Source organism: Lachnoanaerobaculum sp. MSX33 (genome assembly GCF_000512995.1).
Lineage (GTDB): Bacteria > Bacillota > Clostridia > Lachnospirales > Lachnospiraceae > Lachnoanaerobaculum.
This window is the reverse complement of the sequence record NZ_AZXX01000086.1, coordinates 57,672-114,808: the sequence shown is the minus strand read 5'-3', so window position 1 is coordinate 114,808 and position 57,137 is coordinate 57,672. Positions and strand designations below refer to the sequence as shown.

Annotated in this window: 64 protein-coding genes, 2 pseudogenes and 1 riboswitch (2 of these 67 cut by a window edge); of the genes and pseudogenes, 58 read left to right on the top strand and 8 right to left on the bottom strand. The window is 34.9% G+C overall.

The genetic code is table 11. The features are described 5' to 3' along the window. From tsaB to HMPREF1495_RS10550, 20 genes are all read left to right on the top strand, one after another. Positions 1-235: the 3' end of a tRNA (adenosine(37)-N6)-threonylcarbamoyltransferase complex dimerization subunit type 1 TsaB gene (tsaB, locus tag HMPREF1495_RS10645; protein ID WP_084544519.1), read on the top strand. 476 nt of this gene lie to the left of the window's left edge; 235 of the gene's 711 nt are visible here — the last part of the coding sequence; the start codon falls outside the window, past its left edge; its stop codon occupies positions 233-235. Next, complete coding sequence (rimI, locus tag HMPREF1495_RS10640) at positions 225-665, top strand: ribosomal protein S18-alanine N-acetyltransferase (RefSeq protein ID WP_034214651.1); 441 nt, start codon at positions 225-227, stop codon at positions 663-665. Before tsaB ends, rimI begins: the two co-directional genes overlap by 11 nt. Then, positions 659-1,570 carry a ribonuclease Z gene (locus HMPREF1495_RS10635; protein WP_034214649.1) on the top strand — a complete coding sequence of 304 codons (912 nt, stop codon included), beginning with the start codon at positions 659-661 and terminating at the stop codon, positions 1,568-1,570. Before rimI ends, HMPREF1495_RS10635 begins: the two co-directional genes overlap by 7 nt. Then, on the top strand, positions 1,557-2,573 hold the full coding sequence (gene tsaD, locus HMPREF1495_RS10630) for a tRNA (adenosine(37)-N6)-threonylcarbamoyltransferase complex transferase subunit TsaD (protein ID WP_034214648.1): 1,017 nt from the start codon (positions 1,557-1,559) through the stop codon (positions 2,571-2,573). The genes HMPREF1495_RS10635 and tsaD overlap by 14 nt, the downstream gene beginning before the upstream one ends. Before the next feature lie 35 nt (positions 2,574-2,608). Then, entirely contained in the window at positions 2,609-3,304 is a 696-nt protein-coding gene (ispD, locus tag HMPREF1495_RS10625) for a 2-C-methyl-D-erythritol 4-phosphate cytidylyltransferase (RefSeq protein WP_034214644.1), read from the top strand. A 102-nt stretch (positions 3,305-3,406) separates the two neighbouring features. After that, positions 3,407-3,829: an Imm12 family immunity protein gene (locus tag HMPREF1495_RS10620; RefSeq protein WP_034214641.1), complete on the top strand. Its 423-nt coding sequence runs from the start codon at positions 3,407-3,409 to the stop codon at positions 3,827-3,829. Next, the gene (locus HMPREF1495_RS10615; protein WP_242832900.1) at positions 3,830-4,189 is read left to right on the top strand and encodes an inorganic diphosphatase; all 360 of its coding nucleotides are present in this window, start codon (positions 3,830-3,832) and stop codon (positions 4,187-4,189) included. Positions 4,190-4,326: 137 nt separating this feature from the next. Then, positions 4,327-5,169: an AraC family transcriptional regulator gene (locus tag HMPREF1495_RS10610; RefSeq protein WP_034214638.1), complete on the top strand. Its 843-nt coding sequence runs from the start codon at positions 4,327-4,329 to the stop codon at positions 5,167-5,169. Between the two features lie 302 nt (positions 5,170-5,471). After that, positions 5,472-5,852: a hypothetical protein gene (locus tag HMPREF1495_RS10605; protein WP_034214635.1), complete on the top strand. Its 381-nt coding sequence runs from the start codon at positions 5,472-5,474 to the stop codon at positions 5,850-5,852. Between the two features lie 47 nt (positions 5,853-5,899). Further along, positions 5,900-6,220, top strand: coding sequence for a hypothetical protein (locus tag HMPREF1495_RS10600; RefSeq protein ID WP_034214632.1), 321 nt, complete (start codon positions 5,900-5,902; stop codon positions 6,218-6,220). A 67-nt stretch (positions 6,221-6,287) separates the two neighbouring features. Further along, positions 6,288-6,755, top strand: a complete 468-nt coding sequence (locus HMPREF1495_RS10595) for a GNAT family N-acetyltransferase (protein WP_034214629.1) — start codon at positions 6,288-6,290, stop codon at positions 6,753-6,755. A gap of 92 nt (positions 6,756-6,847) precedes the next feature. Continuing rightward, on the top strand, positions 6,848-7,258 hold the full coding sequence (locus HMPREF1495_RS10590; RefSeq protein WP_034214626.1) for a GNAT family N-acetyltransferase: 411 nt from the start codon (positions 6,848-6,850) through the stop codon (positions 7,256-7,258). Positions 7,259-7,366: 108 nt separating this feature from the next. Next, entirely contained in the window at positions 7,367-8,125 is a 759-nt protein-coding gene (locus HMPREF1495_RS10585; protein ID WP_034214700.1) for a class I SAM-dependent methyltransferase, read from the top strand. 28 nt (positions 8,126-8,153) lie between these two features. After that, the gene (locus tag HMPREF1495_RS10580) at positions 8,154-8,543 is read left to right on the top strand and encodes a bleomycin resistance protein (protein ID WP_034214623.1); all 390 of its coding nucleotides are present in this window, start codon (positions 8,154-8,156) and stop codon (positions 8,541-8,543) included. A 27-nt stretch (positions 8,544-8,570) separates the two neighbouring features. Next, complete coding sequence (gene lsa(C) / locus HMPREF1495_RS10575; protein WP_034214621.1) at positions 8,571-10,049, top strand: ABC-F type ribosomal protection protein Lsa(C); 1,479 nt, start codon at positions 8,571-8,573, stop codon at positions 10,047-10,049. A gap of 80 nt (positions 10,050-10,129) precedes the next feature. After that, positions 10,130-10,372 carry a hypothetical protein gene (locus HMPREF1495_RS10570; RefSeq protein WP_242832899.1) on the top strand — a complete coding sequence of 81 codons (243 nt, stop codon included), beginning with the start codon at positions 10,130-10,132 and terminating at the stop codon, positions 10,370-10,372. Positions 10,373-10,452: 80 nt separating this feature from the next. Then, on the top strand, positions 10,453-10,863 hold the full coding sequence (locus HMPREF1495_RS10565; protein ID WP_034214615.1) for a GNAT family N-acetyltransferase: 411 nt from the start codon (positions 10,453-10,455) through the stop codon (positions 10,861-10,863). Between the two features lie 76 nt (positions 10,864-10,939). After that, positions 10,940-11,557, top strand: a complete 618-nt coding sequence (locus HMPREF1495_RS10560; protein WP_034214613.1) for an SAP domain-containing protein — start codon at positions 10,940-10,942, stop codon at positions 11,555-11,557. A 44-nt stretch (positions 11,558-11,601) separates the two neighbouring features. Further along, positions 11,602-12,567, top strand: a complete 966-nt coding sequence (locus tag HMPREF1495_RS10555) for a DUF4846 domain-containing protein (protein ID WP_034214610.1) — start codon at positions 11,602-11,604, stop codon at positions 12,565-12,567. A 1-nt stretch (position 12,568) separates the two neighbouring features. Then, on the top strand, positions 12,569-13,006 hold the full coding sequence (locus tag HMPREF1495_RS10550) for a GNAT family N-acetyltransferase (protein ID WP_034214607.1): 438 nt from the start codon (positions 12,569-12,571) through the stop codon (positions 13,004-13,006). Positions 13,007-13,149: 143 nt separating this feature from the next. Here HMPREF1495_RS10550 and HMPREF1495_RS10545 read toward each other — a convergent pair whose 3' ends face one another. Next, complete coding sequence (locus tag HMPREF1495_RS10545; protein ID WP_034214604.1) at positions 13,150-13,716, bottom strand: NAD(P)H-dependent oxidoreductase; 567 nt, start codon at positions 13,714-13,716, stop codon at positions 13,150-13,152. Beyond that, positions 13,713-14,309 (bottom strand): TetR/AcrR family transcriptional regulator, encoded by a 597-nt coding sequence (locus HMPREF1495_RS10540; RefSeq protein ID WP_034214602.1) that lies wholly within the window; start codon positions 14,307-14,309, stop codon positions 13,713-13,715. Before HMPREF1495_RS10540 ends, HMPREF1495_RS10545 begins: the two co-directional genes overlap by 4 nt. A 190-nt stretch (positions 14,310-14,499) precedes the next feature. On the opposite strand from HMPREF1495_RS10540, the gene HMPREF1495_RS10535 reads away from it, so the two are divergent. Together HMPREF1495_RS10535 and HMPREF1495_RS10530 are read left to right on the top strand one after the other, a co-directional pair. Then, a complete protein-coding gene (locus tag HMPREF1495_RS10535; RefSeq protein ID WP_034214599.1) occupies positions 14,500-14,967 on the top strand; it encodes a DUF4869 domain-containing protein in 468 nt (155 codons plus the stop codon). Beyond that, the gene (locus tag HMPREF1495_RS10530; protein WP_034214596.1) at positions 14,967-15,932 is read left to right on the top strand and encodes a hypothetical protein; all 966 of its coding nucleotides are present in this window, start codon (positions 14,967-14,969) and stop codon (positions 15,930-15,932) included. Before HMPREF1495_RS10535 ends, HMPREF1495_RS10530 begins: the two co-directional genes overlap by 1 nt. A 93-nt stretch (positions 15,933-16,025) precedes the next feature. Here HMPREF1495_RS10530 and HMPREF1495_RS14425 read toward each other — a convergent pair. Beyond that, a pseudogene (locus tag HMPREF1495_RS14425) lies at positions 16,026-16,219 on the bottom strand (IS1634 family transposase); the annotation flags it as partial. A 200-nt stretch (positions 16,220-16,419) separates the two neighbouring features. On the opposite strand from HMPREF1495_RS14425, the pseudogene HMPREF1495_RS14360 reads away from it, so the two are divergent. From HMPREF1495_RS14360 to HMPREF1495_RS10505, 5 genes and pseudogenes are all read left to right on the top strand, one after another. Next, a pseudogene (locus HMPREF1495_RS14360) lies at positions 16,420-16,886 on the top strand (hypothetical protein). After that, positions 16,883-17,485 (top strand): Type 1 glutamine amidotransferase-like domain-containing protein, encoded by a 603-nt coding sequence (locus HMPREF1495_RS10520; RefSeq protein WP_034214593.1) that lies wholly within the window; start codon positions 16,883-16,885, stop codon positions 17,483-17,485. Before HMPREF1495_RS14360 ends, HMPREF1495_RS10520 begins: the two are co-directional and overlap by 4 nt. A 191-nt stretch (positions 17,486-17,676) precedes the next feature. Continuing rightward, positions 17,677-17,772, top strand: a riboswitch (SAM riboswitch). 102 nt (positions 17,773-17,874) lie between these two features. Continuing rightward, positions 17,875-19,059 carry a methionine adenosyltransferase gene (gene metK, locus HMPREF1495_RS10515; protein ID WP_007591195.1) on the top strand — a complete coding sequence of 395 codons (1,185 nt, stop codon included), beginning with the start codon at positions 17,875-17,877 and terminating at the stop codon, positions 19,057-19,059. 74 nt (positions 19,060-19,133) lie between these two features. Then, positions 19,134-20,090, top strand: a complete 957-nt coding sequence (locus tag HMPREF1495_RS10510) for a sensor histidine kinase (RefSeq protein ID WP_242832897.1) — start codon at positions 19,134-19,136, stop codon at positions 20,088-20,090. 10 nt (positions 20,091-20,100) lie between these two features. Further along, positions 20,101-20,790: a response regulator transcription factor gene (locus HMPREF1495_RS10505; RefSeq protein ID WP_034214587.1), complete on the top strand. Its 690-nt coding sequence runs from the start codon at positions 20,101-20,103 to the stop codon at positions 20,788-20,790. A gap of 31 nt (positions 20,791-20,821) precedes the next feature. Here the strand turns inward: HMPREF1495_RS10505 and HMPREF1495_RS10500 are convergent, their stop codons facing one another. Together HMPREF1495_RS10500 and HMPREF1495_RS10495 are read right to left on the bottom strand one after the other, a co-directional pair. Beyond that, positions 20,822-21,124 carry an AzlD domain-containing protein gene (locus tag HMPREF1495_RS10500; RefSeq protein ID WP_034214584.1) on the bottom strand — a complete coding sequence of 101 codons (303 nt, stop codon included), beginning with the start codon at positions 21,122-21,124 and terminating at the stop codon, positions 20,822-20,824. Beyond that, a complete protein-coding gene (locus HMPREF1495_RS10495; protein WP_034214582.1) occupies positions 21,117-21,839 on the bottom strand; it encodes an AzlC family ABC transporter permease in 723 nt (240 codons plus the stop codon). Before HMPREF1495_RS10495 ends, HMPREF1495_RS10500 begins: the two co-directional genes overlap by 8 nt. A gap of 289 nt (positions 21,840-22,128) precedes the next feature. Between HMPREF1495_RS10495 and HMPREF1495_RS10490 the strand changes: the two genes are divergently transcribed. The 16 genes from HMPREF1495_RS10490 (at position 22,129) to HMPREF1495_RS10415 (ending at position 39,613) form a co-directional block, all read left to right on the top strand. Further along, positions 22,129-22,488, top strand: a complete 360-nt coding sequence (locus HMPREF1495_RS10490; RefSeq protein WP_007591205.1) for an Asp23/Gls24 family envelope stress response protein — start codon at positions 22,129-22,131, stop codon at positions 22,486-22,488. Between the two features lie 12 nt (positions 22,489-22,500). Further along, positions 22,501-24,156, top strand: coding sequence for a DAK2 domain-containing protein (locus HMPREF1495_RS10485; RefSeq protein WP_034214579.1), 1,656 nt, complete (start codon positions 22,501-22,503; stop codon positions 24,154-24,156). Between the two features lie 70 nt (positions 24,157-24,226). Beyond that, the gene (gene recG, locus HMPREF1495_RS10480; protein WP_034214576.1) at positions 24,227-26,278 is read left to right on the top strand and encodes an ATP-dependent DNA helicase RecG; all 2,052 of its coding nucleotides are present in this window, start codon (positions 24,227-24,229) and stop codon (positions 26,276-26,278) included. Between the two features lie 10 nt (positions 26,279-26,288). Next, the gene (locus HMPREF1495_RS10475; RefSeq protein ID WP_034214573.1) at positions 26,289-27,848 is read left to right on the top strand and encodes a L,D-transpeptidase family protein; all 1,560 of its coding nucleotides are present in this window, start codon (positions 26,289-26,291) and stop codon (positions 27,846-27,848) included. A gap of 3 nt (positions 27,849-27,851) precedes the next feature. Beyond that, positions 27,852-28,406: a 16S rRNA (guanine(966)-N(2))-methyltransferase RsmD gene (gene rsmD, locus HMPREF1495_RS10470; protein ID WP_034214571.1), complete on the top strand. Its 555-nt coding sequence runs from the start codon at positions 27,852-27,854 to the stop codon at positions 28,404-28,406. Between the two features lie 2 nt (positions 28,407-28,408). Further along, positions 28,409-28,912, top strand: a complete 504-nt coding sequence (coaD, locus tag HMPREF1495_RS10465) for a pantetheine-phosphate adenylyltransferase (protein ID WP_034214568.1) — start codon at positions 28,409-28,411, stop codon at positions 28,910-28,912. Next, positions 28,905-29,570: a hypothetical protein gene (locus tag HMPREF1495_RS10460; protein ID WP_034214565.1), complete on the top strand. Its 666-nt coding sequence runs from the start codon at positions 28,905-28,907 to the stop codon at positions 29,568-29,570. Before coaD ends, HMPREF1495_RS10460 begins: the two co-directional genes overlap by 8 nt. A 66-nt stretch (positions 29,571-29,636) precedes the next feature. Further along, positions 29,637-31,043 carry an RsmB/NOP family class I SAM-dependent RNA methyltransferase gene (locus tag HMPREF1495_RS10455; protein ID WP_034214563.1) on the top strand — a complete coding sequence of 469 codons (1,407 nt, stop codon included), beginning with the start codon at positions 29,637-29,639 and terminating at the stop codon, positions 31,041-31,043. After that, positions 31,043-31,744 (top strand): pseudouridine synthase, encoded by a 702-nt coding sequence (locus tag HMPREF1495_RS10450; RefSeq protein ID WP_034214560.1) that lies wholly within the window; start codon positions 31,043-31,045, stop codon positions 31,742-31,744. Before HMPREF1495_RS10455 ends, HMPREF1495_RS10450 begins: the two co-directional genes overlap by 1 nt. Beyond that, complete coding sequence (locus HMPREF1495_RS10445) at positions 31,741-34,899, top strand: AAA domain-containing protein (protein WP_034214557.1); 3,159 nt, start codon at positions 31,741-31,743, stop codon at positions 34,897-34,899. The genes HMPREF1495_RS10450 and HMPREF1495_RS10445 overlap by 4 nt, the downstream gene beginning before the upstream one ends. Continuing rightward, complete coding sequence (locus tag HMPREF1495_RS10440) at positions 34,896-35,540, top strand: HAD family hydrolase (RefSeq protein ID WP_034214555.1); 645 nt, start codon at positions 34,896-34,898, stop codon at positions 35,538-35,540. The genes HMPREF1495_RS10445 and HMPREF1495_RS10440 overlap by 4 nt, the downstream gene beginning before the upstream one ends. Further along, the gene (locus tag HMPREF1495_RS10435; RefSeq protein ID WP_034214553.1) at positions 35,537-36,076 is read left to right on the top strand and encodes a hypothetical protein; all 540 of its coding nucleotides are present in this window, start codon (positions 35,537-35,539) and stop codon (positions 36,074-36,076) included. The genes HMPREF1495_RS10440 and HMPREF1495_RS10435 overlap by 4 nt, the downstream gene beginning before the upstream one ends. Continuing rightward, positions 36,076-37,098, top strand: coding sequence for an RluA family pseudouridine synthase (locus tag HMPREF1495_RS10430; protein WP_034214549.1), 1,023 nt, complete (start codon positions 36,076-36,078; stop codon positions 37,096-37,098). The genes HMPREF1495_RS10435 and HMPREF1495_RS10430 overlap by 1 nt, the downstream gene beginning before the upstream one ends. After that, positions 37,070-37,603, top strand: coding sequence for a Holliday junction resolvase RecU (locus HMPREF1495_RS10425; protein ID WP_007591230.1), 534 nt, complete (start codon positions 37,070-37,072; stop codon positions 37,601-37,603). The genes HMPREF1495_RS10430 and HMPREF1495_RS10425 overlap by 29 nt, the downstream gene beginning before the upstream one ends. Positions 37,604-37,640: 37 nt before the next feature. Beyond that, positions 37,641-38,006, top strand: coding sequence for a phosphoribosyl-AMP cyclohydrolase (locus HMPREF1495_RS10420; RefSeq protein ID WP_034214545.1), 366 nt, complete (start codon positions 37,641-37,643; stop codon positions 38,004-38,006). A 2-nt stretch (positions 38,007-38,008) separates the two neighbouring features. Next, positions 38,009-39,613, top strand: coding sequence for a potassium/proton antiporter (locus HMPREF1495_RS10415; protein WP_034214696.1), 1,605 nt, complete (start codon positions 38,009-38,011; stop codon positions 39,611-39,613). 48 nt (positions 39,614-39,661) lie between these two features. On the opposite strand, the gene HMPREF1495_RS10410 is transcribed toward HMPREF1495_RS10415, so the two are convergent. After that, positions 39,662-40,180: a COG2426 family protein gene (locus HMPREF1495_RS10410; protein WP_034214541.1), complete on the bottom strand. Its 519-nt coding sequence runs from the start codon at positions 40,178-40,180 to the stop codon at positions 39,662-39,664. Between the two features lie 132 nt (positions 40,181-40,312). On the opposite strand from HMPREF1495_RS10410, the gene HMPREF1495_RS10405 reads away from it, so the two are divergent. From HMPREF1495_RS10405 to HMPREF1495_RS10380, 7 genes are all read left to right on the top strand, one after another. Then, positions 40,313-41,179: a patatin-like phospholipase family protein gene (locus HMPREF1495_RS10405; protein WP_034214538.1), complete on the top strand. Its 867-nt coding sequence runs from the start codon at positions 40,313-40,315 to the stop codon at positions 41,177-41,179. A gap of 88 nt (positions 41,180-41,267) precedes the next feature. Beyond that, the gene (locus HMPREF1495_RS10400; protein WP_034214534.1) at positions 41,268-42,257 is read left to right on the top strand and encodes an ABC transporter substrate-binding protein; all 990 of its coding nucleotides are present in this window, start codon (positions 41,268-41,270) and stop codon (positions 42,255-42,257) included. Positions 42,258-42,397: 140 nt separating this feature from the next. Continuing rightward, the gene (locus tag HMPREF1495_RS14420) at positions 42,398-42,481 is read left to right on the top strand and encodes a hypothetical protein (RefSeq protein WP_432706863.1); all 84 of its coding nucleotides are present in this window, start codon (positions 42,398-42,400) and stop codon (positions 42,479-42,481) included. Further along, positions 42,453-43,304: an ABC transporter permease gene (locus HMPREF1495_RS10395; RefSeq protein WP_432706862.1), complete on the top strand. Its 852-nt coding sequence runs from the start codon at positions 42,453-42,455 to the stop codon at positions 43,302-43,304. The genes HMPREF1495_RS14420 and HMPREF1495_RS10395 overlap by 29 nt, the downstream gene beginning before the upstream one ends. A 1-nt stretch (position 43,305) precedes the next feature. Continuing rightward, positions 43,306-44,103, top strand: a complete 798-nt coding sequence (locus HMPREF1495_RS10390; protein ID WP_034214530.1) for an ABC transporter ATP-binding protein — start codon at positions 43,306-43,308, stop codon at positions 44,101-44,103. 22 nt (positions 44,104-44,125) lie between these two features. Then, positions 44,126-44,758: a cytidylate kinase-like family protein gene (locus tag HMPREF1495_RS10385; RefSeq protein WP_034214528.1), complete on the top strand. Its 633-nt coding sequence runs from the start codon at positions 44,126-44,128 to the stop codon at positions 44,756-44,758. A gap of 1 nt (position 44,759) precedes the next feature. Next, on the top strand, positions 44,760-46,106 hold the full coding sequence (locus tag HMPREF1495_RS10380; protein WP_034214526.1) for a citrate synthase: 1,347 nt from the start codon (positions 44,760-44,762) through the stop codon (positions 46,104-46,106). 22 nt (positions 46,107-46,128) lie between these two features. Here the strand turns inward: HMPREF1495_RS10380 and HMPREF1495_RS10375 are convergent, their stop codons facing one another. Continuing rightward, positions 46,129-46,692 carry a hypothetical protein gene (locus HMPREF1495_RS10375; protein ID WP_007591250.1) on the bottom strand — a complete coding sequence of 188 codons (564 nt, stop codon included), beginning with the start codon at positions 46,690-46,692 and terminating at the stop codon, positions 46,129-46,131. A gap of 77 nt (positions 46,693-46,769) precedes the next feature. Between HMPREF1495_RS10375 and HMPREF1495_RS10370 the strand changes: the two genes are divergently transcribed. From HMPREF1495_RS10370 to HMPREF1495_RS10335, 8 genes are all read left to right on the top strand, one after another. Beyond that, entirely contained in the window at positions 46,770-48,452 is a 1,683-nt protein-coding gene (locus tag HMPREF1495_RS10370; RefSeq protein ID WP_034214523.1) for a DUF2142 domain-containing protein, read from the top strand. Positions 48,453-48,554: 102 nt separating this feature from the next. Continuing rightward, complete coding sequence (locus tag HMPREF1495_RS10365; protein WP_034214520.1) at positions 48,555-50,222, top strand: DUF5722 domain-containing protein; 1,668 nt, start codon at positions 48,555-48,557, stop codon at positions 50,220-50,222. A 137-nt stretch (positions 50,223-50,359) separates the two neighbouring features. After that, complete coding sequence (locus HMPREF1495_RS10360) at positions 50,360-51,154, top strand: glycosyltransferase (RefSeq protein WP_034214518.1); 795 nt, start codon at positions 50,360-50,362, stop codon at positions 51,152-51,154. A gap of 8 nt (positions 51,155-51,162) precedes the next feature. Continuing rightward, the gene (locus tag HMPREF1495_RS10355; RefSeq protein ID WP_034214515.1) at positions 51,163-53,013 is read left to right on the top strand and encodes a beta-carotene 15,15'-monooxygenase; all 1,851 of its coding nucleotides are present in this window, start codon (positions 51,163-51,165) and stop codon (positions 53,011-53,013) included. Between the two features lie 11 nt (positions 53,014-53,024). Then, on the top strand, positions 53,025-54,371 hold the full coding sequence (locus HMPREF1495_RS10350; protein ID WP_007591266.1) for a hypothetical protein: 1,347 nt from the start codon (positions 53,025-53,027) through the stop codon (positions 54,369-54,371). Positions 54,372-54,473: 102 nt separating this feature from the next. Next, a complete protein-coding gene (locus tag HMPREF1495_RS10345; protein WP_034214513.1) occupies positions 54,474-55,319 on the top strand; it encodes a LicD family protein in 846 nt (281 codons plus the stop codon). Next, positions 55,312-56,241 (top strand): glycosyltransferase family 2 protein, encoded by a 930-nt coding sequence (locus tag HMPREF1495_RS10340; RefSeq protein ID WP_034214510.1) that lies wholly within the window; start codon positions 55,312-55,314, stop codon positions 56,239-56,241. The genes HMPREF1495_RS10345 and HMPREF1495_RS10340 overlap by 8 nt, the downstream gene beginning before the upstream one ends. Before the next feature lie 87 nt (positions 56,242-56,328). Beyond that, complete coding sequence (locus HMPREF1495_RS10335) at positions 56,329-56,556, top strand: helix-turn-helix domain-containing protein (RefSeq protein ID WP_007591270.1); 228 nt, start codon at positions 56,329-56,331, stop codon at positions 56,554-56,556. Here the strand turns inward: HMPREF1495_RS10335 and HMPREF1495_RS10330 are convergent. Continuing rightward, on the bottom strand, positions 56,543-57,137 hold the final stretch of the coding sequence (locus HMPREF1495_RS10330; protein ID WP_034214507.1) for a BCCT family transporter. Its footprint extends 902 nt past the window's final position; only the last 595 of its 1,497 coding nucleotides appear in the window; its start codon lies beyond the right edge, outside the window; its stop codon occupies positions 56,543-56,545. The genes HMPREF1495_RS10335 and HMPREF1495_RS10330 overlap by 14 nt on opposite strands.

The window sequence follows — 57,137 nt, the reverse complement described above, 5'->3', positions numbered from 1 at the left end:
AATAGAAAGAATAGTTTTCCTGGGTGACGGAGTTCCGGTTTTCAGGGAATATATTGATGAGAACTTTGAAATTGCACATGATTTTGCACCGGCAAATTTGAACAGACAGAGGGCATCAAATATTGCAATGCTTGGTATGGAGATGTTTAAAGAAGGAAAAACTATGGTTTCCGATGATATGAGACCGGAATATCTTAGAAAAAGCCAGGCTGAAAGGGAGAGAAATGTGGATTAGACCCATGCTTCTTTCTGATGTGGAAGTAATAAGAAGCTTAGAAAGTGATATTTTCAGTGATGCCTGGAGCGAAAATAATATAAAAGACTCTATAGAATCTAAATTCGATTATTGCATCGTTATTGAAGAAGACTATAGAGTCTTGGCATATATTATTTTCAGGGTAAATGAAGATGAAGCGGAGCTGTTTAGAATAGCTACCGATAAGCAGTACAGAGGATTGGGCTGTGGACATAAGCTAATGAACTTTATGATTTCAAATCTTAGGGATATGAAAGTAAAAAAGGTTTTTCTTGAGGTCAGATGCCAAAATAAAGACGCTATAAGTCTGTATGAGCATTATGGCTTTAAAAAGATAGGTATCAGAAAAGAATATTACTCAAATCCCACAGATGATGCTCTGTTAATGGAAGGATATATAAAATGTTAGATATTTGCTTATTAGGTACCGGGGGTATGATGCCGCTACCTTACAGATGGCTGACTTCAATGATGGCCAGATGTGAGGGAGTGAATCTTTTGATAGATTGCGGCGAGGGTACTCAGGTTGCCATAAAAGAGAAGGGATGGAGTCCGAAGCCTATAGATGTGATCTGTTTTACACATTTTCATGCGGATCATATAAGCGGTTTACCGGGATTGTTGCTTACAATAGGAAATTGTGAAAAGACCACCCCACTCCTTATCATAGGTCCGAAGGGACTTGAAAGAGTTGTAAATGCTATGAGAGTTATAGCACCGGAGCTTCCTTTTGAGATTCAGTTCCATGAACTTAGAGAAAATGAGGAAGTGATAGATTTTGCACCTTATAAGATAGAAGCTTATAAGGTAAGTCATAGAGTAACATGCTACGGCTACAGAATTTCTATTGACAGAAAGGGCAAGTTTGATGCTGCCAGAGCAAAGGAGCTTGATATACCGTTAAAATACTGGAATAAATTGCAGCATGGTGAAACCATCACTGACGGAGATATCACATATACTCCCGATATGGTAATGGGAGAGGCAAGAAGAGGTATAAAGGTAAATTATTGTACAGATACAAGACCTGTTCCGATTATTGCAGATTATGCCACAGATTGTGATCTCTTTATATGTGAAGGTATGTATGGTGAAGATGAAAAGGAAGAAAATGCCAAAGAACATAAGCATATGACAATGATGGAGGCGGCAACTCTCGGAAAAACGGCAAATCCGAAGAGAATGTGGCTGACGCATTATTCACCGTCAATGAATAAACCGGATGAGTATATTGATAAGCTGAAAAAAATCTGTCCGGTTATAGAAACCGCAAGAGATGGATGGAGTGTAGAGCTTGGTTATGAAGAAGAGTAATGTAAAAATACTTGCAATAGAAAGTTCATGTGATGAGACTGCGGCAGCAGTTGTGGAAGACGGAAGAAAGGTGCTTTCAAATGTTATCTCATCACAGATAGACTTGCATACAATATACGGAGGTGTAGTCCCTGAGATTGCCTCCAGAAAGCATATAGAAAATATAAATTTTGTAATAAAAGATGCACTGAAAGAGGCAAATGTCACCTTTGATGATATAGACGCAATAGCGGTTACATACGGACCGGGACTTGTAGGAGCATTGCTTGTGGGAGTAGGCGAAGCAAAGGCACTTGCCTACGGACTTAACAAGCCTCTTATAGGTGTACATCATATAAAGGGGCATGTGCTTGCAAATCTTATAGAACATGAGGAGCTGAAACCTCCTTTTGTATGTCTTATCGTTTCAGGCGGTCATACTGAAATAGCGATTGTAAAAGATTACAATGATTTTGAGATAGTTGCGACAACCAGAGATGATGCGGCAGGTGAGGCATTTGACAAGGTGGCAAGAAGCGTGGGACTTGGATATCCGGGAGGTCCGAAGATTGATAAGGCGGCTAAGCTTGGAAATCCTCATGCTATAGAGTTTCCAAAGGCAAGAGTAAATGATTCCAAATATGATTTCAGCTTTTCAGGTGTAAAGTCTGCCGTTTTAAATTATCAAAACAAGGCAAATATGACCGGTGAAAAGATAAATGTAAATGATTTGGTAGCTTCATTTCAAAGAGCTGTTGTAGAGGTTTTGGTGGAGCATACTATAGAAGTTGCAAAGGATTACAATATAAAGAATGTAGCTATGGCCGGCGGTGTGGCTTCAAATACCGCACTTAGAAGCTTGATGGAGGAAAAATGCAGTGAAGAAGGATTGAAGCTTCACTTCCCTTCACCGATATTTTGTACAGATAATGCAGCAATGATCGGTGTAGCCGCATACTTTGAGTATTTAAATGAAAACTTTAAAGATTTGACACTTAATGCAGTGCCGAATCTGGAATTGTGATTTTAAAAAGTATTTATTGATATTGGAATATGATTATGAGAAGTACGGCGATAATACTTGCCGCAGGCAGCGGCAAGAGATTTAGTTCCAAGAAAAAGAAACAGTTTGTAGAGCTTTTTGATAAACCGTTATTATACTATTCTTTAAAAGCCTTCAGTGAAAGTAAGGTGGATGAAATCATTGTAGTCACTTCAAAAGATGATATTGATTTTGTAAGAGAAGATGTCATAAAAAAATACGGATTTAGTAAGGTAAGAAGTATCGTAGCCGGTGGTGATGAAAGATATGATTCCGTATACAACGGTTTAAAAGAAGCTATAGGCGATATCTGCCTGATACATGACTCTGCCAGAGCAATGATAAGTGTGGAGCTTATAAACAGATGTATAGAAGAGACTGTTAAATATAGGGCGGTTGTCCCTGCAGTAACTCCGAAAGACACTATAAGAGTACGAGATGGAGAATTTGGCGGTGAGACAATTGATCGAAATACACTTTGTATTATCCAAACCCCACAGTGCTTTGATATAGCTTTAATAAAGTCTGCATTTGAACGGCTGTATAAAACCGACTATAAGACTCTCGGCATCACAGATGATGCGATGGTGGTTGAGAAATTTACTGATACTAAGGTAAGACTGATAGAGGGTGATTATAAAAATATAAAGGTAACCACACCTGAGGATATAGTGATAGCTAAGGCGTTTTTAAATGCCGGGAACTTTTTATAGTGATGGATTAAAAGTCGATGCAGCCTGTGGTTGTGTCGGCTTTTTTGGTATGATGTCAAGTGTCGGAGGGGTTCAACTTCACAGCCGGAATTTGAGGGAAATATGAAAGTTAATATGAATATTATTGTCGGCGGAACGGATGATATATTGGATGATATACTTTCTACCGCAAGAACAGTAAGAAAAGAGATGAAAAAAACTTTTGATAGCGTTGAGATAGAGGCATTGCAGAAGATGGATATTTGTGTTTGTCTTAGCGGAAATGTATCAAAGTATTATCTGAAATCAGGAATTTATCAGGCAAGATATTATTCTAAGGCGGAGAAGTTTATGGTATATGTTCATTTTAGCTTAAATGAGTGGGATTCAAAAAAGATAGAAAGTGTAAGAAAGTTTCTTAAAATGTATAAGGACTATCTTATAGAGATTTCGGATATCATTAAGATGAAAACGACAAAGTATAAGTCGAATTTTGATAGCAGGTGTTATGAAGATGGGATTAAAAGGGTGTTTGAGAATTTGTAGATGATTTTAGATTTGAATTTGGTGATGGAAGATATGATTGGTAAAATTGTAAAAGTTAAAGTTGATCGTAAGCTTGGGAGTGCTCATCCTGATTATCCTGAACATATTTATCCAATCAATTATGGTTATATTGAAGGAATAATCACTCCTGATAGGGAAGAACAAGACGTATATATACTTGGGGTTGATAAAGCAGTAGATGAATATGAAGGAGAATTAATTGCTGTTATCAAAAGGGACGATGATGCAGAAGAAAAATGGGTTATTGCTCCAATAGGAATAAAGTTTACAGTAGAAGAAATTGAAGAAGCCGTTAGATTTCAAGAGAAATATTTCAAGTCTCATATTGAAATGTTATGATTAAATCTGAATTTGTTGAACGTGGCAAACTATAAGTTTCTATGAGATAAAACCTATAAAACTTGTACGGATGTTGTAGGGTAAGAAAAGAAAACTTCCTCTATACTAAAATAAACTGAATGAAAGGAGTAATCGAAATGAATATTATCAAGTCGTTTAACAATACGATTGATTATCTTGAAACAGTTCTCGATGATGAAATTGACGAAAAGAAAGTAACCCGGTTATCAGGATATTCTTATTCAATGTTCAGTCGCTTGTTTTCTATTCTGACCGAAACAACGCTCTCAGAATATTTAAGAAGCAGAAGATTGACGGAAGCAGCCATTATATTAAGAAATACGGATGAAAAAATTATTGATGTTGCTTTCAAATTTGGATATGAGTCATCAGATTCATTTGGAACAGCTTTTAAGAATTTTCATGGATTTACTCCCTCTGAGGTAAGAAATGGAAAACCGTTCAAATTAGTATCACGAGTGCAATTAGCACTAAGTGTAAGAGGAGGAAGAAGCATGAACATTACAATTCAAAAGAAACAAGCATTTACAGTTGCAGGTGTAAATGAACAAAGCATCAATTCATCATTATGTCCGAGTGTATGGAATAAGCTATATAAAAAATATAGCTACGATGAACTTGCAAGTTTGGGAAGCGGTCAAAGTATGGGCGTTTGTCATGATGTAGAAAATCCAAGCAAAATAAACTACATGGCAGGCTATATTGTTAATGATGTAGACAAAGCCATAAGCATGGGTTTAGATGTTTTGGAAGTGGAAGAAGCAGAGTATGCCGTTGTAGAGTTAATAGGAAGTGTTCCGGATTGTATTCATAACGGATGGAAATATGCGATGGAAGTATTTTTCCCAGAGCATGGCTATGTACATTCAGGTAAACCTGACTTTGAATATTATTACGAAGGTGATATGGATAGTAAAGACTATAAAATGGAACTTTGGATTCCTATAACTAAAGCTTAAAAAAATGGTATGTCTAAGTAATCGAATAGCGTAAAAACTAAGCACATAACTTTAAGATTATAGAATCTTTCAGATATGTGCTTTTTCTGTATTCAGTAATTTTGTTGGAAAAGTTGTAGTAAAGCTTGAAGAATCTGCGAGTATCATAGTAGTGGAGCAGATACAGAAAAGTTTTTCTACATGCCGGGACTAAAATATGGACTGAATATGAAAAGTACAGTAAAATCTATATTAGAAATGTTTTCGGGAAATATACGGGGGAAAGAAAACCTGGTGTTTGCTAATGTTTTAAGGAGATAACTATGAAGATAGATATAGTTAAAACGAGAGAGTACTACAATTCATTGTCCCCAGGATTGCTATGTGACTGTGATTACTGTAAGCTTTACTATGCTAAGTCAAGAAAAGAATTTTCGGAATTGGCATTATGGCTGGATAAATATGGTGTCGATATCGAAAAACCCCTTGAGGTTATTAGCCTTGAACCGGATGAAAGTGGGATGCTTGATTATATCGGAGTACAGTATATTGTTTTTGGTACTTTTTCAAATGATAATTCATATTATGTTGGAGATTTTAACATAAAGATTGCAGATTCACATCCAAATACCGGAATTAGTGATGAACATTTTGTTCTGGAAGTAATCCCTATGAATTCTATGAAATTATCTATTAAGGGATAATTCGGGTTTGTAGAAATAAAGTATGTGAATTTACGGAGGTAAAGAAAATGAAAAAAACAAGAGAAATGTCTCTTTACTTAATAGTGATAATTCCAGCTTTTTATGTGTTACCTGTTTTAATTAATGATACAGGAACCGGTATATTCTTCTTACTAATTTTAATTCCGATTATTTGTTTTTTAACTTCCCTAATTTATGGGATTAGACATTCTTTTAACTTGATATTTTTATTGCTAATTATGATACTCTTTGTTCCGACTATATTTTTATTTTATAATGAAAGTGCAGCTGTTTATGTATTGATATACGGTATAATTGCAACAACAGGAAATATTTTGGGAAGCTTAATTAAAAAAATGAGTAATTAAGAAATCCCTGTTTACCGGTCAGTATAAATTTGAATTTGTACTATTACCCAAATTAAGGAGAACAATAATGGCTATCACATTAAAGAAAGCAACGAGAGCAGATATAGAAACGATCTGGAAAATGCAAGTAAAGGCATTTACAGAGCTTTTAGATAAATATCAAGATTTAGATATGAGTCCCGCAACTGAAAGTTTAGAAAAAATAATCGCTAAATTTGAACAGCCTTGGACAACTTATTATTATATCGTTGAGAATGATATAGTTGTTGGTGCAGTACGAATAGTTAATAAAAATGATGGAAGTAGAAAAAGAATTTCGCCAATTTGGATTATGGGTGAATTTCGCAATAAAGGATATGCTCAACGAGCAATGATTGAACTTGAAAATATATATGGTTCTGACCATTGGTGCCTTGGTACAATTTTACAAGAAAAGGGAAATCTACATCTATATGAGAAAATGGGGTATGTACAAACCGGAAAGATTGAGCATATAAACGAAAAAATGGATATAGTATTCTATGAAAAAAATTGACGAAGAAATCAGACAGACAAATCCCGGTTTGATAAGTTCGGTAATTAGAATTTAAAAAATTGAAGTACAAAATAGTGAAGGACTTATACAGTATGGAATTGAAATTGGAAAATACAGAATCGGAAAGAACACATGAACTGGCAAATTTAATAAGAGCATACAATAGAGCCAATAGAGAACAGTCTAAAAGTGAACCTCTTAATATTTACTTGGAAGATGAAAAAGGAAATTTGGTTGCAGGAATGGTAGCGGAGACTTTCGGGAATTGGCTTGAGATTGAATATCTGTATGTCGGTGATGATTTACGTGGACAAGGAATAGGCTCAAAGATCTTAGAAATGGCGGAAAATGAGTCAAGAAATAGAGGCTGTAAGTATTCATTTGTGGATACTTTTAATTTTCAAGCACCGAAATTTTATGAAAAACATGGTTATAAAGAGGTGTTTACATTGAAAAAATATCCTTATACAGGGGAGAGATACTATTATACAAAAGAGTTATGATTTGAAATGCAGTTTGGAAGTGGATTGTTTACTATGATAAACAGTATAGCTAAATCATGGTTTACCAAGGTTAGTGAATTTTTAGTTGTTATGGAGGTAAGTAAAATAATGAAAACATATCAGGATATAAACAAAGAAACTATTGACAGATGGGTTGAGGAAGGTTGGGAATGGGGGAAACCAACTTCACATGATGCATATATCAGTGCGAAAAATGGAGAATGGAAAGTTTTTCTTACTCCTACATGTCCGGTTCCACATGAGTGGCTGGGAGATTTAAAAGGAAAGAAAATCTTAGGTTTAGCATCAGGTGGTGGTCAGCAAATGCCTATATTTAATGCTTTAGGGGCAGAATGTACTGTGCTTGATTATTCTTCAAAGCAAATAGAAAACGAATTTTTAGTTGCTGAAAGAGAGGGCTATAATATTAAAGCAATTGAAGGTGATATGACAAAAATTTTGCCTTTTGAAAATGAAACTTTTGATATAGTGTTTCATCCTGTTTCAAACTGTTATGTTGAAGATGTACAACATGTTTTTAACGAAGCATATAGAGTTCTGAAAAAGGGTGGAATTCTTCTTGCAGGTTTAAATAATGAGATAAACTACATTGTGGATGACGAAGAAAAAGAAATTGTTTGGAAAATGCCTTTTAATCCATTAAAAGATAAAGCGGCTAAAGAATATATGATTAAAGGAAATTCAGGAATTCAGTTCTCTCACAATATAACTGAGCAGATAGGTGGACAATTAAAGGCAGGGTTTACTCTGCTTGATATATATGAAGATACAAACGGTTCCGGTAGGTTGCATGAAATGAATATTAAAACATATATTGCAACTAAATCAGCTAAATTATCTAAATAGATAAATTTGAATTTTAGGAGATGTTGGTATGGATTTTAATAATTTGATTCCTGAATTATCAGTTTTTGATATTCTTCAAACTAAAAAATTTTACAAAGAATTAGGATTTAAAATAGAGTACGAACGACAGAAAGAGAAATTTATTTTTATGTCTTTTCAAGATAGTCAGTTTATGTTTGAACAAATTCATGATGAGGGGTGGAACACAGGAGAATTAATTTATCCTTTAGGAAGAGGAGTAAATTTTTCCATAGCAGTTGATGATATTGAAAAACTATATACATTAGTTAAAAACAAAAAATTAGTGATTTACAAAAAACTGACTAAAAGTGTATATTTGGTTAACGGAATAGAAGAAATACAGATGGAGTTCTTAATCCAAGATCCAAATGGATATTTATTGAGATTTACAAACTGATAACTTCCAATTTTAGGGGGTGTTTTTGTGTCAACAATTAAAATTGAAAACCTCACTTTCTCATATTATGGCTATGAAAAACCTATATTTGAAAATGTATCATTTTCATTTGATACAAACTGGAAAACAGGGTTAATAGGAAGAAATGGAATTGGAAAATCAACACTATTTAAGCTACTTCTAAACCAAGAAGTTTATCAAGGTAAAATCAGCAAAAGCGTTGATTTTATTAAATTCCCACCCAATTTAAGTGATACTTCAAAATTAGGTATTGAGTTATATAAAGAACTAATATCAGATGAGGAAGAATGGAAATTATTTAGAGAACTTAATTTGCTAAATGTAGATGAGAGTCTTGTTTACAGAAATTTTGAAACACTTTCTAAAGGAGAACAAACAAAAATCCTTTTAGCTATTTTGTTTACAAGAGAAGACGGTTTTTTACTTATAGATGAACCAACGAACCATTTAGATATGGACGGAAGAAAAATTGTCAGTGAATATCTGAAAAGTAAAAAAGGTTTTTTGCTTATATCTCATGATAGAGATTTTTTAGATGGCTGCATCAATCATGTTATTTCTATTAACAGGAATTCTATTGATGTCCAATCGGGAAATTTTACATCGTGGTATGAAAATAAATTGATGAAAGACCAATTTGAAATCAGTGAAAACGAGAAATTAAGAAAAGATATTAAACGATTAAAAGAAGCTGCAAGACAAAGTCATATTTGGTCTGATAAAGTTGAAAATACTAAAAACGGTGTGAAAGTATCAGGCGTAAAACCGGACAAGGGACATATAGGTCATCAATCAGCTAAGATGATGAAAAAATCTAAGAATTTAGAGAATAGACAAAATAAGGCAATAGAAGAAAAACAAAATTTACTAAAAGATATTGAAACAAAGGAAAGACTATTATTGCATCCGTTAGATCACCACAAAAATCCTATAATATCAGTTTGCGATTTATCATCATATTATGGAGAAAGGCAGATATTAAGTAATGTAAGTTTTGAGATAAAGCAAGGTGATATAGTGGCTATATATGGGGGTAATGGTAGCGGAAAATCAACTTTGATTAAAATTTTATTAAGGTTACATCATGAGTATTCAGGTGATGTAAAATTAGCAAGTGATTTAAAAATATCATATATTCCTCAGGATACATCAAATTTAACGGGTAGTCTAAATAAGTATATTCATGAGCAAGGTGTTGATGAAACATTGTGCAAAACAATTCTTAGAAAATTAGATTTTGCAAGAGAATTATTTGAAATGGATATGAAGAACTATAGCGATGGACAAAAAAAGAAAGTTTTAATTGCTGTAAGTTTATCAAAGCCGGCTCATATATTTGTTTGGGATGAGCCGTTAAATTATATAGATGTAATATCAAGAATACAGATTGAGGAAATTATAAAAGAAGCAAATCCTACACTCATATTTGTGGAACACGATAAGAGGTTTGTAGAAGATATAGCTAATAAAATAATACGATTATAAACTAAATTACAACTTCCGGTTTACTGGTCTTGGTAAATTTGAAGTTAAGGGGGACATTATATGTTTTAACCAGTTTAATTTTGGGTTTAGTTAGTTGGATAATTCCATTTATTAAACAGGGAAACAAAGATAGAAAAATAATTCTAAGTTTTACATTGTGCTTATTGTCAATATTTGTTCAAATACTGATGATGAAAAATTATGGTGATGAATGGACTTTAATAGTGGATGCCTTAGGAGCCTTAACAACTGTCATTCCGGTTTTAATTATAGGAACAGTAGTAGTAAATTTACTAGGAAATAGAAAATCCACGGTCTTATAGATTAACAATCCCATGTTTGCTAAGCTCGGTAATTAGAATTTAAAAAATTGAAGTACAAAATAGTGAAGGACTTATACAGTATGAAATTGAAATTAGAAAATATTGAATCGAAAAGGACTCAAGAACTGGCAAATTTAATCAGATCATACAATAGATCCAATAGAGAACCGTCTAAAAGCGAACCACTTAATATTTATTTGGAAGATGAACAGGGGAATTTAGTTGCAGGAATGGTAGCGGAGACTTTAGGGAATTGGCTTGAGATTGAATATTTATATGTCAGTGATGATTTACGGGGACAAGGGATCGGTTCAAAAATTTTGAAAATGGCGGAAAGAGAGTCAAAAGAAAGGGGGTGTAAGTATTCATTTGTGGATACTTTTAATTTTCAAGCACCGAAATTTTATGAAAAGCATGGTTATAAAGAAGGGTTTGCATTGGAAAAATACCCTTATACAGGTGAGAGATACTATTATACAAAAGAGTTGTGATTTAAAATGTAGTTTGGAATCGGATTATTTACTATGATAACATTATAGGGAAATCATTATTTACGAAGGAGGGCTGATGAAAGATATTAGACCGGATTTTAAAGATATAAAATCATTTGAAGAATTTAACAGATACTATTGGTATCGAGAAGAACTTTCACAAATTTGTAAATCCCTTGGATTGGAGTATAGATGTACAAAACAAGAGCTGAACTTAATTATAGAACAATTTTTTAGGGGAAATAGAGTGGAAAAATCTGTAAGGAAAGTAAACAAAAATCAAACTGAATCGATAAATTTAAATACGCCATTGCTTGAAGCCGGATTTTCCTTTAACCAAAAATTTAGAGATTATTTTTCTGCCGTAACAGGTGTTAATCCATTTAAATTTAATGCTGATATGGCAACAGCTTGGAGGAAAGTAAAAGCCGAAAATGATTTAAGCTTTACGATACAAGATATGCTGAAAGTATATTATGGTGAATCGGATTATGCTAAGTATGATAATTCAGCTTGTCAATGGAATCAATTTTTAAAAGATTTTTGTTTAGATGAATGTAGCAATAATTATTCTGATAAGTTAAAAGCTGCAGCTATCCTTTGGAAAGAAGTTAGAGACTCAAAAAATGAAAAAGTTTATTCAAGGGAACTTCTAAAAAAATATAGAAACAAAATAGATAAGTACTTAAAGTAAATAAATCTGATTTTAAGAGCTTGAAAGGGGGTATACAGACATTGATGAATTTTATGAAGAGAAATAAATTTTATTTACTGCTTACTGTGATTATTTGCATATGCTGTGGTTGTAAGAGTAAAAATATGAATACCGTCACAAAAGAGGAAGCAGAAAGTACAATTGTTGAAAATAGTAATGATACAAAAACAAATGATAATGAGCGCATGGAAGAAAGCACTGAGGAAAGTGCTGCGAAACTTTCGAATTTTATAAATCCTGAGGGGAATACACTTTTTACCCGTTTTATTACTCCAAGGGGATATAAAAGAGTGGAAGCGGCTGAGGGAAGTTTTGCTCATTTTATAGGCAATTATAATTTGGAGCCTGACGGTACTCCGGTATATTATTTTGACAAAAGAGAAAAGGCAGGAAACGGTCACGCGGCGGTATTTTCCATGGAAGTGGCAGAGGAGGATTTGCAGCAATGTGCAGACAGTATTATGAGAGTATATGCTGAATATTTGTATAAGATAGGAGAGCAGGATAAAATAAGCTTTACATTTGTAGACGGCTTTGTATGTGATTTTAAGCACTGGAGACAGGGGTATAGAGTAAAGTTTTCAAATGATAAACCGTACTGGGAGCAAAGTGCAAATCCTGACAGTGGTGAGGAAACATTTAAAAAGTATCTTCGCATTGTATTTGCCTATTCATCCACATTGTCTATGGAAAAAGAGTCAAGACCTGTAGATATTTCTGAAATTCAGGTGGGAGATATTTTTATAAAGGGAGGAAGCCCCGGACATGTGGTAATGGTGGCTGATATCTGTGAAAATGAAGCAGGAGAAAAGGCATTTTTACTTGCACAGGGCTTTATGCCGGCACAAAGTTTTCATATAATTAAAAATCCCGCCCACAGTGAGGATCCATGGTATTATGAAGGAGAGATAAAATATCCTTTAAGAACACAGAATTATACCTTTGATGAGGAGAGTTTAAAAAGGCTTGATTATTTAGAGGTAGATTAATATGGTAAGAGAGATAAAAGAGAATGAATTAAATGATTTACTTCAACTGTATTTGTATTTACATGAGAGTAGTCTGCCGGAGATGTCAAAGCATCTTGAGGAGGTCTGGCTTAGCATTATAAAAGATGAGAACCATCATATTATTGTTAATGAAATAGACGAAAAAATAGTATCCTCCTGTGTCTGTGTTATAATTCCGAACTTAACGAGAAATGCAAGGAGCTATGCATTTATAGAAAATGTGGTTACTCATGCCGATTATCGCGGCAGGGGCTATGCAAGTGAATGCTTAAATTTTGCGGGAAAGATAGCTAAAAAAGAGAATTGTTATAAGATAATGCTTTTAACAGGCTCAAAGGATGAATCAACATTAAACTTTTATAAAAATGCGGGCTATAATTGTGCCGATAAGACAGCATTTATACAGTGGATTAAATAATATTTATAAAATAAATAAGGGGTATATCGGGGAAAATCCTGATATACCCTTTTAGCTGCTGTGTTAATAAAAAGAAAATTTCGGATTATCATTTTATTATCATAGAATGTTTTACATACAGCCATTTATTAATGGTTTTTATTTTATATATTTGAAGCTATTTGTGATATTTTTTTCAATAGGCTTTCCCTTTTTTCCTGTGAGGATGACTCTACAGTAGCTAATGAGGTTAATTTAGCAGGTGTAATACCGCAGGGCTTTAAAATCTGATTTTTTAAAACCTTGCCGTAATCATTAAATAAAGGCACTACAATGGCAGGTGCGTCCATAGTAGTGATAATCCATGCGGATTTGCCCTTTAAATGCCCTTCAAGTCCTATTTTCTTATAAGAATAAGCAAAACCGGATACAAACACTCTGTCGATAAAGCCCTTTAAAATAGCAGGCATACCGCTCCACCATATAGGAAAGATAAAGATAAGCTTATCGGCTTCTTTGATCATATCACGATATTTGCAAGTCTCCGGACTTTTTGCAAGATCACGCCTTTTATTTTCTTCATCAAATTTCAGTACAGGATCAAAATTTTCTTTATATAAGTCTATGGTTTTAATCTTATGTGTAGACGGAATAGAACTTTCCACCTGCTTTAGTATTGCATTATTAAAACTTTTACAATTTGGATGTGCGTAAATAATCAAAATATTCATTTTCTTTCTCCTTTAATATAGATATCAAGCATATGCCTGATAGTACTTTGTATGGTTTCATTATCGAGTTCATTTCCCATAGGGCTTCCTGAGATTACAGCAAGACCGGATATAAAACTCCAAAAGTGAAGCAGAGACTCGGCTTCGCTATTTGTAAAGTTTTCCTCTTTTCGAAGCATCAGCACAATATGCTTAAACTTTGAAAATCCCGGGAAATCAGAGGTGTCTGAAATGGTATTTTCCGTGAATTTCATATATTTAAACGGGAATTTGATAAATAATGCCTCAAAAAAATAAGGATATTTCTTTGAAAAAATTATCAAATTAAGTCCCATTTGAACCAGCTGTTCTCCTGCACTTTGCTTTACATCCATATCCTTAATAAGCTCATTATCAAGTAAGGTTGAAATATGCTTTAATACAACATTCAAATAATTTTCCTTGCTCTCAAAATGGCGATAAGGAGTACCATGAGTCACTCCGCAGGATTTTGCGATGGTTCTAAGCGATAAATTATCAATTCCGGATTGCTTTATTTCTTCCACCCCGGTTAAAATAAGATCTTCTTTTAATTTTTCCGTATTTCTTTTCATATATGCCTCTTCTAAAAGTATACACTGTCTACAATATTAGTATACACCGTCTACTTTTATTGTCAAGGGTGTAAATATAAGGTTTTGAGAGAAGTTTTATTTTATAAAATTTAAAATAATTATGATATAATGGATACTTGATATAAGAAAGAATGAGAGAGCCTATATTATAAAGACATGGAGGAGTATTATGCTCAGAGTATGGTTTGGCGACAAGGATAACATAATATATAATACATCGGTGTATTTTAGAAACCGGTATGAGGATGGATGGATTACAGATGATTTTGCAAGAGCCGTTATTAAAGATATTGACAGGTCGGAGGTTTTGGATTCCCATACTATTAAAAGTCCTGTACTTGGACAAATTCCACCGGATAAATTATCAGGTGGGGTAAAAGCTTTGATTTTGATGAAAAATATGCCGGGTAAGATATTTAATGCTTCAAACTGTGGAGATAATTGTGCAAAGTGGATTTTAAAGCTTGGGAAGAAAAAAGATTTTACCATAGTTTTATATCATATAATGGATTTTGGAAAGAAAGATTTTGAGATTCGTATTCTTAATTATAAAAATAAAAATAAAAAGCTTATTGTACATAATATGAGAGAGTTTTTGGATGCTGCTAATGATTATCTTAAGGAGAAGGTAGAATAATGATTGGGAAAATACATATCAAGGTGAGCAATCAAAGAAACTCTTACGATTTTACATTAAAGCGAAATATTACTATTCTCAGAGGAAATAGCGGCACAGGAAAAACTACATTATATGATATGGTAAGAGATTATAATAATTTGGGAAAAGAAAGCGGAGTAAGAATAAGTGGTGGCAATATTGCTGTATTGGAAGGAAAAAACTGGGAGGAAGAACTTGATAAATTAGAGAAGACTGTTGTAGTGATTGATGAAGGGAGCAAATTTATATCCTCACCGAAATTTGCAAAAAAGATAGATGCCTGTGATAATTATTTTCTTCTTATAACGAGGAATTATCTGGAACAACTGCCATATAGTGTGGATGAGATATATAGGATTAAAGGAAGGGGTAAAAATAAGAGTTTAGAAAAAATTTATTTGGATAGCGACAGATTTTATGATAATACGAATCTCAAAAGATTTCCATTTCATCCGGATCTGATTATTACCGAAGACGGTAATTCGGGGAATCAATTTTTTAAAAATGCAGTTAAAGATATGGGTATAGAATGTATATCTGCAGGAGGTAAGTCCGGTATTAAAAAGCTTCTTGGGGAATATAAAGACTTAAATATTATTGTTGTGGCAGACGGTGCGGCGATAGGACCTGAAGCGGAGAGCCTTGTTAAGGCACAGGAACTAAGCTATGGCAAATTGGCATTGTTTTTACCGGAATCGTTTGAATGGCTGATTTTAAAATCAGGTGTAATTGGAGAGATAGAAGAGTTAAATGAAACATATAATTATGTGGACAGTATAAAATATAAAAGTTGGGAACAGTATTTTACGCATTTATTAGAGGAACTGAGTAAAAAAGACAAGGCTAAAAGATATAATAAAAGCAGATTGCCGAAGTATTATATACAGCCTATTGTAAAGGAAAAGATACTAAATCAGATTCCACATCTTAAACTTGAACTATAATAATATTATAAAGCTATTGTAAAAAATATCGTATTTACATAACTATATGAAAATGGTACCTGACTTCCGTCGTTTCTCTCAAAACCTAGTACTCTAGGTGTCCAAGAGCATGCAGTTTTGAAAGAAATTGTCGACTTCAGCTTTGTTTAAATAGAGGGCATCAAGGTTACTAAAACCAACCGGTTTTTAATCTTTTCTTTAATAGCCTGATCTATTGATATATTGATATATGTATTATCACCTTTATTTACCACCCTAAAATCACGCATAAAGTTGATCAAGTCATATAGGCTATTAGAAATTTAAAACGTCGGAACTTTCATAGTACTTCGACGGAAGACGGGACTTTGGGTCATGTTGGCTTTTTCATTATTTATAATATATGCTATGTTAATAATTTGAAATATGCTAAAATATATAAGCCAATTGTTTGAATTTATATTGGACCACTTGGAAAACAAATTTACAGAAGGAGAGTGATATTGAAATGTGCAAGGAATGTTATGCTGATAATAATAGAACAACACCACTTTTAAAGCCATTTGATTGTTTAAAAATCATACACAATATATTTGTGGTTCTTGTGGTCGTTGCATTTGTATTTCTAAAGATCCAAAGAGAGGATTGCAATGCTGGAATTTCCCCTTTGAGTCATTAGAAATTGCTAAGTTATATTTGAGAACTGCTGATTATACAATGAAAAAATCTTGTGGAATCTATGAGATTAAGAACAAGAATGGTAGATTATCATACAAAATCTTTGCGGATAGTGAAGACTTGCGAGTATATCTAAGAAATAATAAAGATAAAACTTGTGAAATGATGTTTCCTGTTTTCCGCGTGGAAGAATGTAAAGAGTATCCAAATACGCAGATTAGAAAATTAACTTTTGACGAAATACAAAAATATATGTCGGAAAGACAAATTAGAATTTATAAAGGAGAATTTAGATGAAACTGTTTTTGTGTTCACACTTTTCAAGTGTAGGAAGTTTAATAAAAGAAGAAATTGATAACAAGAAAGTCGCATTTATTCCAACAGCCTCACTGCGTGAAGGCTATACAGGTTATGTTGGCTCGGCTCGAAAACTATTTAAAAAACTTGGAGCAGCCGTAACTGAAATTGATATTTCAACGGAGACTTATTCAACAATAAAGTCTGTTTTTGAAGATGCGGATATTATATATTTTACTGGCGGAAATTCTTTTTTCCTTATGGATCAACTACGCAAAACGGGAACTGATGAGTTGTTAAAGAAAGAATTAGCAAATGGAAAACTCATGATTGGTGAATCGGCAGGTGCGATTATATGTGCTCAAACCATACAATATATTGAACAAATGGACAAGAAGCCGGAGGATTACTCACAAAAAGATGATTTAGGTCTTGATTTGATTGATTTCTATGTTCTTCCGCATTATCTTATGGCACCATTTAAGAAAGTTACCGAAAAAATAATGACTAAGTTTTCGGATTTAAATCTATTACCAATTAACAACCGTCAGGGAATTGTAATTGATGGTGAAGGTTCGAAGGTAATTTGTAAAAATTAATTTGAAAATCTCGGTTTGCCGAGCTGAGTAAAATTAAATACGGAAGATGTATCATAGGGATAGTGGAAATAAACTTTTCACCCTAGGAATTTTATTCATTGTTAAGAAAATACAATATTTACATAACTATATGAAAATGGTATACTATGATTGCAACAAAATAATTTTGCCCTGAAGGGTATATACATATACACTTATTAAGAGTGACGGAGAGTTAAGGATCTGTGATGTCACGGCAACCCCTTTTAGGAAGGTGCCAACCTGAGCGAGAAATCGAGCAATGAGTGGAAACCTTAGTCCACCATTTGGTGGGCTTTTTTAGATAACGGCTTTATAAAAGATGGTTTATATTCTAAGGTTTATATATAAGTGTAAAAGATAGGAGAGAAATGGAAGAGAGAAGACTTTTTACTTCAGAGTCAGTTACTGAGGGACATCCTGATAAGATGTGCGATCAGATTTCAGATGCAATATTGGATGCATATTTAAGTGCAGACCCGAATTCAAGAGTGGCTTGTGAGACTGCTACGACTACAGGTATGGTACTTGTAATGGGAGAAATCTCATCAAAGGCAACTGTTGATATTCAAAAGATAGTTAGAGAAACTGTAAGAGAAATAGGTTATGACAGAGCAAAGTACGGCTTTGACTGTGATACCTGCAGTGTGCTTGTAGCACTTGATGAGCAGTCAAGTGATATAGCAATGGGTGTAGATAAGGCGCTTGAGTCAAGAGAGCATATTGATAAAGAGGATGAGGACAACGGTGCAGGTGACCAGGGACTTATGTTCGGATATGCTACAGATGAAACAAAAGAGTTTATGCCATACCCTATATATCTTGCACATAATCTTGCAAAGAGACTTACACAGGTAAGAAAAGACGGTACACTTAAGTATCTTAGACCTGACGGCAAGACACAGGTTACGGTAGAGTATGATGAGGAAGGTAAGCCTGTAAGAATAGATACAGTTGTACTTTCCACACAGCATGATGAGGATGTGGAGCAGGAGCAGATTCATACGGATATAAAGAAATATGTATTTGATGAAATAATTCCACAGGATATGGTCGATGAGAATACAAAATACTTTATAAATCCTACAGGTAGATTTGTTATAGGTGGACCTCACGGAGACTCCGGACTTACAGGAAGAAAGATAATAGTAGATACTTACGGAGGTTATGCAAGACATGGCGGCGGTGCTTTCTCAGGTAAGGACAGTACAAAGGTGGACAGATCGGCAGCTTATGCTGCAAGATATGTTGCAAAGAATATAGTAGCTGCAGGACTTGCAAAGAAATGTGAGATTCAGTTATCTTATGCTATCGGTGTGGCTCACCCTACATCTATTTCAGTAGATACATTCGGAACAGGAAAGATAAGTGACAGTGCAATAGTTGAGCTTATCAGAAAGCATTTTGATTTAAGACCTACCGCAATTATAAAGATGCTTGATCTCAGAAAGCCTATTTTCAAGCAGACTGCGGCATACGGACATTTTGGAAGAGATGATTTGAGTCTTCCATGGGAAAGACTTGATAAGGTAGAAGAACTTAAGAAGGCTATCTGATGAAAATCGGCTCCGGTTTATTTTCGATATTTTGCCTTATAATAATCATACCGTCTATACTTCTCATATACAGTATGAATTATGATACTACGGGTAATATAGGTATCTGGCTTACCATTCTTGTAACCATAATAGATATTGTGGCGGTTGTTATGTGGGTTTGGATTTATAAAAGAATCCTTGTTCCTCTGGATAAATTGCAAACCGCCACAAAGAGGATAGCAGACGGAGATTTGGACTATCAATTGGATGAAAAAGATTTTTCGGAAATTCCTTTTTTATATAATGATTTTGAGAGAATGAGAATCAAGTTAAAGGAAGATGAAGAAGAAAAAAAGCTTTCCGAAGATGCGGCAAAAGAGCTGGTAAGTAATATTTCTCATGATTTAAAGACACCGCTTACAGCAATAAGAGGATATGTGGAGGGAATACTTGACGGTGTTGCCTCCTCACCTCAAAAGACAAGAGATTACCTGAATACAATATATAATAAGACAAATGATATGACTTCATTGATTGACGAGTTGCTGTATTATTCTCAGGTTGCAGAAAAACACATGTCCTATAAATACGAAAAGATTTATGTAAAAGAATTTTTTGATGAATATGCAAAGGATTTGTATCTGGAACTTGAAACAATAAAAATAAAATTTGAGTATATAGTTAATGTAGGCCGACATACTGTTATAGATATGGATAAAGAACAGATAAAGAGAGCCTTAAACAATATCGTTTCAAATGCTGTGAAATATATGGACAAGGAAGAACCTGAAATTCATTTTAGAGTCACAGAAACGTCGGATGCAATAAATATACAAATCTCGGATAACGGCAGAGGGATAGACGAAAAAGATTTGCCGCATATATTTGAGAGATTTTACAGAAGTGATGTGTCAAGAAATACTAAACTTGGAGGTAGCGGTATAGGACTTTCTATTGTAAAAAAAGTAATAGAAAATCATGAAGGAAGTGTTGTAGCTATGTCTAAACCCGGTGTAGGAACAGAGGTTGGCATAGAGTTAAAGAAGTAGGAGATATAAAATGGGCAAAGTTCTTATAATAGAGGATGAAGTAAGTATAGCTGAGCTGGAAAGGGATTATTTGGAAATATCCGGCTTTGAGGTCGATATTTCAACTGACGGTAAAGAAGGACTTGGAAGAGCGTTAAATGAAAACTATGAGTTGGTATTATTGGATTTGATGCTGCCCGGAGTTGACGGATATGAGATATGTAAGCAGATAAGAGCTGTAAAAGAGATACCTATTATCATGGTCAGTGCAAAAAAGAATGATATTGACAAGATAAGAGGACTTGGACTGGGAGCGGATGATTATATGACCAAGCCTTTTTCCCCCAGTGAACTTGTGGCAAGGGTAAAGGCACATATTAACAGATATGACAGGTTGGCAGGTGTTTTAACAGCAAATAAGGACATTGTAGAAATAAGAGATTTGAAGATAGATGCAGGTTCCAGAAGAGTTTGGGGCTATGGAGATGAAAAAACACTGACTGCCAAGGAATTTGATATACTCTACTTCCTTGCAAAGCATCCGAACAAGGTATATTCAAAAGAAGACCTCTTTAAGGAGGTCTGGGGGCTTGAGTCAATGGGTGATATTTCAACAGTTACCGTACATATCAAAAATATCAGAGAAAAAATAGAGCAGGACAGTTCCAAACCTCAATTTATAGAAACTATTTGGGGTGTCGGATATAGATTTAGAGGATAAAGATAAGGGTCGACAAAGGTCGGCCCTATTTTTATACAATAAAATATTCAATAATAAGTACAAGACTACAGCATAAAAGTGCAACCTTAAAAAGATTCGCTCCAAGCATGGCTGCAATAATTCCTGCAATAAAGCTTATAAGTGCGGCTGCCTTTGACATTGTAGCATTCAGTATTGCCGGAAAGGTCATTACCGAAAGTGTTACATACGGTACATAATATAAAAATGATCTGATAAAGGTGTTTTTAATTTTTTTCCTTATAATTGTAAGAGGAAGAACCCTTATCATATATGTAACTGCAAACATTATAAAAATATAGATCCATTTATTCATCGGCTACTCCGTTCTTTAAAGGAAAGAATATCGCTCCGAGAGCAGATATTATAACAGTCAAAAGTATTGTCTTTATTCCCTCGGATATATGGAAAAACTTAAAGGAGAATATATAGCTGAGTGAAAAACTGACAGTGACCAAAGCAAGTATTTTCATATCAGCTTTTGCGGCAGGAACTATTATTGCAATAAACATTCCGTAAAGTGCCACACTGAAAGCTGAAACCAACCTCACAGGCAAAATATTTCCGGCTATAGCACCGAAGAATGTACCGAATGACCATGCCGGTGATGCGACAAGCATTACACCGAAAGTATAGTAAGGATTTATATCTCCGGGTCTTGCAATGGATACTGCAAAAACCTCATCTGTCAGCATATGTGCAATTATAAATATATGGTGTAGAGGTGTATCCTTTCTTATTCTTTGGCTCATGGCAATACTCATTAAAAGATATCTTGCGTTTGCTATGAGAGTAATAACGGCGATTTCAATATACGTTGAAGATACGGCAATCATTGAAAAACCGGCATATTCTCCTGCAGAGGCATTGTTTAGAAAACTTGCTATTAGTCCTTGAAACGGAGACAGCCCTGATTTTGTAGCCATTATACCAAGTGAAAATGATACTGCAAAGTATCCGAGAGCAATCGGAATACCGTCTCTTAGACCTAGAAAGAAAATATCTTTATTTTTGCTGAATTTATACTCCATAAAAAACCTTCTAAAAAATGATGTTTCTATTGTACTACAAAAATTGTATTGTGGAGTAAAAATTTACACTGATTTTATTATAAATCGATTTGGCAAAATAAAAGCTTGCATTGTCTTTATTATAAAAAAATGTTATGATTAAGTATCTTAGATGTGTTATGGACCTCAATAGCATATTTGGGAGATATTAAAAATATCTATAAAACTACGAAAAGTATTTACTCTTTCATAGTTAAGTGGCAGGACCACAGTATAAAGTCTTTTGACGATAAAATGATTGGAGGGTTATATGAACAAAGGTCAAATCAATACAAATCTTGGTCAGATAAGCATAAATCCGGATGTTATAGCATTCTATGTAGGAATACAGGCGGTTGAATGCTTCGGTATAGTTGGTATGGCGGCAGTTTCTGTAACAGACGGTATATCAAGGCTTTTGAAGAGAGAAAATCTCACAAAGGGCATCAGTGTAAAAATAGAGGATAATAAGTTGATTTTGGATTTCCATATCATAGTTGCGTATGGACTTAGCATAAGTGCTATAACTCAAAATCTAATAGAGACTATCCAGTATAAGGCGGAGAAGTTTACCGGAATGGAAGTAAAGAAAATAAATATATTCGTAGAAGGTGTACGAATAATAGACTAAGGAGGATTTTTTGTGAGTCTAGAGCAGATTGATGCACAATCACTAAAGAGTGCTTTTATAACAGGAGCAAAAAGCTTAGAAGCAAAAAAAGAATGGATAAATGAACTGAATGTGTTCCCGGTTCCTGACGGAGATACCGGTACAAATATGACAATGACAATAATGTCGGCGGCAAAGACATTGGCGGCTGAAGAAGGCGATGACATTGCATCTATGTGTAAGGCAATAGCACAGGGATCATTACGTGGTGCCAGAGGAAATTCAGGTGTTATACTTTCACAGCTTTTTAGAGGTGCAGCCAAGATATTAAAGGAATCACCTGTTGTAGATGTGTTTGAAATTGCGCTTGCGTTTGATAAGGCAAGTGAGACTGCATATAAGGCGGTAATGAAGCCGAAAGAGGGTACAATACTTACAGTTGCAAGAGCAATGGGAGAAAGGGCCCTTGAAATACATGATGAATATGATGATATTATCGCATTTTTGGAAGCTGTGTTGGCATATGGTGATGAGACTTTAAAGAAAACACCTGAGATGCTGCCTGTACTGAAGAAAGCCGGAGTGGTAGATTCAGGCGGTCAGGGACTTATGGTTATACTTCACGGTATACTTGAAGGCCTTAAGGGAAATGTGATAGAGCTTGGCGATGTGGTACTTTCAACAAAGACTGAGGGTAGTGCAAACGGTGCCGCAAGAGAGGATATCGATACTTCGGATATCAAGTTCGGATACTGTACAGAGTTTATTGTAAATTTAAATAAGGAATTTACAGATAAGGATGAAGAGGAGTTTAAAAAATTCCTTACTTCAATTGGTGATTCACTTGTATGTGTAGCTGATGATGAAGTGGTTAAGATTCATGTGCATACAAACGATCCGGGATTGGCTATTCAAAGAGGATTGACCTTCGGAGAGCTTACCAATCTTAAGATTGATAATATGCGTGAAGAGCATAGAGAGAGAGTTATCAAAGGAGTTGATCAAATCCTTGAATCTCAAAAGCAGAAAAAGAAAATGGGAGTTATTAGCGTCAGTGCAGGTAGCGGTCTTACATCAATATTTAAAGAAATAGGAGTTGATGTGGTTGTTGAAGGCGGGCAGACAATGAATCCGAGTACTGAGGATATCCTGAATGCCGTAGAGCATTTGAACGCTGAAAATATATATATATTACCTAATAATAAAAACATTATCTTGGCGGCTGAGCAGGCGGCTAAGATAGTGGAAGATAAGAAGGTTGTAGTAATACCTACCAAGACTATTCCTCAGGGAATCACAGCAATGATAAGTCTTTCAGAGGACAGAAGCGCTGAGGAAAACCTTGAAAATGCTACCGAAGAGATTTCAAATGTGAAGTCTGCACAGATTACCTATGCGGTAAGAAATACCACTATAGACGATGTTGAAATACATGAAAATGATGTTATGGCATTGGGAGACAGTGGAATAATAGGTGTAGATAAGAGCATTGATTCAGCTGTAGACAAGGCACTTGCCAATATGATTGATGATTCAAGTGAATTGGTATGCCTTTACTATGGCGAGGAAGTAAGTGAAGAGGATGCTACCAAGTTATGCGATGAATTGGTTGGCAAATACGAGAATGTAGAGTTTGAATTACATTTTGGAGGGCAGCCTGTTTACTACTATTTCATATCTGTAGAATAAGATTTTTAATAACTAGGTCTGTCAAATATCTGATTTGGCGACCTAGTTAAAACTTTGTAGGGAGGTAGGCTTGATAGATATATCTGTAAAAAATATAAAGGGCGTAGGGGCAAAGACAGCAGAATATTTGGAAAAGCTTGACATAAAAACGGTCAAAGACCTTTTGAAACACTACCCGATAAGATATCTGGAATACAAAGCTCCTACAAAAATTTCCGAAGTAAACAAGGATGAGGAAGTAGTTATAAAGGCTACAATCACTAAAAGTATATCACTTACCGGTCCAAACAGAAAAATAGCTGTAACGAAAGTTACAGACTTTATTGATGTATTAGATGTAATATGGTATAACTCCCCATACTTAAGGGCAACCCTAAAGCAGGGTGAGAGTTATATTTTTGTGGGGAAATTCTCAAAGAGAAGCAAGAATACGCTTGAACATCCTACTATTTATACCATAGATGAATATGAAAAGAAGATAGGCAGTTTTAAGCCTATATATGCACTTACGGCCGGTATAAATAATAATGCAATGGAGAAGCTGATAAAATCGGCTTTTGAATATATAGATGACAAGGATTTTGAAGAATATTTACCTGAGAGCATACTTAAAGAGTTTTCTTTGGAAGACAGAAATAAAGCTGTTAGAAACATTCATGATCCTATAAGTAAGTCAAGTCTTTTTGAATCTAAAAAAAGGCTGGCTTTTGATGATTTCTTCAGATTCTTATATGGAATGAAACTTTTGAAAAATAAAAGGCTTAGAGTAAAATCAAAAAATATAGTATTAAAAGAAATCAAATATTTGGAAGAAATAAAGTCCACTCTGCCGTTTAAGCTCACCTATTCACAAAATAATGTGATAGATGAAATTTTAAACGATATGTCAAGCGGTGTGGTTACAAATAGATTGATACAGGGAGATGTAGGCTCGGGAAAGACCGTTGTGGCTTTGATATGCCTATATATGGCTGTAAAATCGGGTTTTCAAGGTGTTGTTATGGTGCCTACCGAAGTTTTGGCAAAACAGCATTTTAAATCCATGTCGGAGACCTTGGGGAAATTGGAAAATCCTCCTAAAATAGGGATTCTAACAGGTTCTATGACAAAGAAAGAACATTTGGCAGTCTATGAAAAAATAGAAGCCGGTGAGATAGATATTGTAGTAGGTACACATGCTCTGCTGGTAGAAGATGTGAAATTTAAAAATCTCGGACTTGTAGTAACTGATGAGCAGCATCGCTTCGGTGTAAGGCAGAGAACAACTCTTTCAGATAAGGGAGAGGATGTTCATGTACTTGTAATGTCGGCTACACCAATACCGAGGACACTTGCAATTATACTTTACGGTGATCTGGATATTTCCACTATAGAAACAAAACCTGTGGGCAGATTACCAATAAAGAATGCTGTTATAACGGAAAATGACAGGGAAAAAGCCTATAGGCATATATCACTTGAAATAGGTAAAGGCCATCAGGCATATATAATATGTCCTATGGTTGAAGAGAGTGAGAACATCGAGGCGGAGAATGTAATAGAGTACAGTAAGAAAATAGCAGATAAATTTTCACAAAATTGTAAGATAGAAGTGTTACATGGGAGACTGCAACAGAAAGAAAAAGATGATATAATGTCTCGGTATGTAAATAAAGAGATAGATATTTTAGTTTCTACAACTGTAATCGAAGTTGGTGTGGATGTGCCTAATGCAACAGTTATTATGATTGAAAATGCTGAAAGGTTTGGACTTGCGACTCTTCATCAGCTTCGAGGCAGAGTCGGAAGAAGCGAATTACAATCTTATGCCATATTTGTCAGAACTTCAAATTCAAATATTGCAAAAAAGAGACTGGAAATCATAGGAAATTCTAATGACGGATTTTATATTGCATCAAGGGATCTTGTTTTAAGAGGCCCGGGAGAGCTTTTCGGTCTTGCACAAAGTGGAGAACTTGATTTTGGAATTGCGGATATATACAATGACAATGATATATTTGAGATGGCAAAAAAAGCTGTGGATATGGTGCAGAGCAAGAATATAGGGGAAGAAGAAAGTAAAAAGCTTGAAGAAAGAATAAATAACTACATGGATTTACATTATAAAAAGTTAGCACTTTAATAGGAGTAGTATGGCTGAGAATAAAAAAGAACCAAGAAAAAGAGGTAAAAAAGAGAAGAAGGGAAATAAGTTTGCACTTGGTGTGGCGGTGCTTGGAATTGTATTCATAGCGGGTTGCTATACTGTAAAAGCAAACACTTACAGAACAAAATTTTTCCCACATACAATAATAAACGGCATAGATGCTTCGGAAAAAACCGTTGATGAAGTCAGACAGGTGATGTCCAAGCAGATAGATAATTTTGAGAGTAAAATAAGATCAAGAGATAACAATGATGAGATAATAAAGGGAAGTGATGTAGGTCTTGCCTTTGTTGAGGACTCTTCACTTGAGGATTTATTACATCAGCAAAACAGTATGGCATGGATTGCAAATATGAGCGGTGAAAAGGACTTGAAAATCAAATCCTCATTTACGGTGGATGACAACAAGTTTGAGGAAACCGTTTCAAAACTGAGAGCGTTTGACGAGTCCAAATTTGTTGCGCCTGTAGATGCGAAAATTTCCGATTTTGTTCAGGGTTCGGGATACTCCATCATACCTGAAGTTGAGGGAAATACACTTGATGTAAAGAAGGCAAAAGAGTATATAAAGAGTCAGCTCATCGTTTTAAACGATGATATAAATCTTGACTATGAAGAAAACGACTTGTATGAAAAGCCGGCAAAAAGATCGGACGATCCTACACTTAACCTTGCACTTACAAATTTGAACAAGTATATATCTGCCAGAATTTCATATGATAAGCTCAATGTTTTGAACGGTGATACTATACATAAATGGTTAACTGTAAACAGTGACGGATCTGTAAATATATCGGATGAGGGAGTTGCTTCATTTGTAAAGACAATTTCAAATGCTTATAACACTGTAGGTAAGCCGAAAACATTGAAGACATCTTACGGTCCTACCGTAACAATATCAGGGGGATCATACGGATGGAAAGTTGATGCCGAAAAGGAAAAGGCAACTATAAAATCTCTTATCGAGGCAGGTGAGACCACAAAGAGAGAACCTGAGTTCTCAAGAAAAGCGGCTTCACACGGTGAGAATGACTACGGCAATTCATATGTTGAAGTAAACCTTACAACTCAGCATATGTTTTTAATAAAGAACGGTTCAAAGGTACTTGAGAGTGATTTTGTATCGGGCAATATCGCAAAGAACTGGACTACACCTCCGGGTGCATTCCCGCTTACTTATAAGACCAGAAATGCAACTTTAAAGGGTGAAGGATATTCAACTCCGGTAGATTATTGGATGCCTTTTAACGGAGGTATCGGTTTTCATGATGCACCGTGGAGATCAGCTTTCGGAGGTCAAATATACAGAACTTCAGGTTCACACGGTTGTGTAAACCTTCCGCCTGCAATAGCAAAGCAATTATACGATTACGTTGACAGCGGTTTTCCTGTACTTTGCTACAATTTGGCACCGACTACACCTACACCTGCAGCTACAGAGTCTTCATCTTCAAGTGAGAGCAGTGCGACAGAGGCTACTGTAGAGCCTATAGGTGACACTACACAGGCAGGAGAAATCAAATCCGCTGTTGAAATAGGACAGTAATAAATGAGAGTAATTTCGGGAACTGCAAGAAGTCTTATTTTAAAAACGCCAAAGGGTACTTCCACAAGGCCTACTACCGATAATATAAAAGAAACATTATTTAATATGATTTCAAATAAACTTTATAACGCCACCTTCCTTGATTTGTTTGCCGGAAGCGGCGGAATAGGTATTGAGGCCTTAAGCAGGGGCGCAAAAGAAGCATATTTTTGTGATATAGACAGAGAGGCTATAAGGTGTATAAGAGAAAACCTTGAGCACACAAAGCTGATAGATAAAGCTACCATACTGAAGGGAAGCTTTGAAGCAAATTTAGAAAAGATAAAAATACATGGAAAGAAATTTGATATTGTTTTTATCGATCCGCCATATCAAAAGGGATTTGAAGATAAATGTTTAGATATTTTAATAAATTCCACATTGATTGATGAGCATACATTGGTTATAATTGAAGAAGAATTTAAGACTGATACCACACATTTATCAAAGGATTGGTATATAGATAAGGTCAAAGAGTATAAGTCTAATAAACATATTTTTATGCATAAGCGAGGGTGACTATGGCTAAAGCTATTTATCCGGGAAGTTTTGATCCTATTACTAACGGACATATCGATATTATTGAAAGAGCATCAAAGATGTTTGACAAGCTTATTGTAGGAGTACTTATCAATAACACCAAAGATCCTCTTTTCACACCTGTTGAAAGAGTGAACATGATAAAAAGTGTAGTTGGACATTTGCCTAATGTGGAAGTTTTAGAATTTGCAGGATTATTGGTGGATTTTGCACATGAGCAAAATTGTAATATATTGGTTAGAGGACTTAGAGTAATTACAGACTTTGAATATGAATTACAATTGGCTCAGACAAATAAAATAATTGCACCGAATCTGGAAACTGTTTTTCTTAGTTCAAGCTTGAAATACTCATATCTGAGTTCAAGTATTGTTAAGGAAATTGCGGTGTATAATGGAGATATCAGTCATTTTGTAAGAGACCATATCAGAGAAATGGTAACGAAAAGACTGATTGAAAAAGGTTTGAGGAGAGATCATGAGTAGAATTGAACAGGTGATAACTGAGATAGAAGAGTTTGTGGAGAGGTGTAAAACCGTTGCACTGTCCAATTCAATAATAAAGGTAAATAAAGAAGAATTTATAGCCTTATTGAACGAGTTGAGACAGGAGATACCTGAGGAGGTCACACAGTCACAAAAAGTTATCAGCAATAAGGACAGCATTTTAACAGATGCAAAAAACAGAGCTGAGAAGCTTATACTCGATGCAAATATTCAAAGCAATTCCATAAGGGATGAGGCAAAGAGAAAGGCTGATGCGATTGTTCTGAGCGCAAGAAAAGAGTCTGATGCTATAATGAACGAGGCAAATAAGTTAAAGTCACAACTTGTAAATGAAAATCAAATTATGCAGACTGCATATGCGGAATCCGATAAAATATTGGAATATGCAAGAATGGAAGCCAACAATATTGTATATGATGCAAGAAATGAGGCTAACAGTGTCAGACAGGCGGCTATATCTTATACCGATGAGTTGCTTCAAAGTCTTCAGGGAATAATCTCGGGGACAATGATTGAGAGTCAGAACAGATTCAATCAATATTTGAGTTCATTGCAGTTTTATACAGGAGAGATCGATAAGAATAGACAGGAACTTGCAACCAGTATTGTTCCGGCAGATCAGAATACACAGGAATAATTATGGGGCTGTTGCTTGCAACAAGCCCTTTTTTGCGTAATAAGATTGATTTAGATTGAGGTATATATGATACAGGAAAAGGATTTACCGAAGTCCTATGTAGATGCCATGAAGGAGCTTTTAGAAGGAGATTATGATGCATATATCAAATCTTTGGATGAGAAACCATATGTAGGTATCAGAACAAATTTATTAAAGCTTACCAAGGAAAAGCTTAAAGAGATTCTTGACAGAGATTTTAAAGAGATTCCGTGGGTCAAAGAGGGATTTTACTTTGAAGAAGAAAAGGGAGTACTGACAACACCTTCTTTAAGTAATATTGAAAAAATAAATAGTATATCTAAAAATCCGTATTATTTTGCAGGGCTTTATTATATACAGGAGCCTTCAGCTATGACACCTGCAATGGTGGCAGGTATAAAACCGGGAGATAAGGTGCTTGATCTTTGTGCCGCTCCGGGAGGAAAATCGACACAGGCAGCATCATATCTTCAAGGTGAAGGTTTATTGGTATCAAATGATTTTTCGGCTTCCAGAGTAAAAGCACTTCAAAAAAATATTGAGGTCAGCGGAATTGACAATGTTTTGATAACAAATGAGGATCCGAAGAATCTTTCAAATGTGTATATTGAATATTTTGATAAGATAATAGTAGACGCACCATGTTCCGGTGAGGGTATGTTCAGGCGTGACAGTGCTGTTTTTAGGGCATATCTTGGAAGGGGTCCGGAGTTTTTCACAGGATTACAGGTAAGTATATTAAATGAGGCGGCGAAAATGTTAAAGCCAGGCGGAACATTGGTATATTCCACATGTACATATTCTAAAGTGGAAGATGAGGGAAGTTTATCGGAGTTTTTAGAAAATCATCCTGACTTTAAAATAGATAAAATAAAGCCGGATTTCGGATTTGAAGAGTCTAAAATTTTACCGGGAACAATAAGACTTTTCCCACATAAGATAAAGGGAGAAGGACATTTTGTAGCAAGGCTTAAAAAAGATGATAGAGCCATTGAAAAAAATGAAAATAAAACAAAAGATAAAAAGAAAAGAAAATCACCGAAGCTTCCGGAAGAATTACTTGAGTTTCTTGGGAAAATAAAAAGAGACTGGGATTATGAAAGAATCTTTATAAATAAGGATTATGCATACTATCTTCCAAAAGATGCTTTGATAGATAAGAGTTTACATTATATAAGAACCGGTTTGCTACTTGGTGAGATAAAAAAGAACAGATTTGAACCTTTTCAGGCATTGGCAATGAATATAAAGTTTGATGAATGGGAAAATCCTTTAAACTTAAATGCAACGGATGAAAGAGTAATAAAGTACTTAAAGGGTGAAACTATAGAGGCTGATGATGAATACATGGGAATCAGACTTGTATGTGTGGACGGATTTTCACTCGGATTTGTAAAGCAGAATAAAAAGAGCTGTAAAAATAAGTATTATCAAGGTTGGAGATGGATGTAATGATTGTCAGAGTTGATAAAATTCTTTCAGAGCTCGGTTTTGGAAGCCGTCAGGAAATAAAAAAATATGTAAAAGCCGGTAAGATAAGGATAAATGACAATATAGTAAAAAAGCCCGAGGAAAAACTAAACAGTGAAGTAGACAAATTATTCTTTGAAGGCAAAGAGGTGGAAGTAGAAGAGTTTGAAACCTTTATCCTCTATAAGCCTGCAGGATATGTATGTGCCACAAAAGATAATGTACATAAAACAGTTATGGAGCTGATAGATTCAAAGAGAAAAAATATTGTACCTGTAGGAAGACTGGACTTGGATACCGAGGGCATTTTGATACTTACAAATGACGGGGATTTAAATCACAGACTTGTATCACCTTCATCACATGTGGATAAGACTTATTATGCGATATTTGAAGGTGAACTAAATGAAAATGCCGTGGAGATGACAAAAAACGGGCTGGACATCGGTGAAGGTGAAGTATCCAAACCTGCAAAGCTTGAAATTATATCTTCTAATGAAATAATGCTTACAATACATGAGGGTAAATTTCATCAGGTAAAGAGAATGGTAAAAGCTTTAGGAGGAGAGGTGACTTATTTAAAAAGAGTTGCCTTCGGAGGACTCAGACTTGATGATTTGAAACTGAAAAAAGGGGAAAGCAGAAAAATAACGGAGATTGAGATGGAGATGCTGAAGAGATGAAAAATAATATTTTAGACGCATGGATCATGGTTGAACATCTCTCTGAGGGAGATATAAGTCTTAGGGATAAAAAGAATCTGAGACTTGATGATTTAACAGATAAAAAATACTTTGATTATTTTAATTCATTGATTGAAAAAGCGAATATCAGAAGATATAAGAATTCAGGTTTGGTATTTTATTTGGATATATTTGCCTTTAGCGAGGTGGTTGATTTATTAAGAAAAACATATGGAATAGCAAAGCCTGAAGGCGATATAAATTACGGTGATAAATTCAGTATGGCACTGTATTTTGATAAAACCTTGCGCTATATTGAAGAAAATTTATTTTTCAGTGCAAGCGCATATATGAGATATTATAAAAAAGTGCCTACAGAGTCGGAGTTTCATAAGTTTGAAGAGGATTTAAAAGATGAGCTGAAACAAAGATTTGAAAACTGTGAAGATAATCCTGAAAAATTTGATAAGACTGTTGAAACTGTTTTGAATAAATACGGAATCGATTTAAAGAATTGTCGTGTACAGCTTTTAAATAATATAGAAACCGATGCCACAAATCTTCATTCTTTTTTCGTGGATGATTTGACAAAGGCTAAGAGAATTGATAATAAAAATCTGAATGATTACCTTTATGGAAAAACAGCCGGAAGGAAAAATTTGGACAGCAAAAAAGATTCTTATGGGTTTAATAAGTCGGAGTTTGAAAAGATTTTAAGTCCTGAAAATTATCCTCTCGGAAGATTCCCAAGCAATACAAAGTTTGCGCTTTCATTTATGCAGCAGGTGGCTGTAAATCTTACTATAGGGTATGATAATAATCAAATGAGAAGTGTAAACGGACCTCCGGGTACGGGTAAGACTACACTCTTAAAAGATATATTCGCACAGCTTATCGTAGAGCAGGCTTTTGACATATGCGGATTGTCTGAAAAGTATGTGAAAGGAAATGAGCTGACAAGATATTTCGAAAAAGCTTCCATAGGCGAGCTTCCTGAGCGTATTGCAAAAAACAATATAGTTGTTGCAAGTTCAAATAACGGTGCGGTTCAAAATATTGTAAATGAATTGCCATTAAAAGAGGGAATTGATGAGAATATTTTGCCTGAACTTGAAAACATAGACTATTTTAAAGAGATTGCAAACAAGAATGTAAAAGAAAATTGGGTAAAGGAAGACGGAAAGAGTAAAAAAGAACTGATACTTGAGGATACAGGTGAAGAAAAGTTCTGGGGCTCCTTTTCTCTTGAAGGTGGCAAGTCCGACAATATGACCAATATACTCAACAGGATTGAATGTATAGTAAACTGTCTTGAAAATGAGTATGAACCGGATGATGAAATTTATAATAAATTTAAAACTCAATATAAAAAAGTATCGGGGCTTAGAAATGATGCAAAAAGCTTACAAAATAAGTTTGATGCTTATTATAATGCAAAGTCCGAACTTAGTAAAATCGAGAATACTTTATTGAATGAGGATGAAGAGAGAAGAAAAAAGATTGCTATGTTAAGGGAGCAAGCCGAAGAGTCTGTAAAGGAGAAAATTGTAAGCCTTAATGAGGCTTCAAGTTCACTAAGTCATACTAAAAAACAAAGAGAAGAACTTGCAGGAAGTATTTCAAATCAAAAAATGCTTTTTGAAGCCAAACAGAGTCAAAAACCGGGATTTTTTTCATCCATCTTTAATTCCGAGAAAAACAAGAACTTTACAAATGAATTAAATGCTTTACAAAATAAGTTACAGGTATTATTTGATGAGGATGAGACCTACAGAAAACTTGAAAATGAGCTTCAAAATAAAATAAATGAGTTGAAAAAATCAATAGATACGCAAAAGAATGAGGCAGATAATGAGAATACTCAGTATGAGGCTTGGAAGCAAAACTTAAATAACAGAAAAGAAAAATACTCTAAGATAATAAGAGAATTCAATACTGATAATACAAGTATATCTAAGGGACTTGACTTTGGAAGTGAATATGAAAAGCTTCAACTTTCAAATCCGTGGTTTGATGAAAACTACAGAGTGGAGCAATCAAAGCTTTTTGTATCGGCTCTTGGTGTAAGAAAGCAGTTTTTATATGAAAACAGAAAAAATATTAAGGCTGCCGTAAGCATATGGAGAAATCAAAGTAAGTATATGGAAAATAAGAGACTGATAAATATCTCTTGGAATTGGATAAATCTTACCATTCCTGTTATCAGTTCCACTTTTGCGAGTTTATCAAGGATGTTAAAAAATATTGACGAGAATGTTCTGGGACATACATTTGTGGATGAAGCCGGACAGGCCCTACCTCAGGCAGCAGTGGGTGCAATATTCAGAAGCAAGAATATTATGGTAGTGGGAGATCCTTTCCAGATAAAGCCTGTACTCACTTTGGACGGCGGTCTGCTTGCATTACTTTCAAAAAGCTATAATGTAAGTGAAAAGTATTTGTCCGAGTCTGCTTCCGTACAGACTTTGGTGGATGCCGCAAGTCAATACGGTTTTTACACAAAGGGTGAAGAAGAAGAGGATTCATGGATAGGTATTCCGCTTTGGGTACACAGGCGCTGTAAATATCCTATGTTTACCATATCAAATGAGATATCTTATCAAAACCTTATGGTACAGGGTAATGAGGGCTATGGAAAAACCGGATGGTATGATATAAAAGGTAAGGCGGTAGATAAGTATGTTGAAGAACAGGGTGAATTTCTTCTAAAAAAGATACAGAGTATGGCAAAGTCAAACCCTAAGATATTGGATAAAAATGAGAGTGACACTATTTATATAATATCACCATTTAAAAATGTTGCTTACAGACTGGCAAGAAAGCTTGATGAAATAGGCTTTACAAGAAGAGAAAACGGAAAAGTCACAAATATCGGAACCATCCATACCTTCCAGGGTAAGGAAGCTCCGATAGTATTTATGGTGCTTGGAGCTGATACAAACAGTAAGGGTGCCGCAAGCTGGGCGGTAAGCGAGGCCAATATGATGAATGTTGCGGCTACAAGAGCGAAGAAGGAATTTTATATAGTAGGAGATAAAAAACTTTACATGAGTTTGGGAAGTGAAGTGATAAGCAAAGTGAATAAGGTTATAACAGCTTACAGTAAGGAACATCCCGAGCTTATAGATGAGAATACGGATTTGGGTAGTTTATGATAAAAGATATAGATGCATGTATATTCGATCTGGACGGTACTTTGGTAGATTCCATGTGGATGTGGCCTGATATCGATGCTGAGTATTTGGAAAGATTCGGATTTGAATACGATGATAATTTAAAAAATGAAATAGATGGAATAAGCTTTCATGAAACAGCAGTTTATTTTCAAAAGAAGTTTGGTATAAAAGACAGTGTGGAAAAAATCTGTCAGGACTGGGAAGATATGGCGCTGGATAAATATAAGTATGAAGTGAAAGAAAAGCCGGGATGCACATGCTTTTTGAAACATTTAAAGTCAAGAGGAATCAAAATGGGAATTGCAACCAGCAATAACAAAAATATGGTGGATGCGGTACTTAATTCTTTAAATATGAAAGATTATTTTGAGGTCATTACTACATCGGATGAGGTAAAAAAAGGTAAGCCTGCACCTGATGTTTATTTAAGAACGGCAGAACTTCTTGGAGTCAGACCTGAAAAATGTCTTGTATTTGAAGATGTTGTAGCAGGTGTTATTGCAGGAAAAGCCGCAGGAATGAAGGTATGTGCAATAGAGGATGATTTCTCAAAAGAGGTTAGAGAAAGAAAAAAGGAACTGGCGGATTATTATATAAATGACTACAGGGAATTGCTATGACAAAGAAAAAAGGCGAGTACGGGTACAGAAAATACTTTAAAATAAAAAACGGATTAATTATAGGGTTTTTTGTTTTTATTATACTTTTGCTTTTTATATCTTCAAAGATTACAAAAAATGCCGATATTTCAAGGATACTGCTTGTTTCATCCATACTTACGGTACTTCCTATGGCAAACCTTTTATCGCCTTTTCTGGTGGTGTTTAAGTATAAATCATTTGAATATGAAAAGATAAAGGAATATCTTGATGATAAGCATTTTTTATTTGATATAATCCTTACAATGAAGGAGCAGGTAATGCCTCTTGATATAATATATATCAATGAAGAAAGAATCTTCGGTATTCTTTCCAATAAGGCGGATAAGTCAAAAACCGAGGAATTTATCAAAGAAAGAATGAAAATAGGCGGTATAAATGTCAGTGTGAAGATTTGTGACAGCTTTAGTGAAATGAAAAAGTTTGTTCAAAGTAAAGATGCAAATGACAAAAATTTAGATGAGATAAGGGCTATCTTTAAAAGCCTTTCAGTATAATGATTGAAATAATTGTAGGAAAAAATGAAAGCGGACAAAGGCTTGACAGGGTTTTGGAAAAAATATTTGTAAATGCAAATACAGGATTTATTTTCAAGATGCTTAGAAAAAAGAATATTACTTTAAATGATAAAAAAGCTGACGGTAAGGAAAGGCTTGAGTCCGGGGCAAGTATCAAGCTTTGGTTTTCAGATGAAAGTTTTGAAAAATTATCAGGGAAAAAGGCGATAAATATAAAAGATATAGAGGGAAAGCCCAAAGCTGATAAAAAAAGTATAGAAGCTTTCAAATCATATATAGTATATGAGGATGAAAATACTGTTATAATAAATAAACCTGCAGGTCTTTTATCACAGAAATCAAATGAAAATGATATATCGGTAAACGATCTTTTACTTGAATATCTTGAATTTGACTCCAAGGCGTTAAATACATTTAAGCCTTCCATATGTAACAGACTTGATAGAAACACTTCAGGACTTATGGTTTGCGGAAAGACTCTGGAAGGCCTGAGAGTAAATAATGAACTTATAAAAACAAAGGCTGTGAGCAAATTTTATCTGGCTTTGGTAAAAGGCAGAGTGGAAAAAACGGGAAGTATTAATGCCTGGCTTTATAAGGATGAAAAGACCAATAAAGTTACCGTCAAAGATAAGACCTTTGAAGGTGCGGATTTTATACAGACAGAATACGAAGTACTTGATTATTTTAAAGATGCTACACTGCTTTTGGTAAAGCTTATAACCGGAAAAACTCATCAGATAAGAGCGCATTTATCCTCAATATCACATCCGATAATAGGGGATTTTAAATACGGAGAGAAATCTGTGAATGAAAAGTTTAAAAAAGAGTACGGTATAAAGTCTCAGCTTTTACATTCATTCAGACTTGTATATCCTAACAGTGATATTTCCGATACGGATACATTTAAAGCTTTAAAGGGAAAGTGCTTTGAGGCTTCATATAATAATGATTTCAGAAAGGTGATAGGAGATGGGTACTTGGAAAACAAGAGGCCTTAGAGGATCCGCTTTGGAAGAGTATATCAACTACTCCAATGAAAAGTACAGAGAAAGCGGACTTGCACTTATTCAAAAGATTCCCACTCCGATTACTCCGATTGATATTGACAAGGCTTCAAGGCATATCACTTTGGCTTATTTTGAGAAAAAGTCCACAGTTGATTATATAGGAGTCGTTCAGGGAATACCTGTATGTTTTGATGCAAAAGAATGTGCAAGTACAAGCTTTTCACTCGCAAATGTGCATGAGCACCAGTTTAAGTTCATGGAGGAGTTTGAAAAGCAGGGAGGTATAGCTTTTCTTATTATATTTTTTAAATCACTTGATAAGATAATATATTTACCGCTAAAGGATCTGAAAGTTTTTTTTGAAAGGATGAATGAAGGCGGTAAAAAAAGTTTTAAGTATGAAGAGCTTAATGAGGAATATTTGATACCTAAAAAGGGTGATATTATAGTGCATTATTTAGAGAGCCTTAGCTTATATCTCAGTAAGGAATCTTAAAAGAGGATTGAAAAAGTTGGATATAAAGGAGACATAAATGAAACAAATAGATGCAAGAATTTATAACGGAAAAACAAACTTTGAGTGGAAAGATTTAGAATTAAACAGTGAAGGTCTGCTTCCGGTGATAGTACAGGATTATATAGATCATACTGTACTTATGTATACATATATGGACGAAGATGCATGGGAGAGAACACTTGCCACAGGACTTTTGACTTATTACTCAAAATCTCATAAGAGGGCTATAGTAAAGGGAAAAAAATACGGAAATTATCAATATGTCAGGGAACTGTTTTTAAACGGAGAAAAGAATGCGCTTTTAATAAAAGTTTATCCTATGGGTCCGGCATGTGACGACAGCAAAAAAAGCTGCTTTGCAAATGAGATAGAGGAAATATAATGATGAATTATATTTTGCTGATTGTATCATTTATTATTTTACTTTGTATAGTACTGAATCTTATAACAAGTAAAATAGGTGTGCCTGTACTTTTAGCATTTATTTTGCTGGGAATGGTATTCGGGTCTGAAGGCATATTTAAAATCAGATTTGATGATTTCAAACAGGCGGAAACCATATGTTCATTTGCGCTTATTTTTATCATGTTTTACGGAGGATTCGGAACAAATATAAAGGAGGCAAAGCCTGTACTTTTAAAGGCCGGACTTTTGTCAAGCGTCGGAGTAGTGCTTACTTCAATGTTTGTGGCAATGTTTGCATACCTGGTTCTGAAATTTTCATGGATAAACTCGGTACTTATAGGTGCGGTGATTTCTTCAACGGATGCGGCAAGTGTATTCTCCATATTAAGAGACAGACATTTGAATCTTAAATATAATACCGCATCTATTTTGGAAGTGGAGAGCGGAAGTAACGATCCTTTTGCATATATGCTTACGATGATTGCAGTGACTATGATATCGGGAAGCATTACAGTCGGAAGTGTTTTTTACATGCTGTTTTTACAGCTTTTTGTGGGAGCATTATCAGGTGTTTTAATCGCTTTTATCTTCAAATATTTGATAAACAGATTTATTATAAATACACCCGGATTTAATATGGTGCTTGTAATTGCGGTTGCACTGCTTTCATATTCATTGCCGACAGTGGTCGGCGGAAACGGATATTTGAGTGTATATATCACCGGTATTATACTTGGAAATTCGGATATCAGAGGAAAGAAAGAGCTGGTCCCTTTCTTTGACGGTATAACAGGTATTATGCAAATACTGATATTTTTCCTGCTTGGGCTTTTAGCCTATCCGTCAAGACTTTTATTTGTTGCAGGTACGGGATTTGCTCTGGCGTGTTTTATAACATTTGTTGTAAGACCGCTTGTTATTACAATAATTATGAAACCTTTTAAGGCAACATGGAATCAGATATTTCTTGTTTCATGGTCGGGATTTAGAGGCGCTTCGTCCATAGTTTTTGCAATAACCGCATTATTAAATACAAATGCAAACTATGATATATTCAACAATGTATTTTTTATAGTATTATTTTCAATACTGGTACAGGGAAGCCTGCTTCCGTTTATATCTAAGAAAATTGATATGATTGATGAAGGCTATGATGTAATGAAAACCTTCTCGGATTACAGTGGAGATGAGATACCTATAGAATTTATTCAGCTTACGGTGAGTGAAAATCAAAACTGGTGCGGTAAAAGTATCAGTGATATAAATCTGCCTCCTGATACATTGATGGTTTTAATTAAGCGAGAGGGTGAGGATATAGTCCCGAACGGACAAACTGTGCTTTGCTGCGGTGATACTATAGTTCTTGCTGCAAAGTCTATCGACTTTGAAGAATATTATATTATGACCGAGCTTGTTTTAACCAGGAAATTACTCTCAAAAGGCACCACACTGTCAGAGCTTTCAGGGGAACTTGATGCACTTGTAATGCTTATTATAAGAGGAGATGATTTTATTATTCCAAACGGTGAGACAACTCTTTATGAGGGAGATACTCTGGTTTTAAACAACGGACCTATACAATAAAAAGAGGGACTGTTAATCGTAGAAAAAACGGTTAACAGTCCCTTATTTTTATACAACATTTGATATTACGCCGAATGATATAATCATCATTATAATACTTGCCATAAGCATACCTAAGCAGATTGCAAGGAAGGATTTCTTTCTTTCCATCTCAAGGAAAGCGGCTATTATCGCACCTGTCCAGGCACCTGTACCTGGAAGAGGTATACCTACAAAGATTACAAGTCCCCAGAATCCATATTTTTCTATAGAGTCTTTGTTTTTCATAATCTTTTTATGTAGGAATGAGTACATTTTATTAAAAAGCTTAAATTTAGATTTTTCCATAGCACTTAAAATTTTGTTAATCAAAAGCAGTAAAAAAGGAATCGGTATAGCATTACCTACAATTGCTATGACATAACTTTCAACAGGTGAAAGCTTTAGAAGAGAAGCCGCTATAAGACCTCCTCTGAGTTCCAAAATAGGGAGCATTGATATAATAAATACTATCAATTGTTTTCCGAAGCTGAGAGAGAGCAGTCCTCCCATCATTCCTATAAGTGATTTTGCTAATTTTTCCGCCATAAACTACCTTCCGTTTTAACATATTTTTATATAATCATTGTTATATTCTACCAAAATCAGAATAAGTTAGATTGTAACAGATTGAGTAATTACAATCAAGGTGCTAATATATTAAGATATGGAGGTAGAAAGATGGAATTATTAAAAGGGGCAATGTGTCTGGAAGGCGGATCTTTAAGAGGGCTGTTTACGGCCGGTGTTTTGGATGCTTTGCTTGATAATGAAGTATATATTGAATATGTGAACGGAGTTTCTGCAGGCTCGATGAACGGAATGAACTATATTTCAAGACAAAGAGGCAGATCAAAGAGAATCAATTTAAAATACCTGCATGATAAGAGATATATAAGTTATAAAAACATGTTTAAATCCAGACAGATATTTAACTTCGATTTCTTATTTGATGATATTTCAAATAAATACGATATTTTTGATTGGGAATCATTTAATGACAAGGCGAAAAAATATGAAGTTGTAGCTACAGATGTAATAACCGGAGAAAGCAAGTTTTTTGATAAGAATAATTGCAGCGATATTATATCGGCAGTAAAAGCGTCTGCATCCATGCCTGTAATGTCAAAGATGATAGATGTGGAAGGCAGGAAATATCTTGACGGAGGTATATCAACCTCCATTGCATATAAAAGAGCATTTGATGTCGGATATTCAAAAGCAATAGTAGTACTTACAAGAGAAGAGGGATACAGGAAAAAGCCGGTAAATAAGATAAATGAAAGCATCTATAGAAGATATTTTAAGCCGCTTCCGAATCTGGTTGAAAAATTGATGACTGTGCCGGAAAGATACAACAAGATGCAGGAAGAAATGGAAGAGCTGGCTAAAGAGGGTAAGCTTTTAATTATCAGACCGCAGAATAAGGTGACCGTACAAAGGCTTGAGCACAGCATTGTAAAACTTGAAAAGCTGTATAATGAAGGGTATGAAGAGGGATTAAAAAATATTGAGAATATAAAGAACTTTATTGCTTTAAAGTTTTGATGTTTAAAGCCTTAAGGTATTGACGTAATAAAACAGATATAGTATAATCCCTTGCATAATAAGTTTTATTTATACGGAAGGGAAGTTTATGAAAAAAAATATTTTGACAATAGCAATGGCAATGCTCCTTGGAGCAAGCCTTATGGCATGCGGATCAAAAGCGGATAATACAAACAGTATGGCTGATTCTTCATCGGAAGTAAGTGCCGATGCTAAAAAAATCGGAGTTTTGCAGTATGTACAGCATCCTGCACTTGATAAAGCAAACGAAGGTTTTGTAGCTGCACTTGAAGAAGCAGGTATTGAAGTAGATATCGAGCAGCAAAATGCAGGCGGTGAGCAGTCTGCGGCACAGACTATTGCAAACAAGCTTGTAAATGACAAGAAGGATTTGATTCTGGCAATAGCTACACCGGCGGCACAGGCGGTAGCAGGAGCAACTTCAGATATTCCGGTAGTTATAACAGCAGTAACGGATCCTGCAGCTTCAGGCCTTGTGGAGAGCAATGACGCACCGGGAGGAAATGTTACAGGAAGTTCGGATCTTACACCGGTAGCGGATCAGATTGAGCTTTTGACAAAACTTTTACCTGAAGCAAAGAATGTAGGTATACTCTATTGTACAGCTGAGGCAAACTCAAAGTTGCAGGCGCAAATGGCTATGGACGCTCTTAAAGAGAAGGGGCTTACAGGAGTTGAGTACACAGTTTCAAGTTCAAATGAGATTCAGACAGTGGTTGAGTCAATGGTAGGTAAGGTAGACGCCATATATGTACCTACAGATAATGTTATTGCGGCAGGTATGACAACGGTTGCTATGATTGCCACTACGGAGCATAAGATTCCTATAATAGGAGCGGAGTCCGCACATGTGGAAAACGGTGCCTTGGCAACATACGGTATTGATTACTTCGAGGTTGGAAAGCTTGCAGGAGAGCAGGCTGTTGAAATCTTAAACGGAAAGTCACCTGCAGATATTCCGATAGCTTATTTATCAAAGGATAAATGCAAACTTACAATAAATGAAGAGGTTGCAAAGGAACTTGGAATAGATACATCAAATATTTCAATGAACTGAGATATAAGGATTAATAAGACCGGTATATGCCGGTTTTGTTAATTTTATACAGGTTTTCCATATATAAATTAACATTGCAGTAATTTGTGATATAATATAAAATAATGAAAGCCTAAATGGAAATATAATTTTTTGGAGGTATAAATGTTTACAGCACTGTTAGGTGCCGTTGCTCAGGGAATACTTTGGGGAGCAATGGTGCTTGGGGTATATATTACCTATAAACTGCTGGATATAGCGGATTTGACAGCAGACGGAAGTTTTGCTTTTGGCGGATGTGTATGTGCGGTCATGATTGTAAACTTCAACATGAATCCTTTACTTGCACTTCTTTTTGCAACTTTTGCGGGAATGATTGCAGGATTTATCACGGGAGCATTGCATACAATATTTGAAATACCGGCTATTCTTGCAGGTATACTTACTCAGATTTCTCTTTGGTCTATCAATCTTAGAGTAATGGGAAAGAGTAATATACCGCTCTTAAAGACAAATACCATATTCTCATGGCTTACAGATGCTACAGGTATGAGTAATGCCGTAGCCGGAGTTATACTCGGCGGAATTATTATTGTACTTATTATAATGATACTATACTGGTTCTTCGGTACGGAGCTTGGTTCTGCGCTTAGAGCAACCGGAAATAATGAAGCTATGATCAGAGCTCTCGGAGTAAATACAGGTCATGCAAAGCTTCTTGCCTTGGTGATAAGCAACGGACTTATAGGTCTTTCGGGAGGACTTATAGTACAAAGCCAGAAATATGCCGATATCAATGCAGGAACGGGAGCTATAGTCATAGGACTTGCAGCTATAGTTATCGGTGAAGTAATACTTGGAAAAGTAATATCTTTCTGGATGAAGCTTTCTGCGGCTGTTGTAGGTTCTATTGTATACTTTGTAATCAGAGGAATTGTATTACAGCTTGGAATGGATGCAAACGATATGAAAATGCTTTCTGCCATTATAGTGGCACTTGCGCTTGCCGTACCTGTAATGAGTGCAAAAATAAGGGCTAAAAGAGCCTATTCACCGAAGGGAGAATAAGATGTTAGAGATTATAAATGTCAGTAAAACCTTCAACATAGGTACAATAAACGAAAAGAAAGCTTTAAATAAATTATCACTTAAATTGAATCCGGGAGACTTTGTAACCATAATCGGAGGAAACGGTGCAGGTAAGTCAACGATGCTTAATATGATTGCAGGTGTATATCCCATTGACGGCGGTCAGATTATAATAGACGGTGTTGATATATCAAGAATGCCTGAGCATAAGAGAGCAAAGTATATCGGAAGAGTTTTTCAGGATCCTATGATGGGAACCAGTGCGGGAATGCAGATAGATGAAAATCTTGCACTTGCTTTCAGAAGAGGAGAAAAAAGAGGTTTATCCTGGGGAATTAAAAAGAGCGAAAAAGAGCTTTACAAGGAAATACTTGCAAAACTCGGACTTGGACTTCAAACCAGAATGACATCAAAGGTAGGACTCTTATCGGGAGGACAAAGACAGGCGCTGACACTTTTGATGGCAACACTTAAAAAGCCTAAGCTCTTACTGCTTGATGAGCATACGGCGGCGCTTGATCCGCAGACTGCAAAGACGGTTCTTGATCTTACAGAGCAGATTGTGGCTGAGCAAAATCTTACCGCAATGATGGTAACTCATAATATGAAGGATGCCCTTAATATAGGTAACAGACTTATAATGATGCATTCGGGCAGAGTGATCTATGATGTAAGCGGTGAGGAAAAGAAGAAACTTAAGGTTGAAGACCTTTTAAGAAAATTTGAAGAGGCAAGCGGCGGTGAGTTTGCCAATGACAGAATGATGTTGGCCAATTAGTGAATTCAAATAGGAGGGGACTATGGATAAGAAACTTATTATCACCATAAACAGAGAATATGGAAGCGGTGGAAGAATAATAGGACAGCAGCTTTCAGAGAAACTTGGAATACCGTATTATGATGATGAAATAATAAAAATGGCATCAGAACATTCAGCTGTAGCAGAACAATATTTCAGAATGAATGACGAAAGACCGGGGCATAATATTCTACAAAGAATAATAGGCGGAATAAAAAATGCAAATAATAAGCCGTCAATAGGAGACGATATCGTTTCACCCGACAATCTTTTCAGATTTGAAAGCGAAGTTATAAGAGAGTTGGTAGCAAGCGAATCCTGCATACTTATAGGAAGATGTGCGGATTTTGTACTCAGTTCGGCAGGAGAAGATGATTTTATTTCACTTTTTGTATATGCCGATTTGTCAAAGAAAGTTGACAGAGTAATGGAAGTTGACGGAGTTGATGCCAAGGAAGCGCTCAGAAGAGTGCAAAGAAACAATAGAATAAGGAAAGAGTATTACAAGTATTATACAGGCGAAGAATGGGATGATATGACACATTACGATCTTCCGCTTAATACATCAAAGATTACACTTGAACAGGGTGTGGATTTGATACTGGAATACTTAAAAATCAGAGGTAAGTTATAGAATGAAGGATAATTATATTGACAGCTTTTTGGCACAGGAATTCGGTAAGAGCCAAAATTATAATGAAATAAAGAACGGGCTTTTCAGCGAATTCAATGTAAAAAAAGGTCTCAGAAATGAAGACGGTACAGGAGTAAGAGTTGGTCTTACAAAGGTTTCCGATGTAGTAGGCTATGATATAGTTGACGGTGTAAAAACAAATGTAGACGGTAAGCTTTACTACAGAGGATATAGCCTAAACGATCTTGTAAACGGAAGTGCAAAGTCCACAAGAGGATATGAGGAAGTAATGTTCTTGCTTTTATTCGGATTTTTACCAAATAAAGTGGAACTTGACAATTTCTCAAAGGTATTCAGAAGTATGTATACACTGCCAAGCAACTTTTTTGAGAGTGTACTTCTTAGAAATCCCGGAAAGAATTTGATGAATGTGCTTCAAAATGCTGTACTTACTCTATACAACTATGATGAAGAACCTGACAATGTGGATGTATATTCCACTCTTGTAAAAGGTATTAGAATATCCGCATCACTTCCTGTAATTATGTGCTATGCATATCAGGCAAAGAGACATTATTTTTATAATGACAGTTTGATAATACATTATCCTGATGAGAAGCTTTCAATGGCTGAGAATATATTGCAGATGCTAAGAGTAGATCAGAAGTTTTCAAAGAATGAGGCGGCTCTTCTTGATACAATACTTATTCTTCATGCAGACCATGGCGGCGGTAACAACTCTACATTTACCAATGTAGTTGTTTCATCCACAGGTACGGATATCTATTCAACTATAGCGGCATCCATAGGATCGTTAAAAGGACCTAAGCATGGCGGTGCAAATATTTCCGTTGTACAGATGATGAAGGCTATAAAGGATGAAATAGGTATAACCACAGATGAAAAGAAGATAAGAAATATCGTAAACAGATTACTTGATAAAGACTTCTTTGATTGCAGCGGACTTGTATACGGATTCGGCCATGCGGTATATACTATCACAGACCCTAGAGCTGAGCTTTTAAGAGAGTACTGTGAGACGGTAGCAAAAGATAAGGACAGACTGGACGAGTATCATTTCTATGAGGAGTTTGAAAAGACTGTAAAGAAGGTGGTATTTGAGAGAAAGGGAACAACTATTTCTTCAAATGTAGACCTTTACTCAGGCTTTGCATACAACATGCTCGGTATTCCTGAAGATCTTTATACACCTTTATTTGTTATATCAAGAAATATAGGCTGGGTTGCTCACAATGTGGAAAACAAGCTTTATGACGGTAGAATAATGAGACCTGCAACAAAGTATGTGGGTGAATTAAAAGAATATACACCTTTTAAGGACAGATAAAAAAGAGGCCATAGGCCTCTTTTTATTTATTATCTTTACTGCTCTCTAAAATATCATCAATCTTTTGTGCCAGGTCTTTTTTGTCCTCGTCGGAGTCCATCTCATAGAATTCAACTTCCACATCGGAATCAAGGTCGTTTTCAACTATATCGGATTTTTTGGCATCTTTTCCGAATTTATCAAGCTGCTTTTTAGCCTTGTCAACTACAGGCTCAACGCTTGATTTAGCTTTTTCAAACAAAGGCTTTGCATTGTCCTTTGCCACATCACCGGCTGCGGAAACATTATCTGTAATAATGTTTGCCACATCCTTTAACATTTCCTTAGCCGCATTTGCCATGCCCTTTGCACTGTTTGCGGTGTCCTTTGCCGCCGTAACGAATTCATCTGTAGTAGACTTTAATGCCGTATACTTTCTGTTTGCGGTAGCATCTTCTGTTTTATAATCTGAAAGTTCGTCTTCAAAATCTTTGAATTCACCCTCCAATTCTCTTTGATATTCTTTATACTTCAGTATATATGACACTCCGGCTGCCGCAGCACCTGCAACAGTTGCCCAAAACATTAACTTTTTTAAACCTGCCATAATAACCTCCTTTACAATAGTAGTAATTACAGTGTAATATCTATTTATAAAAAGTACAAGCATTATTTGGAGAGTTTATGAAAAAAGTCATCTGTTTATTTGGTTGCATAGCAGGATTTATTGTGATTGCTTATATTCAAAGCTTATATGTAAACTTGGGAGTATCACATACAAGTGATTACTTTTTAAGTAAGAGCTATATTATATTATCTGTGGCAGCTCTTTTGCTGTTACTCGTATCGGGAATATATTTGAATATAACAAAATTCAGTATAGTTAAGATATATCCGATTGTAATGCTTATATTCGGACTTGGATATATGTATGTTTTTCCTGCCATGTCTGCACCTGATGAGATAGCACATTTTATATCGGCTTATAAAATATCAAATAAGATGCTTGGAAAGCAGGCAACCGTTAAAGACGGACATGTGATAATCAGGGCCGGGGATCTTTGGCTGGAAGATGTGGACGGAGAGTACACTTTTGATAAAACGAAGAGTGAAGAGGAGAATGTTTTAATACCTGAGGAGGGAAGTCATGGGAAAATTATTTCAAGCAAACTTGAAGAAACATCTTACAAGGTTTTTTATGGAGAGGGGAATATTCGCGGTGCTGATAATTATATCAGTTTTGGCGGCAAAGATTATGAAAAGGCCCAGTCGCTACACGCGCCTGTAAATACCATACCGAGTGTATATTTTTTACCTGCAACAGGTATCACTGCAGCCCGAATAATGGGGCTTAACAGCACTTATCTTGTACTGTTTGGAAGAACGGCAAATCTGATTTTGTTTATATTATTGGGCACTCTCGGGATATATTTCCTGCCAAGATTTAAAGAATTTATTTTTTTAGTCAGTCTTCTTCCTACCACAATTGAACTGGCGGCTTCATATTCCTATGATGCGGTTATGATTTCAAGCATGATTTTTTTTGTGTCATATGTATTTTATCTTGCACATGAAAAAAAGGACTTTGATATAAAAGATCTGGTCATAGTTTCCCTTATTGCAGGACTTGTTTTACCATGTAAAATGGTTTACTTCCCTATGCTTTTACTGCTTTTCAGTATACCGCTGTATAAGTTTAAATTCAGAGGTAAGGTGGACGGCAAGATAAAAAAAGAAAATATAGCTTTTTTTCTTGCATCTGCGGTAGTTGTGCTATTGTCATGGGTATTTGCAATGTATCTGGTAAACAGAGCTACAGTGGTGGGATATTCCACAAGCACTACTTCAAGTCTTGAGTGGGCAGGTGAGGAGAGCTACACCATAGGTTATTTATTGCACAACAAATTAAAGGCCGTAAAGCTGTTTTATAATACATTGCTTTTGCAACTTGAATATTACCATAAAACAATGTTCGGAGCATATCTAGGACATGCGGACGATGTGGTAGGTATTCCGTATATAGGATTTTTATTACTTAATATAGGCATGATATTTTCTGTTTTCGGGGAAGCAAAAGAAAAGCAGCTGCCGGTAAAAGAGAGGGTGCTTACAGGTATCAGTATATTTTTTGTCGTATTTTTGGTGCTTTTATCAATGCTTATTGCATGGACTCCGATAAGTTCCGAATTTATAGAAGGTGTGAGCGGAAGATACTTTATTCCGGTACTATTGCCTCTGCTTATGATATGCAGGAATAATAAGATAGTGATAAAGGATGAGACCAAGAGAAACATTATATTCCTGTTTATACTTATAAATGCCGGATCTTTGCTGAAAATATTCAGTACAGTATGTATAAGACTGTAATAAAAAGGGCAAACAGACTTACTTATGATATAACAAAAATGTAAAAAAAAATTAACAAAGCTTTTTGGTAAATAAGTTATAATATATAAAGAAGGAGGCAAGATGAAGAGAAATAATTTAATAAAACTTGCATCTGCATTAGCTATAGTAACAATGCTTGGACTTGGATTACATAGTAATGCATATGCTCTTAGTGCAACATCAAATATTGAATCGGTTGTGATAGGAGAGAATAAGTCTACAGTAGATATCACTATGAATAACTCGGGTGATATGGCAGGTACCGACGGTAATTTTTATCTTTTTGAATTACAGCCGTATGAGGAAGGAATCGGAAACAGAACCGACTATCTTGAAAAGGTAAGTGCAGGTAATGTTACAAAATCATATCAGCTTAATAAAGGCAGTGAAAACAGCAGATTGTACAACAGTTATGCGGTTGCTGTTTTTGACGGATCGAAATATGTTCAGGTAAGTTCACTTAAATATATTACAAATCCGGAGGCGGTTGCGGCAAATACTGATGCGTACAAGGCACAGGCATCAAAGAAAGGTTTGCAGATAGAGCTTAAGATGCTTGATGATGCATTTAACCTCGGTGTAAAGCATGCATCTACAAATATTGCCTTCAACCAGATTTTAGGAAGCGGTATAGATTACAATTATAACGGCAAGACATATCATTTCAATAAGGCACTTATAGAAAGCTATGATAAGACAATAAGTGCTTTCTCGGGAAAAGATATGACTGTTACAGCTATTATTTTGAACGGTTATAATGAGGCTCATCCTGAGCTTATGTATCCGAATATGCCGAGAAGAGACAGCATATTCTACTATATGTTCAATGCGTCTTCAAAAGAGGGCACAGAGACCACTGAGGCTATAGCATCATTCCTTGCGGAAAGATACAACGGAAAAAATACCGCACACGGTAAGGTATCCAACTGGATTATAGGAAATGAGATTAACAACCAGCAGTGGAATTATATCGGTGATATGGATGTAAGAAGTTATACAAGAAAATATGAGAAGGCATTCAGAATTTTCTATAATGCAATCAAGTCAACTTCTTCTACAGACAGAGTATTCTATTCACTTGATTATAACTGGAATAATGAGATAAACAATAAGAATAAATACGGTGGAAAGCAGATAGTAGACAATTTCAATTCTCTTGTGCTTGAGCATGGAGATATTGATTGGGGACTTGCATATCACCCATATCCTGCACCTATGACAGATCCGGAGTTCTGGGATGATGCTCAAAAGACAGGATGGATAAAGGACAGTTTTGATTCTCCTGTAATAAACTTTGCAAACTTAAATAAGCTTACAGATTATTTTGCACAGGATGCACTTAAAAAGCATGACGGTTCCGTAAGACATATTATGCTTACAGAGGAAGGATTTACAGCTACAAATCCTACAAGAGGAAATCTTGAGAATGAGCAGGCTGCGGCATTTGCATACTCATACTATCTTGTAGATTCAAACCCGTATATAGAGGCATATATCTTAAGCCGTCAGGTGGATGCACCGCTTGAGGTAAGACAGGGACTTTCATTCGGACTTTGGACCTGCAGCATGAATGTAGGAGATGAAATTCAGGCTATATCAAAGAGAAAACTTTGGACAGTATACAGATATATTGACAAGTCAAAGTACACTCTTGACAATACCGATTTTGCAAAGAGCATCTTAGGTATAAGTAAGTGGCAGGAATTGGTACCGAACTTCAGATGGGCGGCACAGGAAAACAGAAGATAATTTCTTTTAATTTAAATCCATGAAGAAGCAAAATCTTTTTCATGGATTTTTTAAATGTCCCGACATAATGCAATGGCTGTCTTTTCATGGTATAATAAAGGACATTATAAAAAGAAAGTAGCAAAGACGGGGAAGTTATGAAACATACATTTGTTATTTGCGCATATAAGGAATCACCATATTTAGAAAGCTGTATAAAATCTTTAAAGGCACAGATTGTAAAATCGGATATAAAGATTGCCACATCCACACCTAACGATTATATATATAACATAGCAAAAAAATATAATATTGAAGTGTTTGTAAATGATAAGAAGAAGCCGGAGAATGTATCAAATATCGGATTTGACTGGCAGTTTGCCTATAATACGGCACAAACCGAGCTTGTAACCATTGCACATCAGGATGATATTTATTTAAAAAACTATACAAAAGATTTGCTTAAGTATAAGAAAAAATATCCTGATATGACTCTTTTTACAACATCATCTATTACATTAAAAAACGGCAGGATAAAGCAATTCGGCAAGGTGGAGATTGTAAAAAAAATACTCAGATTACCACTTAGAGTAAATGCTTTAAATAATATATCTTTTGTAAAAAGACTTGCAATCACATTCGGTAATCCTATAATTGCACCAAGCTGTGCATATGATAAGAGACTTTGTCCAAAGGATTTATTTATATCGGAGCTTAAATTTGCACTTGACTGGGAGTGCCTTCTTAAGCTCTCTAAACTTGAAGGAAGAATTGTACTGTCTGAAAGACCGGGTATTTGCTATAGAATACATGACGAGGCTACAACTAAAAAAAGCATAATAGATAATTCAAGGCAGATGGAGGAAAGTATAATGTTTGATACTTTACTGCCGAAGCCGGTTGCGGATATTTATAAGAAAATATATCAAAGTTCATACAATGCTTACTTTTAGGAGGATTTATGGCAATTATTAAAATTGAGGAAAAGTATGAGTATCTGAAGGATGTTATGCTTTCAATACTTCTTATAGGTATTGCATTTGTGATAAATGCAGGAATGAGTATAAGAGGACTCTATCAGGATGACCTCTTTATGTGGTCAACCAGAAGAGGAGTGGGATTTTTTAAATATGTATTTCCTGAACAAACCAGAAAATTCAGACCGGTATACTGGATAGTTGCATGGATATATCAGGGTATTTTAAAAAACAATATTTCACTTATAGTACCTATAAATATAATTATAGCTGCAATTATATCAATAGGAGTTTACTTTTTTGCAAAAAGTATGGCAAAGTCAAGAGGTTTGGCATTTATACCGGCTTCAATGTTTTTGATATCCAGATTTTCATATTATAATATAGGGCAGTTTTTGGGTGTGATGGAGGCCATGGCTTTGGTATTTGCACTCCTGATGTTATATTTTTTATATCTATACATCAATAACGGAAAAAATATTCACTTTTATTATGCATGCGGATTTTATTTTTTAAATTGCTTTACACATGAAAGATTTATGGTTCTTTTGCCGATGCTTATATTTGCGGCAATTGTCGGGAAAAGAAGAAAAATTTTAAATGCCTTAATATCTATAGCATTATTTGCAATGATAACACTTATAAGACTTTTTGCACTGAAGTCGTTTGTACCTGAGGGTACGGGAGGTTCAAAAGTCAGTGAGACATTTAATCTTGCGGACTTTTTCCTGTCAATGAGAATTGAAATTTTATATCTCTTGGGTATCAATACGGGACCTGAACATCTTAACGGAATAAATTTTCATAATGTAAATACGGCGCTAAAGCTTGTTATAATAATAGGAATATTGGCTGCATTTGCTTTTATAATAAAATTTATTTATTCGATAGCTGTATACAGAAAAAAAATTGAACTGTCGTGGATAAAAAATATTTTACTTTTTACAGGATTTATAATAGGAAGTATGGTGTCATCCGCCGTTACTATAAGAGTGGAGATGAGATGGGTATATGCACCGTATTTATTTATGCTTTTATTGTTCTCATATATTTACGGTGTGGATAAAAGTATCATAGTAAAGAGGTTGAAAAGTAAAAAGATAAAAGCCTCACTGGGAAAGCTTTTCCATGTATCATTTACTGCGGTAGTGTTACTTTTCGTATGGGCATTTTGCATGATAGCGGCAGATATATATTACAGAGGGTATTATGATAATATATATATCTTCATAGGTCAAAACAGAGCAAATTCGCTGGCAGATGAAACATATTATAAGTATGGTAAGGACTTAAGCGATAAAAGAATTTTTATAATAAAAAATGATTTTAAACTCAGTAAATTTGATTCACTTGAGTTTTTCAGAGCCTATGATCAAAATATCAGAGAAGATATCGTTACCTTTATTGAAAGCTACAGATCCATAGGTCAGATCGATGATGATATGATAGTTTTATCCGAAGATTTGAAAAATAATTCATATCAGGATGTAACGGATTTTCTAAAGAATATAAAGATTGAAAATGTATACGGGCATTATTCGGACGGTTGGACCGACGAAGAAGCTAAACTTAATGTGATGTCAGGAGAAAACGGTGAGATTCACTTTGAGATAATGTATCCGGGTGAGCTTGACGGAGATGAAGAAATAGAAATAGAAGTCAACGGAGAAAAGGAGACATTGTATCTTATATCAAATATAACACAGTATGAAATAGATACCGCTCCGAATTCATTGACGGATATACATTTGAAGAGCAATTTTTACCTGCCTGATGCTTCGGAACAAAGAGGTGAAGACAGATTGAGTTATATTTTAAATATAAAAATAGATTAGAGAGTGTGTGAATGAAGAAGTTTTTAGCGTTTTTCATGCCGGTATTCGGAGCCATATATTTGAGTGCATATATAAGAAGTGCAATGCTTGATGTGGTCTATACGGATTATATTAGGATAATAAATACCTATCTTAAGGATCCGTTTTCGCCGAAGCCTTATTTTGGCAAGGATGTACTTACAAGATTGCCTATAACATATTTTGAAAGAATGATAAATGTAGCCTTTTTTAAATATTCAACAATGTTTGATATGGCTTTGGGAGTTATATTCCTTTCGCTTATGGGAATTATAATCGGAATATTTATGGCAAACAAAAATTTAAATCTCAGATATTTTATCCTTGTAATGCTGCTGGTTTTTTCACTTTCTCAATGGGAAATGATTACTAACGGAACAGGTTGGGTACATTTTTTTACATTCTTTCTGTTTGCACTGCATTTTTACATACTTGATTCTTATATACACAGGGAAACAAAAGTAAAGTTTGGTTTAAATATTATTCTGCCTGTGTTCACGATACTGTTTGCAGCAGGTTCATATTCACTTGCATATGGTGTTACTTTGATAATTGTATATGTTTTATACACAATTAAGAAAAAGAATAAAATTATGTTTACACTCGCAATACCTGTGATACTTTCCTTGACTGCATTTATGTATTCATACGCAAATTCTTATACGGAACATGCAGGTGCAACAACAGAAAGTCTGACTGCCGTATTCGGAAGAAATCCGTTGTACTTTGTTTTATTCGGGCTAAATACCTTTGCATCAGATATTTTAAGCATCGGTATAGTGGAAAGATATGAAATAGGTATCATTGTAACAAGTATTATAGGAGCTGTAGTTATATTTTTTTATCTGTATGCTCTGTATTTGAATTTTAAATATAAAATATATGAGTCTACATTATTCCCGATGCTTATGCTTGTATCAGGACTTTTAAGTCATGCCATGGTTATTTTGACAAGGTGGATTTTTTTAAATCCTTTGTATGCCATGAGTTCAAGATATGCACTTCAATTTGGTGCGGGGCTTATAGGTGTGATGTTGACATTCGCTTATATGAAAATACATGTAAATAAAGAGAAACAAAGTATGTCACCATTGGCAAAGGCGGTGGTCTCAGTATTTGTATTACTTGTATTTTTAGGAAATATTTCCACTGCCGGAAATGAGCTTAGAATGGCAAAGTATCGTTTGGAAAGCTTTGAAGTGAAGATGGAAGTGGCAAAGAATTTCGAGAATGAAAGCGATGAGACTTTGAAAAAAGTCTTACAATATCATAATCCGAAGAAGACAAGAGAAGCACTTGGTATTATCAAGTCAAAAAAACTTAATATTTTTTCTGAATAGTGATATAAATATTGTAGTTTCCTGTTGATTTGTAAGGTATAAAGAGTGTAGAATGATGTAGTTAATATTTAAATATAAATATTTTTGAAAAGAGGCCTATAAATGGATAATTCTTACGGAATGTTGGCTTTGCAGAAAGCAAATCTATATATTTTACAGGAAATAGATAGAATATGTACAAAATACAAAATAAACTATACTTTGGACTCTGGTACATTGCTTGGAGCTATCAGACATGGGGGATTTATACCTTGGGATGATGATGCCGATATTGCAATGACAAGAGCTAATTTTGAGTCTTTCAGAAAAATTGTTAAGAGAGAATTATCGGATAAGCTGGAATTTATAATGCCTGATGAGTTTCAAGGAGGAAAGGTATTTTACGATTTTACTCCAAGAATTATTTATAAGCCCAGTATCAGACATAAAAAACAGGATAAAAAAGATCCATATGAAGGTAAACTCAATCATCTTTGGGTTGATATATTTATAATAGATAAACTGCCGAACAAAAAAACATTAAAAAAGTTTACACTATTTACTCAAAAGCTTATATATCTTCTTTCCATGGGACATAGAAAGAAGCTTGATTTCAAGAAGTATAAGGGTATGATGAAAATCGCCATATTGTTTTTCTCTATCTTCGGTAAAATAATACCTATGAAATTTCTATTCCGTATACAGGATAAGATTTCAAAATTGTTTTATAAAGGCAGAAAAAATAAAACCTGGTATTACAGCAATTATCAACCGGATTATATCGACATAGAGGTAAACAGCAGATGGTATGAGAAATATATCAAAATTCAGTTTGAAGATATTTCATTATCAATCATAGATGAATACGAAAATGTATTACAGCTGGTTTACGGAGACTATATGACACCTCCTCCAAAAGCTGACAGAGTACCGACACATGGAAGTACGGAGATAGAAGTATATGAGTAAGAAGATTTCAATTATTGTATCTGTATATAATGAAGAGGAAGTTTTATTTGAATTTTACAGAGAGACAATAAAGGTTCTTCTATTAATTGATAATCCATATGAGATAATTTTTGTAAATGACGGAAGTACTGACGGGTCAAGAAGCACTTTGTTTAAATTATCAAGAGATGATGAGAATGTGAAGGTTATACATTTTTCAAGAAACTTCGGACATGAGGCGGCTATGATTGCCGGTATAGATTATGCAAGCGGAGACTATATTGTCTGTATGGATGCGGATTTACAGCATCCGCCTACATTACTGCCTGAGATTATAAGAAAATTTGATTCGGGCTTTGATATAATAAATATGGTCAGAACCGAGAATAAATCGGCAGGTATATTGAAAAATATAACATCGGATGGATTTTACAAAGTGATCAATAAAGTAAGCGATATGAAGCTTGTAAGTAATGCGTCCGATTTCTTCGGAATATCAAAAAGGGTTGCCGACATATTAAGAAATAACTACAGAGAGAAGACAAGATTCCTTCGCGGTTATGTTCAGAATGTAGGTTTCAATACCACAAATATAGAGTATGAGGCAAGAAAAAGGTATGCGGGCGAGAGCAAGTATTCAATAAAAAAACTTTTCAGATTTTCCATGAATACTATAATGACATTCTCAAATCTTCCTTTGAAACTTGGAATGTATGCAGGAGGAATGGCGGCATTTTTAGCTATCATAATGATGATTTATACTGTTGTATCTTTTTTAAGAGTAGGTACACCGAGCGGTTATGCAACAATTATATGTTTGATATGCTTTATGTTCTCGGTACTTTTCTTTATAGTGGGAATAATAGGAGAATATTTGGGACTTATACTGGCCGAGCAAAAGGACCGTCCTTTATATATAGTTGAGGAAAAAATTAATTTTTAAATATAAAGAGCTGTGAAAACGGCTCTTTTTTTGATAGAATAAAAGTATATTTCTAAATTTAAATACATTTCTAAAATCGGAGAGCATATGAATATATCACAGGCAATTTCTAAAAGAATTATATTATTATGTTATGAGAAAAATATTACAATCTATGAATTATCAAAAAGATCCGGTGTTCCCAAGACTACTATAAAAGACATCATTTCAGGCAGGACTAAAAATCCAAGTATTTTGAGTATAGAAAAACTCGCCATAGGATTTTCAATATCCATAGGCGAGTTTTGGAATCACGAAATTTTCACTTACCGTTAAGGTACATATCGGCATCCTTAAAGAATGAAATTATAAGTAAAAGCATTATAATTCCTATAGGAAATGCCGCGATAATGGACACAGTCTGTAGGTTTGACATGGAGTTGTCCGAAAAAATAAGTCCTATAGGCAGCAGTATCAAAAGTATTGACCAGTAAAGCTTTATCTTTTTTGAAGGTTCTTTGTCTTCAAGATCCTTATATGAATAAGATGCGGCTACAAGTGTTATGGAATCAAATGTAGTAGCATAAAATGTAATCATAGCAAGGATCAAAAGTATCATTGCTATAAAAGGCAATGGAAGAGATGATATTACTTCACCTATGGTTTGGTATAGGTTCTGACTTTCATTGTATATCTTTAATAAGTCTAACTGTCCGAACACATTAAGTGCAATACCGTAGTTTCCAAGTATTATAAAAGACATAAATGTACCTGAAAGACCGAATATATATCCGCCGAGTATAACCTCTTTAATTGTTCTGCCCTTTGAGATACTTCCTATAAAAAACGGAGTGGCTACACACCATACCATCCAGTACGCCCAGTAAAATACTGTCCAGTCCTGTGCAAAAGTTGTC

Bases quoted from the DNA above. Each gene is read 5' to 3' on its own strand.
- HMPREF1495_RS10540 (WP_034214602.1), bottom strand. From the start codon at position 14,309: ATGAAAAGAAATACGGAAAAATTAAAAGAAGATCTTATTTTAACCGGG.
- ispD (WP_034214644.1), top strand. From the start codon at position 2,609: ATGAGAAGTACGGCGATAATACTTGCCGCAGGCAGCGGCAAGAGATTT.
- HMPREF1495_RS10370 (WP_034214523.1), top strand. From the start codon at position 46,770: ATGAAAAAAGTCATCTGTTTATTTGGTTGCATAGCAGGATTTATTGTG.
- HMPREF1495_RS10460 (WP_034214565.1), top strand. From the start codon at position 28,905: ATGAGTAGAATTGAACAGGTGATAACTGAGATAGAAGAGTTTGTGGAG.
- HMPREF1495_RS10450 (WP_034214560.1), top strand. From the start codon at position 31,043: ATGATTGTCAGAGTTGATAAAATTCTTTCAGAGCTCGGTTTTGGAAGC.
- HMPREF1495_RS10500 (WP_034214584.1), bottom strand. From the start codon at position 21,124: ATGAATAAATGGATCTATATTTTTATAATGTTTGCAGTTACATATATG.
- HMPREF1495_RS10415 (WP_034214696.1), top strand. From the start codon at position 38,009: ATGAATTATATTTTGCTGATTGTATCATTTATTATTTTACTTTGTATA.
- HMPREF1495_RS10365 (WP_034214520.1), top strand. From the start codon at position 48,555: ATGAAGAGAAATAATTTAATAAAACTTGCATCTGCATTAGCTATAGTA.
- HMPREF1495_RS10490 (WP_007591205.1), top strand. From the start codon at position 22,129: ATGAACAAAGGTCAAATCAATACAAATCTTGGTCAGATAAGCATAAAT.
- HMPREF1495_RS10405 (WP_034214538.1), top strand. From the start codon at position 40,313: ATGGAATTATTAAAAGGGGCAATGTGTCTGGAAGGCGGATCTTTAAGA.
- HMPREF1495_RS10550 (WP_034214607.1), top strand. From the start codon at position 12,569: ATGGTAAGAGAGATAAAAGAGAATGAATTAAATGATTTACTTCAACTG.
- HMPREF1495_RS10390 (WP_034214530.1), top strand. From the start codon at position 43,306: ATGTTAGAGATTATAAATGTCAGTAAAACCTTCAACATAGGTACAATA.
- tsaD (WP_034214648.1), top strand. From the start codon at position 1,557: ATGAAGAAGAGTAATGTAAAAATACTTGCAATAGAAAGTTCATGTGAT.
- HMPREF1495_RS10505 (WP_034214587.1), top strand. From the start codon at position 20,101: ATGGGCAAAGTTCTTATAATAGAGGATGAAGTAAGTATAGCTGAGCTG.
- HMPREF1495_RS10335 (WP_007591270.1), top strand. From the start codon at position 56,329: ATGAATATATCACAGGCAATTTCTAAAAGAATTATATTATTATGTTAT.
- HMPREF1495_RS10580 (WP_034214623.1), top strand. From the start codon at position 8,154: ATGGATTTTAATAATTTGATTCCTGAATTATCAGTTTTTGATATTCTT.
- HMPREF1495_RS10425 (WP_007591230.1), top strand. From the start codon at position 37,070: ATGGGTACTTGGAAAACAAGAGGCCTTAGAGGATCCGCTTTGGAAGAG.
- HMPREF1495_RS10380 (WP_034214526.1), top strand. From the start codon at position 44,760: ATGAAGGATAATTATATTGACAGCTTTTTGGCACAGGAATTCGGTAAG.
- HMPREF1495_RS10400 (WP_034214534.1), top strand. From the start codon at position 41,268: ATGAAAAAAAATATTTTGACAATAGCAATGGCAATGCTCCTTGGAGCA.
- rsmD (WP_034214571.1), top strand. From the start codon at position 27,852: ATGAGAGTAATTTCGGGAACTGCAAGAAGTCTTATTTTAAAAACGCCA.
- HMPREF1495_RS10435 (WP_034214553.1), top strand. From the start codon at position 35,537: ATGACAAAGAAAAAAGGCGAGTACGGGTACAGAAAATACTTTAAAATA.
- HMPREF1495_RS10430 (WP_034214549.1), top strand. From the start codon at position 36,076: ATGATTGAAATAATTGTAGGAAAAAATGAAAGCGGACAAAGGCTTGAC.
- HMPREF1495_RS10585 (WP_034214700.1), top strand. From the start codon at position 7,367: ATGAAAACATATCAGGATATAAACAAAGAAACTATTGACAGATGGGTT.
- rimI (WP_034214651.1), top strand. From the start codon at position 225: ATGTGGATTAGACCCATGCTTCTTTCTGATGTGGAAGTAATAAGAAGC.
- HMPREF1495_RS10510 (WP_242832897.1), top strand. From the start codon at position 19,134: ATGAATTATGATACTACGGGTAATATAGGTATCTGGCTTACCATTCTT.
- HMPREF1495_RS10600 (WP_034214632.1), top strand. From the start codon at position 5,900: ATGAAAAAAACAAGAGAAATGTCTCTTTACTTAATAGTGATAATTCCA.
- HMPREF1495_RS10360 (WP_034214518.1), top strand. From the start codon at position 50,360: ATGAAACATACATTTGTTATTTGCGCATATAAGGAATCACCATATTTA.
- HMPREF1495_RS10455 (WP_034214563.1), top strand. From the start codon at position 29,637: ATGATACAGGAAAAGGATTTACCGAAGTCCTATGTAGATGCCATGAAG.
- HMPREF1495_RS10345 (WP_034214513.1), top strand. From the start codon at position 54,474: ATGGATAATTCTTACGGAATGTTGGCTTTGCAGAAAGCAAATCTATAT.
- HMPREF1495_RS10610 (WP_034214638.1), top strand. From the start codon at position 4,327: ATGAATATTATCAAGTCGTTTAACAATACGATTGATTATCTTGAAACA.
- HMPREF1495_RS10375 (WP_007591250.1), bottom strand. From the start codon at position 46,692: ATGGCAGGTTTAAAAAAGTTAATGTTTTGGGCAACTGTTGCAGGTGCT.
- HMPREF1495_RS10420 (WP_034214545.1), top strand. From the start codon at position 37,641: ATGAAACAAATAGATGCAAGAATTTATAACGGAAAAACAAACTTTGAG.
- HMPREF1495_RS10545 (WP_034214604.1), bottom strand. From the start codon at position 13,716: ATGAATATTTTGATTATTTACGCACATCCAAATTGTAAAAGTTTTAAT.
- metK (WP_007591195.1), top strand. From the start codon at position 17,875: ATGGAAGAGAGAAGACTTTTTACTTCAGAGTCAGTTACTGAGGGACAT.
- HMPREF1495_RS10620 (WP_034214641.1), top strand. From the start codon at position 3,407: ATGAAAGTTAATATGAATATTATTGTCGGCGGAACGGATGATATATTG.
- HMPREF1495_RS10355 (WP_034214515.1), top strand. From the start codon at position 51,163: ATGGCAATTATTAAAATTGAGGAAAAGTATGAGTATCTGAAGGATGTT.
- HMPREF1495_RS10495 (WP_034214582.1), bottom strand. From the start codon at position 21,839: ATGGAGTATAAATTCAGCAAAAATAAAGATATTTTCTTTCTAGGTCTA.
- HMPREF1495_RS10350 (WP_007591266.1), top strand. From the start codon at position 53,025: ATGAAGAAGTTTTTAGCGTTTTTCATGCCGGTATTCGGAGCCATATAT.
- HMPREF1495_RS10475 (WP_034214573.1), top strand. From the start codon at position 26,289: ATGGCTGAGAATAAAAAAGAACCAAGAAAAAGAGGTAAAAAAGAGAAG.
- HMPREF1495_RS10615 (WP_242832900.1), top strand. From the start codon at position 3,830: ATGATTTTAGATTTGAATTTGGTGATGGAAGATATGATTGGTAAAATT.
- HMPREF1495_RS10635 (WP_034214649.1), top strand. From the start codon at position 659: ATGTTAGATATTTGCTTATTAGGTACCGGGGGTATGATGCCGCTACCT.
- HMPREF1495_RS10605 (WP_034214635.1), top strand. From the start codon at position 5,472: ATGAAGATAGATATAGTTAAAACGAGAGAGTACTACAATTCATTGTCC.
- HMPREF1495_RS10445 (WP_034214557.1), top strand. From the start codon at position 31,741: ATGAAAAATAATATTTTAGACGCATGGATCATGGTTGAACATCTCTCT.
- HMPREF1495_RS10590 (WP_034214626.1), top strand. From the start codon at position 6,848: ATGGAATTGAAATTGGAAAATACAGAATCGGAAAGAACACATGAACTG.
- HMPREF1495_RS10340 (WP_034214510.1), top strand. From the start codon at position 55,312: ATGAGTAAGAAGATTTCAATTATTGTATCTGTATATAATGAAGAGGAA.
- HMPREF1495_RS10535 (WP_034214599.1), top strand. From the start codon at position 14,500: ATGCTCAGAGTATGGTTTGGCGACAAGGATAACATAATATATAATACA.
- HMPREF1495_RS10440 (WP_034214555.1), top strand. From the start codon at position 34,896: ATGATAAAAGATATAGATGCATGTATATTCGATCTGGACGGTACTTTG.
- HMPREF1495_RS10530 (WP_034214596.1), top strand. From the start codon at position 14,967: ATGATTGGGAAAATACATATCAAGGTGAGCAATCAAAGAAACTCTTAC.
- HMPREF1495_RS10520 (WP_034214593.1), top strand. From the start codon at position 16,883: ATGAAACTGTTTTTGTGTTCACACTTTTCAAGTGTAGGAAGTTTAATA.
- HMPREF1495_RS10410 (WP_034214541.1), bottom strand. From the start codon at position 40,180: ATGGCGGAAAAATTAGCAAAATCACTTATAGGAATGATGGGAGGACTG.
- HMPREF1495_RS10385 (WP_034214528.1), top strand. From the start codon at position 44,126: ATGGATAAGAAACTTATTATCACCATAAACAGAGAATATGGAAGCGGT.
- HMPREF1495_RS10565 (WP_034214615.1), top strand. From the start codon at position 10,453: ATGAAATTGAAATTAGAAAATATTGAATCGAAAAGGACTCAAGAACTG.
- HMPREF1495_RS10595 (WP_034214629.1), top strand. From the start codon at position 6,288: ATGGCTATCACATTAAAGAAAGCAACGAGAGCAGATATAGAAACGATC.
- HMPREF1495_RS10560 (WP_034214613.1), top strand. From the start codon at position 10,940: ATGAAAGATATTAGACCGGATTTTAAAGATATAAAATCATTTGAAGAA.
- HMPREF1495_RS10395 (WP_432706862.1), top strand. From the start codon at position 42,453: ATGGTGCTTGGGGTATATATTACCTATAAACTGCTGGATATAGCGGAT.
- coaD (WP_034214568.1), top strand. From the start codon at position 28,409: ATGGCTAAAGCTATTTATCCGGGAAGTTTTGATCCTATTACTAACGGA.
- HMPREF1495_RS10555 (WP_034214610.1), top strand. From the start codon at position 11,602: ATGAATTTTATGAAGAGAAATAAATTTTATTTACTGCTTACTGTGATT.